This window comes from Streptomyces sp. NBC_00273 (genome assembly GCF_036178145.1).
In the GTDB taxonomy this organism is placed as follows: domain Bacteria; phylum Actinomycetota; class Actinomycetes; order Streptomycetales; family Streptomycetaceae; genus Streptomyces.
The window spans coordinates 7,389,126-7,445,382 of sequence record NZ_CP108067.1; the positions used below are offsets into that span (position 1 = coordinate 7,389,126).

Sequence of the window (56,257 nt, forward strand, 5' to 3'; positions counted from 1 at the left end):
ACGTACTCGGTGTGCGGGGCGGTCGCTTCGTAGAGGATCCGCGCCAGGTCGCCGCGGAGGATCTCGACGTCTCCCGCGAACAGATCGGCGGGCAGCTTCGCCTGCGGCTTTCCGGCCTTGTTGACGTACGCCATGGAGCCCATGCCGGTCCGGGCCCGTTCGACCGCCTCCAGGATGCCCATGCCGCGGAGGACGGACAGGTGGGCCTCGCCGCGGAAGTCGACGGCGTAGCCCCCGTCGCGGAGGGCGGGCGCGCGCTCCACGACCGTGGTGGTGAAGCCGTACCGGTGGAGCCAGTGGGCGAGCGCGGGGCCGGCGACGGAGGCGCCGGAGATCAGTACGCTGATGTTCTTCGTCTCTGTGGTGTTCATGCGGTGAGCTTCCACGGCAGTGCTCACCGCGGGCTCACCGCGCGCTCACCGCCCCGACGACGCGTTCGGCCACGCTCGCCGGCAGGCCCAGCAGGCGGAGCGCTTCCGAGGTCTCGGCCCCCGTCCCCGCAGCGGCCTCGGCGGCCTCCCGGTAGCGGGTCCGGGCCGTCGCACGGTCGCCGCGCGCCTCGGCGACGCGGCCGAGGCCGGCGAGCGTACGGACCCGGGTGCCCACGCTCTTGACCCAGTGCGGGTCGGCCCGCTCCAGAGCCTCCTCGTACAGCCGCTCCGCGCCGGCCGGGTCCCCGTCCAGCAGGGCCATGTCGGCCAGTCCGCGCAGCGCCGCCGCGAGGCCGGTGGCACTGCCGGCGCGGCGGGCGAGCGCAGCGGCCTCCGCGTAGTCGGCGCGTGCCGAGGCCGGGTTCTCGCCGACGCGGTGGTCGGCCCGGTTGACCAGCAGGTCGGCCCGGTCGTCCAGGGCGCCGAGCTGTTCGGTGAGCGCGAGGGCCTCGTCGGTGAGCGCGACGGCCCGTACGCGGTCGCCGCGCCCGCCCGCCAGGCCGGCGAGGGTGTCCAGGACCAGGGCGGTGCCCCAGCGGTCACCGAGCTCGCGGAACCCCCGGGCGGCGGCGCCGAAGGTCTCCTCGGCCAGGGCGGTGTCCCCCTCACCCAGGGGCCCGAAGCCGGACACGTACCGGGCTGCGGCCCGCGCCCACGGCTCGGGGCAGTCGCGCTGGGCCGAGACGAGCGCGAAGGCGCCCTGCGCGTCGGCCTCGCCCGCGTTCCGCATCATCCACAGGAACAAGCCGACGGGGTAGCGGCCGGGGCGGGCGCCCGACCACGCGGCGGCCAGCGCCCGCCCGGCCGCCGCCCGGTGCCGCCGCCACACCGGGCGCCCGGCCGCGCCGGACGCCGCCAGCAGCACGCACAGGACGTACTCCTCGCCGAGTCCGCCCCACGGCGCGGCTTCGGCCGCCCCACCGCCGACCACCTCGCCCATCGCCCCGCCGATCGCCCCGCCCGGTACCGGGCCCATCGTGTCCAGGAGCGTGATCGCCCGAGGCGCCACGGAGGCGGACATGCCCCGGATCCACAGGTAGTGCGAGGCCGCGGCGAGCAGTTCGAGGCCGGTCTCCGCATCCGGCGACTCGACCGCCCAGCGCAGGGCCGCCAGGAGGTTCCCGTGCTCGGCGGTCAGGCGGGGCAGCCACTCCAACTGCTCGGCCCGCCGCAGATGAGGGTCGGCGGTCCGCGCCAGCTCCAGGAACCGCCGGGCGTGGGCGCGGCGCACAGCATCGCGTTCGCCCGCCTCATCCAGCCGTTCTCCGCCGTAGGCGCCGATCGTCTCCAGCATCCGGTAGCGGCCGCCCGCGAACTCCAGAAGCGATTTGTCGACGAGCGCTTCGAGCGTCTCGCCGTCGGTGTCGCACACCCGCATCGCCGACTCGGCCGTCGCGCCGCCGGCGAAGACCGTGAACCGTCGTGCGGCCCGCTGCTCCGGCCCGGAGAGCAACTCCCAGCTCCACGCGACGACCGAGCGCAGGGTCCGGTGGCGCTCGTCGGAGCCCCGGCTGCCGCGGGCCGCGACCCCGAGCCGGTCGTCCAGCCGTCCCGCGAGTTCGTCGACGTCCAGCGTGCGGATGCGCGCCGCCGCGAGCTCGATGGCCAGGGGCAGATCGTCGAGGGCCGCACAGATTCGCCGGACCACCTCGGGATCGGCGGTGAAACCGGGCCGTACGGCGCCGGCCCGCTCGACGAAGAGCCGTACCGCCGCGTCAGCGTCGAGCGGCCGCACGGGCCAGAGGCTCTCGCCGATGATGCCGAGCGGTTCCCGGCTCGTCGCCAGGACCCGCAGCTGCGGGCAGGTAGCCAGCAGCCGCGCCGCCAGCGCCGCGATCTCGTCGACGACGTGTTCGCAGTTGTCCAGGACGAGCAGGAGCATCCGGTCCGCCAGCGCCGCGATCAGGCGGTCGACCGGTGTCTGCCCGCCGTCGCCCATGCTCAGCCCGGTGGCGCGCAGGCCGAGCGCGCTCAACAACGCCTGTGGCAGACCGGCGCCGTCGCGCAGCGGGGCCAGCTCCACGAAGCACACCTCGTCGGCCCCGGGCCCGGTGCCGACGGCCTCCGCGACCTCCACGGACAGCCGCGTCTTGCCGACGCCGCCGGGCCCGGTCAGCGTGACCAGCCGGGCCACCCGAAGCCGCCCCGCGACCTCGGCCACCTCGCCGGCGCGCCCGACGAACGCCGTCAGCTGCGCGGGCGGCGCCGTGGGTGCCGGTCCCGGATCGACGCTCAGCAACTCCTCGTACAGCGACATCAGTTCGGGGGAGGGGTCGGTGCCCAGTTCCTCGGCCAGATGCCGCCGGGTCTCCTCGTACGCCACCAGCGCGGCGGCCGGGCCCCCCTCGGCGAACAGCGCCCGGATCAGCAGCCCCGCCAGCCGTTCCCGCAGCGGATGGCGGCCGACCAGCTCACGCAGCTCGGGCACGGCGCCGGGACGGCCGCCGAGCAGGCACTCGGCCTCGATCCGGTCTTCGAGCGCCCCCAGCCGGCGCTCCTCCAGACGCGCCGCGGCAGGTCGGGCGCTCTCGCGCTCGGCGAGGCCGGCCAGGGCGGGGCCCCGCCACAGCGCCAGCGCGTCGCGCAGCAGCGTGACGGCCCGCTCGGCGTCGCCGGCCCGCAGCGCGGCCCGGCCCTCCTGGGCCAGCCGCTCGAACCGGCAGGCGTCCACGTCGTCCTGCGGGACCACGATCCGATAGCCTGCGCCGGCCTGCTCGATCGGGGCCCCCGGACCGAGGGCCTTGCGCAGCCGGGACACCTGGGACTGCAGGGCGTGCGCCGAAAGGGTCCCGTCCGCGTCGACGGCGTCGGCCAGCCGGTCCGCCGACACGGCCTCTCCCACGTGGGTCAGCAGCAGGGCCAGCAGGGCGCGGCGGGCCGGTCCGCCCAGCGGAACCTCGGCCCCGTCGTCGTGCCACGCCCGGGTCTCACCGAGGATTCCGAACAGCATGCCGGCAATTATCCACCGGAGTCGATCAGTTGATCGTTCGATTCATCGGTCGATCGGTCGTCGATCGGTCGTCGATCGGGCGATCAGGCGATCAGGCGGGGACGATCGGGCCGAGGTACGTTCCGCCCGAGACGTCGATCGTCTGGCCGGTCACCCACCGGCCCTGCGGGCCCGCCAGGAAGCCGACGACGTCGGCGATGTCCTCGGGCTCGCCGAGCCGGCCGAGCGCCGTGATCGATTCCAGCCCGGCGACCACCTCGGGGACGGCGGTGTGGCCGGCGGTCATGTCGGTCCGCACGGCGCCGGGTGCGACGGTGTTCACCGTGATGCCGCGGCTGCCGAGCTCGTTGGCCAGCGACGGGGTCATCGACTCCAGGGCCGCCTTGCTGATGGTGTAGCCGATCTGCGTGGAGACGGCGAACCGGCTGGCCGTCGAACCCATGTTGACGATGCGGCCGCCGTCGTTCAGCAGCCCCAGCGCGCGCTGGACCACGAAGAACGGCGTGCTGACGTTGACGGCGAGCAGCCGGTCGAGCTCCTCGGGGGTGACGTGCGCGATCGGGTTGCCGGAGCTGATGCCCGCATTGTTGACCAGGATGTCCAGCCCGCGCCCCGCCAGTCCCGCGGTCAGGCCCTCGAACAGCCGGTCCACGGCGCCGTCCTCGCCGAAGCGTGCCGCGACGGCGAACGCCCGGCCGCCCGCCGCCTCGATCCGCGCCACGGTCCCGCCGGCCGCGGCCTCGTTGCCGCCGTGGTGGACGGCGACGAGAGCGCCCTCGGCCGCGAGCCGCAGCGCGACCGCCCGGCCGATCCCGCGCGAACCGCCCGTCACCAGTGCCGTCTTGCCGTTCAGCGTGCCCGTGCCCGTGCCCGTGCCGGCGCCCATGCCCGTGCCGGCGCCCGTGCCCGTGCCCGTGCCCGTGTGCATCCCCATGGCCCTACCCCTTGCTCGGCGGCCGGTCCTCGGTGGATCCGGCGATGGGGCAAGACTCACCGCGGCGGCTCACCGCGCGCTCACCGCCGGCTCACCGGATCCCCGCTCAGGAGGCGGGCAGCGCCTCGTACTGCAGGGCCAGTCCGTCCAACAGCGCCGCGAGGCCGGTCTCGAAGGCGCCCTCGTCCACCTCGCGCCCGCGCTCCGCGAGCAGGTGGGCCTGGCCCAGGTGCGGGTAGTCCGCCGGGTCGTATGCCGTGCGGTCGTCCACGAAGCCCCCGGCGAAGGAGGCCACCGCCGAGCCCAGGATGAAGTACCGCATCAGTGCGCCGATCCGGGTCGCCTGCGCCGCCGGCCAGCCCGCCGCCGTCATCGCCCCGAACACCGCGTCCGCCAGCCGCAGCCCGGCCGGCCGGCGGCCCGGCCCGCGCGCCAGTACCGGCACGATGTTCGGGTGGTCCGCCAGGGCGTCCCGGTAGGAGTGCGCCCACGCGTGCAGAGCCGCCCGCCAGTCCTGGCCGCCGTCGAACATCGACAGGTCCACCCGCGCGCTCACCGCGTCCGCCACCGCGTCCAGGATCTCGTCCTTGGTGCGGAAGTGGTTGTAGAGCGAGGGTCCGCTGACCCCGAGCGCGGCCGCCAGCCGCCGCGTCGACACCGCCTCCAGCCCCTCCGCGTCCACCAGGGCGCCGGCCGTCTCGATGATGCGGTCCCGGCTGAGGAGGGGCTTGCGCGGTCTGGCCATGCGCCACATAGTAGGGCCTGCCCGCCCTAAACTACCGGTGCTAGTTAAAGGCGCCGATCCCGCCCAGGAGGTGCCCGGTGAATCTGGAGCTGAGCGAGGAGCAGACCGCCGTCCGCCGGCTCGCCCGCGAGTTCACCGAGCGCGAGGTCGTCCCGTACGCCGCCGAGTGGGACCGCGCCGAGAGCGTGGACCGGGCCATCGTGAAGAAGCTGGGCGCGCTCGGCTTCCTCGGCCTGACCGTCCCCGAGGAGTACGGCGGCTCCGGCGGTGACCACCTCTCCTACGCACTGGTCACCGAGGAGCTCGGACGCGGCGACTCCGCCGTGCGCGGGATCGTCTCCGTCTCCCTCGGCCTCGTCGCCAAGACCATCGCCGCCTGGGGCACCGAGGAGCACAAGCGCGCCTGGCTGCCCCGACTGTGCTCCGGCGACGCGCTCGGCTGCTTCGGCCTGACCGAGCCCGGCACCGGTTCCGACGCCGGCAACCTCACCACCCGCGCCGTGCGCGCGGATGACGCGTACGTCCTCGACGGCAGCAAGATGTTCATCACCAACGGCACCTGGGCCGACGTGGTGCTGCTCTTCGCCCGGACCGGCGACGAGCCCGGCCACCGCGGGGTCTCCGCCTTCCTCGTCCCCACCGACGCCCCGGGACTGACCCGCCGCGAGATCCACGGCAAACTCGGCCTGCGCGGCCAGGCCACCGCCGAGCTCGTCCTCGACGGAGTCCGCGTGCCCGCCTCCGCGATGCTCGGCCCCGAGGGCAAGGGCTTCTCGGTCGCCATGTCGGCCCTCGCCAAGGGCCGGATGTCGGTCGCCGCCGGCTGCGTCGGCATCGCCCAGGCGGCCCTGGACGCGGCCGTCTCGTACGCCGCCCAGCGCGAGCAGTTCGGCCGGCCGATCGCCCACCACCAGCTGGTTCAGGAGCTCATCGCCGACATCTCGGTCGACGTGGACGCCGCCCGCCTGCTGACCTGGCGGGTGGCCGACCTCATCGACCGCGGGCAGCCCTTCGCCACCGAATCCTCCACCGCCAAGCTCTTCGCCTCCGAAGCCGCCGTGCGCGCGGCGAGCAACGCCCTCCAGGTGCACGGCGGCTACGGCTACATCGACGAGTACCCGGCGGGCAAGCTGCTGCGCGACGCCCGCGTGATGACCCTGTACGAGGGAACCAGTCAGATCCAGAAGCTGCTCATCGGTCGCGCCCGCACCGGGGTTTCCGCCTTCTGAGTACCCGCATGAGTACGCGTGCGGATGTGCCCGCGCGCGCTCCGCCCGATGCTCGACCCATGAACGAGACACCGGTCAAGCAGCAGAGCACGGGGGCGTACTACGGCCAGGCCGTCGCCTCCTTCGGCATCGCCATCGGCGCCGTGGCCGTGGGGATCTACAACCTGGAGGCGAACGGCTGGGTCCGGGCCTTCCTCGGCATCGCGGTCCTCTACCTCACCACCTCGGCCTTCACCCTCGCCAAGGTGATCCGCGACCGCCAGGAGGTCACGCAGATCGTCAGCCGGGTGGATCAGGCCAGGATGGAGAAGATCATGGCCGAGTACGATCCCTTCGCGCCGAAGTAGCCGGCTCGGTGCAGCCGGCTCGCCGGGCCCGGTCGGCCCGACATCGCTAAGCGCTTGCTCACCCTCCGGTAGGGTGTTCACTTCCACACGGTGAAGGGTGAGTGAGCGATGGGCAGCGCGGAGGATACGGTCGACGGCTACCGGCCGTGGTCCGAGGTCACCCCCGACGCCGCACGGCGGCTGCTCGTCGCCGCCGTCGACGCCTTCGCCGAGCGCGGGTACCACGCCACCACCACCCGTGACATCGCGGGCCGTGCCGGGATGAGCCCGGCCGCGCTCTACATCCACTACAAGACCAAGGAAGAGCTGCTCCACCGGATCAGCCGGATCGGCCACGACAAGGCGCTGGAGATCCTGACCGTCGCCGCCGACGGCCCCGGCAGCGCCGCCGACCGGCTCGATGCCGCCGTACGGTCCTTCGTGCGCTGGCACGCGGCGCACCACACCACCGCGCGCGTGGTCCAGTACGAGCTCGACGCCCTCGCTCCGGAGCACCGCACCGAGATCGTGGAGCTGCGCCGGCAGAGCGACGCGGCCGTGCGCCGCATCATCGCCGACGGGGTGGCCGCGGGGGAGTTCGACGTCCCCGACGTGCCGGGCACCACGCTCGCCGTGCTGTCGCTGTGCATCGACGTGGCCCGCTGGTTCAACGCGGTCGGACAGCGCACGCCCGACGAGGTCGGCGGGCTCTACGCCGACCTCGTGCTGCGCATGGTTGCCGCGCGGCCGGGCCCCGCGCAGTAGTACCGGCGCCCCCCTGCGCGGCGGTCCGGACGGGCTTCAGAAGTAGTAGCGCGACACCGACTCCGCCACGCACACCGGCTTGTCGCCGCCCTCGCGCTCGACCGTGACGGTGGCCGTGACCTGTACGCCGCCGCCCGCCTCCGCGACCTCCGTGATCACGGCGACAGCGCGCAGCCGCGAACCGACCGGCACCGGCGCCGGGAAGCGGACCTTGTTCGTCCCGTAGTTGAGGCCCATCCGCATGCCCTCGACCCGCATGATCTGCGGCACCAGGCTGGGCAGCAGCGACAGCGTCAGATAGCCGTGCGCGATGGTGGAACCGAAGGGTCCGCCCGCTGCGCGCTCCGGGTCCACGTGGATCCACTGGTGATCCCCGGTGGCGTCCGCGAAGAGGTCGATCCGCTTCTGGTCCACCTCCAGCCACTCGCTGGGGCCGAGCGGTTCGCCGATCCCGGCGTGCAGCTCCTCGGCGGACGTGAAGACCCTCGGCTCGGCCATGCCCTGTTCCTGTCTCTCGCGGACCACTGACGGACGAATAAGCGCTTGCTCAGCATGCTGGGGCCGTATGCGTATGTCAACGGACCTCCGACTACGCTCGGCCAGGTGCCGCAGATTCCCGAGAAAGTCCACGAGCTCACCGTCGGTCAGCTGTCCGCCCGTAGCGGCGCGGCCGTCTCGGCGCTCCACTTCTACGAGGCCAAGGGCCTGATCAGCAGCCGCCGCACCTCCGGAAACCAGCGCCGCTACACGCGTGACGCGCTGCGCCGGGTGGCCTTCGTGCGCGCCGCCCAGCGCGTGGGCATCCCGCTGGCCAGCATCCGCGAGGCGCTGGCCCAGCTTCCCGAGGAGCGCACCCCCAACCGTCAGGACTGGGCCCGTCTTTCCGAGGCCTGGCGCGCCGAACTCGACGACCGCATCACCCGACTCGGCCGTCTGCGCGACCACCTGACGGACTGCATCGGCTGCGGCTGCCTGTCGATGGAGACCTGTGCGCTGTCCAACCCGGACGACGTCTTCGGCGAGCGGCTCACCGGCTCGCGGCTGTAGCCGCCGCCCGCACCACCAAGTCCCGCGCCACCGAAACCAGTTCGGCGTTGGACCGGGCCGGCCGTCCGTCGGGCAGGTGCGTCACGTCGCCCATGCCGGTCCGCACGCCGGTGCCGCACCGCGCGGCCAGCCGCAGCACCGGCCAGGCGGCCGCGTCCCGCCCGTACAGCAGCACCGGTACGGGCGGCAGCGCGCGCAGCCCCGCGACCAGGGCCGGATCGGCCGCCGCCAGCTCGGCCGAGAGCCGGACCCGCCGGGGCTCACGCACCGGCCAGGCCAGGAACCCGGCCAGCGGCTCCGGCCCGGCCGCACCGCCCAGCGGCACCACCGCGTCCACCGCGACCCCGCGTGCCAGCAGGGCCCGTGCGAGCTCCGCGGCGCCCGGCTGCCCGAAGTGCACCACCGCCCGGTCCGGCAGCACCGTCCACGAAGCCACCCGCTCCAGCCGCCCCGCGGGATCGGGCTCGGCCGCGATCGACACCGGCACCGACAGCGCTACGCCGACCCCCGTGCGCCGCAACACCTCCAACACCGGTCCGACCACGCGCGGCGAGAGGCTCTCCCGCCCGCACGGCGTCCGCGGATGCACCAGCACCTCCGCGGCTCCGGCGCCGACGGCCGCGAGTGCCGATTCCGCCAGCGCGCCCGGCGACATCGGCACGGCCGGGCCGTCCGCGGCGCTCCGCGAGCCGTTCACCGACACCGACACCGACACCGACACCGACAGCGGCAGCGGTACCGGCGGCGACGTTCTCACGCGGCTCCCGCCGAGGGGATGTCCAGCAGCGCCGGGGTGTCCACCAGGGCCGGTCTGGGCACCACGATCCCGCAGCCCGCGCACACCGGCCCGTCCCAGGCCAGTGCCCCCGCCCAGGGGCCGACCGGAGCCACCTCCGGCCAGTGCAGTTCGGTGTCCCCGCACACCGGACACGCCGTGCCCGGCGCCGACTCCAGTGCCCGCACCAGCCTGCGCAGCACCTCGCCCAGCGCCCCCTCCGGCCGGACCCCCGGGTCCGCGCACCGCACCACCGCGTCCCCGCTCCCGCCCCACGCCCACTCCGGGCGGCGCAGCCCGTGGTGCTTCTCGCGCCGGCGGCGTTCCGCGAACTGGCGCTCGTACTCCAACCAGACGGCCCGCGCGTCCTCCAGCTCCTCCAGGGCTGCGACCAGCCGCAACGGATCGGCGCCCCGGTCCTCCGGGGCGATCCCGTGCCGGTCGCACAAGTGCCACCACGTGGCCCGGTGCCCGTACGGAGCGAACCGCTCCAGGCAGCGGCGCAGCGAGTGGCGCCGCAAGGCCCGGTCGTTGCGCGCGTCGCGCACTTGGTAGGCCAGACTCCGGAATCCCGCCATCACACCATCACCTCCACCGATGTGCCCAACATGCCCGGCCGAGGGCGGGCGCATGCGGGGGCGGACGAGGCGTGCGGGTGGCACATGGCCAGAACTCAGCGCCCCATGCGCCCCGCTGTCACCACCACCCGGGCCAGTTCCTCGTGGCAGATGTCGCTGTGCGCCCCCGACGGGGCGCCGCCGCGCCGCACCACGGAGCCCGCGTCCACGCTGACGCAACCGGATGCGGGCAGCCCCTCGCGCAGCACGGTGTCCAAGCTCAGCCGGGGCGCACCCGGGACCGCCTGGACCCCGTCGTGCCCGATGGCGCCCCACCGCTCGTCGAAACCCAGAAGTCCGGCCGAATCGCCCGCCATCCGGGAGGCCAGCGGGTAGAAGATCTTGAGGGCCGAGTCGTGCGGGGAATGGCAGGCGACCACCGGCCCGTCGACCCGGCGCTGGAGCCCGCGCAGTGCGCCGCCGTTGCCCTTGTCGTGCGGCAGCCGGTCGGCGAACGCGTAGTGCGAGAAGGCCCCCTGGAGCAGGGTCACGGATTTCACGTACCGGGCCCGGTCCGGCACCGCGCGCAGGGAGAAGGACACCACGCGTGCCCCGAAGCTGTGTCCGATCAGATGGAACCGCAGGGCGGGGCGGGCGGCCGCCAGCTGGGCCAGCACGGGGCCGAGGCCGCGTTCGCCGACCACGCCCGCCCGCTTCTTCATCTTGTAGTACGCCGCCTGGCGCAGCAGTTCCTTGGCGCCGCCCCACAGCCCGCGCAGCCCGCCGCCGACCGTGAGCCCCGGACCGTCGGGGCCCGCCGGATCAGCCGCGCCCGGCGCGCCCGCCCTGACCAGGGCAACGGAAAGGGCCCTGCACACCTCCAGCACATCGTTCGTGAAGATCGCGGGTACCGACGGTGCGACCGCCGCGGGCACCGCGTCCACCCCCGCCAACTCGCGCACCAGGGCCCCGAACTCGATGAAGGCGGCCGCCGAATCCGGCTGCTCCTCCAGCAGTTCCGCCACCCTGTCCAGCTCCGCCCGTCGCTCCGGCCAGAACTCCCCGAGCGCCCGGCGGGTGAGCGGGTCCAGCGCGCAGGCGAAGCCCGGTTCCGCGAGGACGCCCGACGCGTCGAAGTCCGGTATCGGCTCGTCGGAGAAGCGCATCGCGGGCCATACGACACCCACGTACCCCAGGCGCACCCCGGACCCCACCAGCTCCTGGAAGGGTGCGAAGAACCGGTCGTAGAGGCGCGTCGCCGTGGACCGGTCGCTGTTCCAGCCGTGTGCGAAGACCAGCAGGTCGGTCGCCTCCATCCGGGACACCGCCCCCTGCGTGACCCGGTCCACGTCCCCTTCGGAGTCGAAAGTCAGCTCCGCGTACGGCCCGACCCCGACACCTGCCCCGACACCGACACCGACACCGAACCCGCCACCGACGTCCGTCATGACGTCCCCCTTCACGCCGTGCCTCCGGTGCAGCCAGCATCCTGCTGCGGCGCCCGCCCGGCCAGCCCCCCGACGCGGTCGGATCACGGATACAGCAGGTACTCCTCGCGCACCGCCGCGAAGCGCGCCAGCCCCGCCGCCCAGTCACCCGCGACCTCGTCCACGTCCGCCCCGGCGTCCACCAGCGTCCGCACCCGGTCCGAGCCCGTGAGCCGGTCGATCCAGTGGTCCGCGCGCCAGCCGAAGCCGCTCCACACCCGCCGCGCCGTGATCAGCAGGCCGATCCCGGCCCGTACCGGGTCGAAGGCCGCCCGGTCGTGCACGATCAGCCGGACCCCGCCGCACACCTTGCCCACGTGCTTGGAGAAGGTCGGCGTGAAGTACGCCTCCCGGAACCACACCCCGGGCAGCCCCAGCGCGTTCGCCGCCTCCGCCCACCGCCGGTCGATCCCCTCCGCACCGACCACCTCGAAGGGCGTGGTCGTCCCGCGCCCCTCGGAGAGGTTCGTCCCCTCGAACAGGCAGGTACCGGCGTACGCGAGGGCCGTGTCCGGGGTCGGCACGTTCGGGCTCGGCGGCACCCAGGGCAGCCCGGTCTCCCCGAAGAACGACTCCCGCCGCCATCCGGACATCGCCACCGTCCGCAGCCCGACCGGGCGGTCCGCCAGGAACTCGCCGTTGAAGAGCCGGGCCAGCTCGGCCACCGTCATCCCGTGTGCGAGGGCGATCGGCTCGCGGCCGACGAAGCTCGCGTACGGCCGCTCCAGCACGGGTCCCGCGGCCCGCCGGCCGCCCACCGGATTGGGCCGGTCCAGCACCACCACCGTCTTGCCGGCGAGGGCGGCCGCGCGCATGCAGTCGTAGAGGGTCCAGACGTAGGTGTAGAAGCGCGCCCCGACGTCCTGGATGTCGAAGACGACGGTGTCGATCCCGGCCGCCGTGAACACGTCCGCGAGCTTCTGCCCGCTCTTGTCGTACGTGTCGTACACCGCGAGCCCGGTCGCCGGATCCCGGGAGGCCCCCTCCGAGCCGCCCGCCTGCGCCGTTCCGCGGAAGCCGTGCTCGGGCCCGAACACCGCCACCAGGTCGACCCGTTCGTCCGCGTGCAGTACGTCGACCAGGTGCCGGGCGTCGGCGGTGATCCCGGTGGGGTTGGTGACCACCCCGACCTTCTGTCCGGCCAGTGCTGCGTACCCGTCCGCGGCGAGCCGCTCGAAGCCGGTACGCACCCGTCCGGCCGACGCCGTGGACCCGGCCGCCCCGCCCGCCCCCAGCGCGCCCGCCGATCCGATGGCCCCCGCCAGTCCCAGCATCCCGCGTCGCGACACCGTCATCCGGCCACGCTAGGCGTCGCGCCCCTTTCCTCTCGACATACCGACCGGTTAGTCTGCCCGCGATCCGGCATCCGGCCGCACGAGAGGTGGACCCCGTGAGCGCGTACCAGGACCAGCGAGTCGTCGTCACCGGCGCGGGCGGCGGCATCGGCGCCGCCCTCGCGCACCGCTTCGCGGCCGAGGGCGCCACGGTGGTGGTCAACGACCTCGACCCGGCCAAGGCCGCCGCGGTCGCGGCCGCGATCGGCGCCCGGGCGATTCCGGTGCCGGGCGACGCCTCGGCGATCGTGGCCGAGGCCCGCGAGGCCCTCGGCGGCACGGTCGACGTCTACTGCGCCAACGCCGGGCTCGCCTCGGGCGGCGACGCCTTCGCCGACGAGGTCGTCTGGGAAGCGGCCTGGGACACCAACGTCATGGCCCACGTCCGCGCCGCCAGAGCGCTGCTGCCGGACTGGCTGGAGCGGGAGAGCGGTCGCTTCGTGTCCACCGTCTCGGCCGCCGGGCTCCTGACCATGATCGGAGCGGCCCCGTACAGTGTCACCAAGCACGGTGCGCTCGCCTTCGCCGAATGGCTCTCGCTGACCTACCGCCACCGCGGGGTCCAGGTCCACGCCATCTGCCCGCAAGGGGTGCGCACCGACATGCTGACCGCCGCGGGCTCGGCGGGCGAACTCGTGCTCGCGCCGACCGCGATCGAGCCGGAAGCGGTCGCGGACGCACTGTTCGACGGCATGGAGAAGGGCCGGTTCTTGATCCTCCCGCACCCCGAGGTCGCCGATTTCTACGCCGCCCGCGCCACCGAGCCGGACCGCTGGCTGAGCGGCATGAACCACCTCCAGCAGAAATGGGAGACCCGGTGACCCCTTCCCGGTCCACCTCCGACGCTTCCCGGTACTCCGCCAAGCCGTGGCTCGGGCTGCTCGCCGCGGTCCAGCGGGCGCCCGTCGCACCGCCGCCCACCGTGCTGCACGCCTTCCGCGAGGCCGTCGCCCGGGCCCCCGAACGCACCGCCCTGGCCTACTTCGACGGCCGGATCGGCTACGCCGAGGCCGACGGGCTGTCCGACTCCGTCGCCGGCCACCTCGCGGCGCGCGGCATCCGCCGCGGGGACCGGGTCGCCGTCATGCTGCAGAACACCCCGCACTTCGTGCTCGCCGTCCTCGCGGCCTGGAAGGCCGGGGCCGTCGTCGTCCCGCTCAATCCCATGTACAAGTCCGGCGAGGTCGGGCACGTCCTGCGCGACTCCGGGGCCGCCGCCCTGGTCTGCGACGGCGGCGCGTGGACGACGTACCTGCGCGAGGCCGTGCGGGACAGCGCCGTGCGGACCGTGCTGACCGCCTCGGACCTGGACTTCCAGACGCGCGACGACCCGCGCGTCTTCGGCCCCGCCCCGGACCGGGCCGCCGCCCCCGCCCGGCCGTTCGTGCCCGCCCAGGCCGACGCGCCCGACGCGGTGCCCGACCGCGAGCACCCGGCCGACCCGGACGCCGCCGACATCGCCGCGGACCTCTTCACCGTGGCCCGCGGCAGGCGGCCCGCGCCGGACGACCCGCACCTCACCGCCGCCGACACCGCCCTCATCAGCTACACCTCCGGCACCAGCGGCACCCCCAAGGGCGCGATGAACCCGCACGGCGCGCTGACCTACAACGCCGTCCGGCAGGTGACCTCCCACCCCCTCCCCGAGGGCGCCACCTACTTCGCCCTCGCGCCCCTCTTCCACATCACCGGCATGGTCTGCGAGCTCGCCGCCTGCCTGGCCAACGCCGGCACCCTGGTCCTCGCCCACCGCTTCGACGCCGGCGCCGTCCTCGACGCCTTCCTCGAACACCGCCCGGCCTACACCGTCGGCCCGGCCACCGCCTTCATGGCCCTCGCCGCCCACCCCGAGGTCACCCCGGACCACTTCGCCTCGTTCCGGGTGATCTCCTCCGGCGGCGCCCCGCTCCCGCCCGCGCTCGTCGAGCGCCTGCGCACCGCCTTCGGCTTCTACCTCCGCAACGGCTACGGCCTCACCGAGTGCACCGCCCCGTGCGCCAGCGTGCCCGTGCACCTCGAAGCCCCCGTCGACCCCGCCTCCGGCACCCTCTCCGTGGGCCTGCCCGGCGCCGACACCGTGGTCCGCATCCTCGACGAGCAGGGCGCCGAGGTCCCCTTCGGCGAGACGGGTGAGATCGCCGTCCGCGGCCCGCAGGTGGTGCCCGGCTACTGGGGACTGCCCGCGGAGTCCGCCGAGGCCTTCCCGGACGGCGAACTGCGCACCGGCGACGTCGGATTCATGGACCCCGACGGCTGGCTCTACGTCGTCGACCGCAAGAAGGACATGATCAACGCCTCCGGCTTCAAGGTCTGGCCGCGGGAGGTCGAGGACGTGCTCTACACCCACCCCGCCGTCCGCGAGGCCGCCGTGGTCGGCGTCCCCGACGCGTACCGCGGGGAGAGCGTGAAGGCGTACGTGAGCCTGCGTCCCGGCACCTCGGCGGAGCCGGCGGAGCTCACCGCCTACTGCGCCGAGCGCATCGCCGCGTACAAATACCCGCGCCAGGTCGAGATCCTGCCTGTCCTTCCGAAGACGACCAGTGGCAAGATCCTGCGACGGGAACTGCGCGATCGCGGCTGAAAACAGTCGGACGGTCGTACAGCTGGTCGTCGTGACCAGGCAGGAACGAGGAAGGGAAGGTCAGCGCCATGGCGGCACGGACCACGGAACCCGCAGGCACGCACGAGGCCCCGGTACCGCAGCGGCTGCTGGCCGTCGCCACCCGGCTGTTCGCCGAGCGCGGCTACGACCGCACCTCGGTCCAGGAGATCGTCGAGGCGGCCGGAGTCACCAAGGGCGCGCTCTACCACTACTTCGGGTCCAAGGACGACCTGCTGCACGAGGTGTACGCGCGGATGCTGCGGCTCCAGCAGCAGCGCCTGGACGCGGTGGCCGATTCCGACGCGCCCGTCGAGGAGCGGCTGCGCACCGCGGCCGCCGACGTGGTCGTCACGACCATCGAGAACCTCGACGACGCGATGATCTTCTTCCGGTCGATGCACCAGCTCAGCCCGGAGAAGTCCAAGCAGGTGAGGACGGAGCGGCGGCGCTACCACGAGCGCTTCCGGGCGCTGATCGAGGAGGGTCAGCGTACGGGCGTGTTCTCCAGCGCCACCCCCGCCGACCTGGTGGTGGACTACCACTTCGGGTCCGTCCACCACCTGTCCACCTGGTACCGGGCGGACGGCCCGCTCACGCCGCAGCAGGTCGCCGATCACCTCGCCGACCTGCTGCTGCGCGCGCTGCGTCCGTAGCCCGTAGCCCGTAGCCGCAGCGCGAAGCCGAGGGCCCGCAGCCCCTCCGGCGCCCGATGGGCTACGGGTCGGGGACTACGGGCCGCCGGCTAGGGGCCGCTGACTACGGGGCCACCTTCAGGAGCTTGTTCGCCGTGCCCGACGACGGGTTGGTGACCGCTCCGGACGTGGCCGCCCCCGTCAGCGCCGCGGCCGCCTGCGCCGGGGTCGCGGACGGGTGCCCCGCCAGGTAGACCGCCGCGGCGCCGGCCGCGTGCGGGGCCGCCATGGACGTGCCGGAGATGGTCTTCGTCCCCGTGTCGCTGTCGTTCCAGGTGGACGTGATGTCCGAACCCGGCGCGTACAGGTCCACCACGGAGCCGAAGTTCGAGAACGAGGACTGCTCGTCGTCGATCGTGCTCGACGCCACCGTGATCGCCTCCTTCACCCGGGACGGCGAGCCCTGGCCGGCGTCGGCCGACTCGTTGCCCGCCGCCACGGTGAAGGTGACGCCCGAGGCGACGGCCCGGCGCACCGCCTCGTCGAGGGCCTCGTCGGCGCCGCCGCCCAGGCTCATGTTGGCCACCGAGGGCCCCGAGTGGTTCTTGGTGACCCAGTCGATTCCGGCGACCACCTGCTCGGTGGTGCCGGAGCCGTTGTCGTCCAGCACCCGCACCGCGACCACCTTCGCCTTCTTGGCGACGCCGTGCGAGGTCCCCGCGATGGTGCCGGCCACGTGCGTGCCGTGGCCGTTGCCGTCGTCGGCGCTGTCGTCGTTGTCCACCGCGTCGAACCCGGACGACGCGCGGCCGCCGAAGTCCTTGTGGGTGGTGCGCACGCCGGTGTCGATGACGTACGCCGTCACGCCCTCGCCGCCGCCGTCGGGGTACGTGTACTTCTTGTCGCCCGCCTGTGCGGTCTGGTCGATCCGGTCCAGACCCCATGACGGCGGGTTGGTCTGGGTGGCGTTGATGGTGAACTTCTTGTTCTGCACGACCTTGCTGACGGCCGGGTCCGCGGCGAGCCGCTTCGCCTCGGTCTCGCTGAGGTCCGAGGCCGAGAAACCGTTGACCCCGGAGCCGTAGGAGCGCTTCAGCTCGCCGCCGTACTTGCGGGCGAGCTGTTCCTTGTTCGCGGATGCGTCGAGTATGACGACGTAACTTCCGCTGATCGCGCCGGGCGCGCCGAGGCCGTACACCGTGCCCTCGGCCGGGGTTGCCGCTCCCGCGAGGGGGGTGGCGAGCAGGGCCACGGCGGCCGCCGTGGCCGCTCCGGTACCGACTGCCGCGTACCGGAAACCGCGCGAGCGCTTGTGAGTTGCCATCTGGAGGGTTCTCCTCATGTTGACGTTGGGGGCGTCAGACCTTCTGGAGAACCCTGTTCCGATTGACAGGCGCAAATCAAGAACGCCTTGGGGTTATGGGGTTGTTCAACAAGGTTTCTTAAAGGGTCCCCCGCACCGCCTTCACCTCGTACACAGGTTCACGTGAACTCCCGCACGATTCCCACACGTTCACGAGCGGCCGGCCGCGTACCGCTTCAACTCCCGTCGCGCCAAAGACCGCTGGTGCACTTCGTCCGGCCCGTCGGCCAGCCGCAGGGTCCGCGCCGCCGCCCACAGTTCGGCCAGCGGGAAGTCCTGGCTCACCCCGCCCGCGCCGTGCAGCTGCACCGCGTCGTCCAGGATCCGCACCACGGCCCGCGGGGTCGCGATCTTGATGGCTTGGATCTCGGTGTGCGCGCCCCGGTTGCCGACCGTGTCCATCAGCCAGGCCGTCTTCAGCACCAGCAGCCGCAACTGTTCCACCGTCACCCGGGCGTCGGCGATCCAGTTCTGCACGACGCCCTGGGCGGCCAGCGGCTTGCCGAAGGCGGTACGTTCCACCGCGCGCCGGCACATCAGCTCGATGGCCCGCTCCGCCATCCCGATCAGCCGCATGCAGTGGTGGATGCGGCCCGGACCGAGCCGGGCCTGGGCGATGGCGAAGCCGGACCCCTCCTCGCCGATCAGGTTCGCCGCCGGGACCCGGGCCCCGTCGAAGACCACCTCGGCGTGGCCGCCGTGGTCGTGGTCCTCGTACCCGTACACCGTCATGGCCCGGCGCACCTCGACCCCCGGGGTGTCGCGGGGCACCAGGACCATCGACTGCTGGCGGCGCGGATCGGCGCCGTCCGGGTCGGTCTTGCCCATCACGATGAAGATCTCGCAGTGCGGGTTCATCGCCCCGGAGATGAACCACTTGCGGCCGGTGACCACGTACTCGGCACCGTCCGCCGAGCGCTCGATGCGGGTCTCGATGTTCGTCGCGTCCGAGGAGGCCACCTCGGGCTCGGTCATCGCGAAGGCGGAGCGGATCTCCCCGGCCAGCAGGGGCTCCAGCCACCGCTTCTTCTGCTCCTCGTTCCCGAACTGGGCGAGCAGCTCCATGTTCCCGGTGTCCGGGGCCGCGCAGTTGGTGGCCGTCGGCGCCAGGTGCGGGCTGCGGCCGGTGATCTCGGCGAGCGGGGCGTACTGGAGGTTGGTCAGCCCCGCGCCGTGCTCGGCACTGGGGAGGAAGAGGTTCCACAGGCCCTGGCGGCGCGCCTCGGCCTTCAGTTCACCGAAGACGGCCGGGGTGTCCCAGGGCGAGGCCAGCCGTGCGCGCTGCTCGGCGGCGACGGGCTCCGCCGGGTAGACGTACTCCTCCATGAACGCGAGCAGCCGCTCGCGGAGTTCCTCGGTCCGGGCGTCGAATGCGAAATCCATGGGTGGGTGCCTCAGCCTTCCTGGCGGTTCTGGAGCGTGGTCAGTCCGTGCTCGATGAAGACCGGGACCAGCTCGCCGATCCGGTCGAAGCCCGCCCCGACGGTCTGTCCCAGCGTGTAGCGGTAGTGGATGCCCTCGAGGATCACGGCGAGCTTGAACCAGGCGAAGGCCGTGTACCAGGCGATCGCCCCGGTGTCCCGGCCCGAGCGGGCGGCGTACCGCTCGACGAGCTCGGCCGGCGTCGGATGGCCCGGCGCCCCGCTCGTCGTGCTGACCGGCGATCCGGTCAGGCCCAGGTCCGAGCTGTACATCACCAGCAGCCCGAGGTCGGTCAGCGGATCCCCGAGCGTGGACATCTCCCAGTCCAGCACCGCCCGGACGGTGTCGGTGCCGGACGGGGACCCGCCGATCAGGACGTTGTCCAGCCGGAAGTCCCCGTGCACCACGGTCGGGGCGGGGGAGTCGGGCAGCGTCCGGCCGAGCGCGCCGTGCAGCTCGTCGATCCCGGCGAGTTCCCGGCCCCGGGAAGCCGCGAGCTGCTTGCCCCAGCGGCGCAGCTGCCGGTCCAGGAAGCCCTCGGGCCGGCCGAAGTCGCCCAGGCCCACCGCCTCCGGATCCACCGCGTGGAGGTCGACCAGGGTGTCCACCAGGCCCAGTACCGCCCGCCGGGTCCGCTCCGGTCCGATCGCGGCGAGCTGCTCGGCCGTCCGGTACGGCACCCCGTCCACGAACTCCATGACGTAGAACGGCGCCCCGAGCACGGCCTCGTCCTCGCACAGGAGCAACGGCTCGGGCACCGGCACCGCCGTGCCGTGCAGCGCCTCGATGACCCGGTGCTCGCGCCGCATGTCGTGCGCGGTGGCCAGTACGTGGCCCAGCGGCGGCCGGCGGACCACCCAGCGGGCGGTCCCGTCGGTGATCTCGTACGTGAGGTTCGACCGGCCGCCCTCGATGAGCCGGCCGCGCAGCGCCCCGGCCACCATTTCGGGCCGTACCCGGTCGAGATGACCGCGCAGCCGTTCCAGATCCAGGCCGCGCGGGTCGGCCGGGGCTGAGGTCATGGGGCGCACCTCCGTGCGTGTCGACGAGGGGAAGGGCGGCGGTGCGTCGGAGCACCGCCGCGAGCCATCATGCCGACCAGTCGGTATGTCGTCCAGAGGCCGGGCGGAGAGAAAACCCTCCGCCCGGCGACATCCGGCGACATCCGGCCGCATCCGGTGGCGCCGGGTGCGGTCAGGCGTGGCAGAGGATCGGTGTTCCGCCGTTCATCACGGTCATGTCCGTCAGGACCGCCAGGATGTCCAGCGGTGCGCCCTCCGGTCGGCCGGCCAGTTCCGCGTACGCCCGGTGCACGTTCGCCACCAGCCGCTCGCTCTCCCGCCAGGAGCCGAACTCGCCGAGATCGGCCTGCTGGGCCACCTCCAGCGGGGACAGCCCCTTCGTCCGCCCCTCCCGGGCGAGTTCGGCCACGTACCGCAGGTAGCGCTCGGTGGAGTCGTAGGCCGAGGGGTCGGTCAGGGGTCCGTGGCCCGGTACGACGGTCTCCGCGTCCAGTGAACGCAGCAGCTCCAGCGCCCGCAGCGAGCCGGCGAGCGAGCCCATCGCGAGGAACGGCGTCCCCCCGGCGAAGACCAGGTCGCCGGTGAAGACCACCCGCTGGCCGGGCAGCCACACGACCGAGTCCCCGGTGGTGTGCGCGACGCCCGGGTGGATGACCTGCACCTCCGTCGCGCCGACGTGCAGGGTCGCCCGGTCGCTGTAGGTGAGATCGGGCGGCACGATGTCGATCGCGCCGAAGTCCGTGGCGGGCCAGATCAGCTCCAGCTGGTGCCCGGCCGCGAGCTGCTCGGACCGTGCGTTGTCGTGCCCGAGGACGAGCGCCTCGGGGGCGAAGACGCCGTTGCCGTAGGTGTGGTCGCCGTGGTGGTGGGTGTTGACCACGGTGCGGGGGAGCGGCGCCCCGGCCGCCACGACCGCGGCGCGCAGGGCCAGGGCCCGCCGCTCGGTGGCGGCGGTGTCCACGAGCAGGGTCCGGCCCCCGTCGGTCACGAATCCGGCGTTGTTGAGGCACCAGCCGCCGTCCGGCTGGACGTAGGCGTACACCCCCGGCGCGGGCTGGACGAGGTACGGCTCTTCGACGGACATCTGCGCTCTCCCCGGGTCGCTTCCACGAACGGTCGGCATCCTGCCAGCCGTTGCCGCGCCGGGGTAGGGCGGGTACCGCTCCCGGCCGACCGGGAGTCCGGTCGGCCGGATCTGTCGCTGGTGCCGGTCGCTGGTGCCGGTCACTGGTGCCGGTCAGTGGTACCGGTCAGTGGTCGTCGTAGTGTCCGTCGTGCTCCGCGTGCCGGTGCCCGTCGTGCACGTAGTCCACGTGATCGCCGTGCCGAACCGTCTCGTGCCCGCAGTCCGCGCCGTGCGCGTGCGCGTGGCCTTCGTGCGTGGTGTGCCCGCCGGGCTCGCACTCGTCCCAGTGCCCCGAGTGCTCCCGGTGCAGGTGGCCGTCGTGCGCGTAGTCGACGTGGTCGCCGTGCGAGACCGCCTGGTGCCCGCAGTCCGCGCCGTGCGTGTGCTGGTGCGTGGGGTGTTCGTGGTGCAGGGTCGTCATGGCGCCGAGGTTAGTGCGGATTGCCGGGTATCGCCCGTTCTGTCGCAGTGGCGTGGTGAAACGCGATCATCACACCGGCCGGTGGCTCAGAAGATCACCGTGATCGCGAATGCCGCCAACGCCACCGTGCACGCCACCACCGCCAGGGCCGCCCGCGGCGCGAGGTCCCGCGGCCGGTCGGTCGCCAGCGCCCGGATCCGCCGGTGCGCCACCCACAGGAACGCCAGCCAGATCAGCGCGATGGCCGCCACCCCGGCCAGCTCCACCGGCGCGCCCGTCCCGCGCAGCGCCTGCCGCAGCGCCAGCACCGCCACCACCGAGGAGGCCAGCGTCGTACGCCGCCACGCGAGCCGGGTCCGCTCGGGCTGCAGCCCGGCATCGCGGTCCGTGCCCGACGTGCTCACCGGCCCGTCGTCCAGCCCAGCAGTACGACCACCACCATCGTCACCGCCACCAGTCCCACGCCCAGGCTCAGCAGCACCGGGAAGCGCGACAGCGGCAGGTCCTCGCCCCGCCGCATCGCCCGCTCGCACCGAACCCAGTGGTTCACCGCCCGCAGCGCACAGGCCGCGCCCACCGCGAGCAGCGTGAAGGCCATCCCGACCCGCACCCCCCAGCGCAGGTCCGGCAGGAACTGGTCGACGGCGAAACCGCCGCCCACCAGAGCCAGCGAGGTCCGGATCCAGGCGAGGAAGGTCCGTTCGTTGGCCAGCGAGAAGCGGTAGTCCGGGGTCTCGCCCTCGTCCCTCAGCCGCGAGGGTGCGAACCAGAGGCGCACGTCCTTGACGAAGTCGATCACCCGATCAATCTACAAGCGGGATTCCGGATGTGCGCGCAGCCGCCGGTACGCCTCCAGCCCGTCCGGCACCCAGGCCCACTCCCCGCCGTCCACCCGCCGGTCCAGTTCCTCCTGGGTGAGGTAGGCGTGCCAGTCGACCTCCGAGACCTGCGGGTCCACGGGCAGCTCGCACCGCACCTCGTGCACGTACGACCACCAGGCCCCGCCCGGGCCCTTGTACAGGAACTTGAACAGCGGCGTCGGCTGCGGCAGCCCCCGCACCCCCAGCTCCTCCTCGGCCTCGCGCAGCGCGGCCTGCGCGTAGCTCTCGCCCGCGCCCAGCACCCCGCCCACGAACATGTCGTAGTGCGCGGGGAAGACCAGTTTCGAGGCGGTCCGCCGGTGTACGAAGATCCGCCCCGCCGCGTCCCTGGCCTGCACGAACACGCAACGGTGGAGCAGCCCCCGGGCGTACACCTCGCCCCGCGGGGCCCGTCCGACGACCCGGTCGTCCCGGTCCACCACGTCCAGCACTTCGTCTGCGGCACTCATACGGGTCATCCAATCACCGCTGTTGACTGGTTACCGCTCCGTAGCCAAGGATCTGCCCCACCACCGACGGAGGACGGGTAACCGCATGACGTACGACGCAGACGTGATCGTGATCGGAGCCGGACTCGCGGGGCTCGTGGCCACCGCCGAGCTCGTCGACGCGGGCCGCAAGGTCATCCTGCTCGACCAGGAGCCGGAGCGGTCCATCGGCGGCCAGGCGCACTGGTCCTTCGGGGGGCTGTTCTTCGTGGACTCGCCCGAACAGCGTCGGATGCGGATCAAGGACAGTCACGCCCTGGCCCTCCAGGACTGGCTGGGCACCGCCGGGTTCGACCGCGAGGAGGACGCCTGGCCGCGCCGCTGGGCCGAGGCCTACGTCGACTTCGCGGCCGGCGAGAAGCGCTCCTGGCTGCACGCCCGGGGCGTCCGCTTCTTCCCGGTGGTCGGCTGGGCGGAGCGCGGCGGCTACGACGCGAACGGCCACGGGAACTCGGTCCCCCGCTTCCACATCACCTGGGGAACCGGCCCCGGCCTGGTGGAGCCCTTCGAGCGCAGGGTGCGGGCGGGCGTGGCCCGCGGCCTGGTCCGGTTCGCGTTCCGCCACCGGGTCACCGGGCTCTCCGCCACGGCCGGCGCGGTGGACACCGTGACGGGCGAGGTCCTGGAACCCTCCGACGCCGTGCGCGGCGGCGCCAGCAGCCGCGAGGTCACCGGCACCTTCACCCTGCGGGCCCAGGCCGTGATCGTCACGAGCGGCGGCATCGGCGGCAACCACGACCTCGTCCGCGCACAGTGGCCCGCCCGGCTCGGCACCCCGCCGCAGCGGATGCTCTCCGGGGTCCCGGCGCACGTCGACGGTCTGATGCTCGGCATCGCGGAGCGGGCGGGCGCCAGCCACATCAACAAGGACCGGATGTGGCACTACACCGAGGGAATCCAGAACTGGGACCCGATCTGGGCCCGGCACGGCATCCGCATCCTGCCCGGCCCCTCCCCGCTGTGGCTGGACGCGACCGGCAAGCGGCTGCCCGTGCCGCTCTTCCCCGGCTTCGACACCCTCGGCACCCTCGACCACATCATGAAGACCGGCCACGACCACACCTGGTTCGTGCTCAACGAGCGCATCATCGGCAAGGAGTTCGCCCTCTCCGGCTCCGAGCAGAACCCGGACCTGACCGGCAAGTCGGTGCGCGACGTCATCACCCGCGCGCGCCAGGCCGTACCCGCCCCGGTCCGGGCCTTCATGGACAACGGCGCCGACTTCGTCGTCGAGCGGGACCTGTCCGCCCTGGTCCGCGGGATGAACGCGGTCACCAAGGAGGACCTCCTCGACGAGGCCACCGTCCGGGGCGAGATCGTGGCCCGCGACCGGGAGATCGCCAACCCCTTCACCAAGGACCTCCAGGTCACCGCCATCCACGGCGCCCGCAGGTACCTCGGCGACAAGCTGATCCGCACGGCCGCTCCGCACCGGATCCTGGACCCCAAGGCCGGGCCGCTGATCGCGGTACGGCTGTCGATCCTGACCCGCAAGTCCCTGGGAGGCCTGGAGACCGACCTCTCCTCGCGCGTCCTGACCGCGTCCGGCGAACCGCTGCCGGGCGTCTACGCGGCGGGCGAGGCGGCCGGATTCGGCGGTGGCGGGGTGCACGGGTACCGGGCCCTGGAGGGCACGTTCCTCGGCGGGTGCATCTTCTCGGGCCGGGCGGCGGGCCGCGCCGCGGCCCGGGCCGTCGGCTGACGACTCCCCGCCCTCGGGGTGCGACGGCCGCCGCCTGTCGGGTCCGACCGGCCTGACCGTCAAACCCGTCAGACCAGCCGTTCGGTGACCCGGAACCGCTCCGCGATGACGAAGGTGTCGTCGTCGACCGTGAACCCCGGGTCGCCGATCGCTCCGCGCACCGGCTCGCTGTGCCAGAACTCCTCGTGAGCCGTGCGCCATTCGGCCACCGACGTGTACCCCTCGCCCTCGTCGAGCGCGTGCTGGAGCCCGATGTCCCCGAGCCGCAGCACCTCCACGGCGGTCACCTCCACCACCGCCACCCCGCGCTCCGCGGAATCCACCAGTAGGGACCGGGCGCCGGGCCGCGGCAGTGGCTCGTCCTCGGCCTCGTACTCCGCGAGCAGACCGGTGGTGCTGGTCTTCGCCCCGCTCAGTACGGCCGCGACCAGTTGGTCGCGCAGCGGACCGGGGAACCCCAGCAGGTACGGGGGAAGATCATCGTAGGTGGTCATGCGGCCACCCTACGAGATGGCGCGGACACCCACAGATCCGGCCAGTCCGTCTCAACTCGCACCATCCTCAAAGCAGTTGAAACCCGCCACCCAGTGGACTGGACCTTGACGCGGAGCTGGGCATACCGCTTTGCTGTGCGTGATCACCGACGCGCTCACCGTCGCGATCCCCGACCGGCCCGGCCGAACCCCTCGCGCGCGCCCCGCGCGGGCAGTCCGGCCGCCGCACCCCTCGTCCACCCGCGCCCTGGAGGGAAACCCGCGGATGTCCCCGCCTCCGCCGCCCCTCGGCCGCGCCCGCAAGCGGGACGCCCAGCTCTTCGACCCGGCCCTGTGCGACGCCGAACTCGTAGACGTCCGGACCCAGTTCACCCAGGGGCGGTGGGCCCGGGCCCGTGCCCTCCTCGTCGGCACCGGCGACGACTGGGACCGCCGCGGCCACCGAGTCACCGTCCTCGCGCAGACCCCGGCGGCCGCCGCCTGGGCCCGCGAGTGGCTGCTCGCCGAACCGGAGAGCGCCGACGCCGCCACCCTGCTCGCCTGCGCCGCCGTCTTCACCGCCCTGCGCCAGAAGGGCACCCCGGCCGCGGCCGAGGAGGCCTGCCGCCGGGCCGCCGCCCTGCACCCGGCGGACCCGACGCCCTGGCTCGGGCTGCTCCTCCTCTCCCGCACCTTCGGCAGCGAGGAGGAGTTCAGCCGCCACTTCGACCAGGTCCGGGCCCGTCACCGCGAGCACCACCACGCCCATCACCTGATGGTCGCCAAACTGGCCGAACGTACCCTCGGCTCCGGCCAGGACCCGCTCCACGAGGTCTACGACTTCGCGTCCTGGGCCGCCGAGGAGTCCCCGGCCGACTCCCCGCTCGCCGTGCTCCCGGTCGTCGCGCACGCCGAGCGGTACCGGGTGCTGGCCGCCACGCACGGCCACTCGCCCGAGTCGGCCGCCGCGCACTGGGCGGGCCGCCGCGCCCGCCAGGTCCTGCGCTCCGCCTTCGACTGGTGGCTGGAGTGGGAGCGCGAGGACCACCCCCGCAACCGCGTCGACCTCAACTTCCTCGCCCACGCCAAACTCTGCGAGGGCCGCCCCGCCGAGGCCGCAGCACTCTTCCACCGCATCGGCAGCCATGCCACCCGCGCCCCCTGGTCCTATCCGGACCGGGACCCGCACAAGGCCTTCCTCGCCGCCCGCGGCGTCGCCCTCGGCACGGCCTGACCGCGCCGCCCGCCGGACGCCACCGGCCGGACGACGCCCGCGAGCGCCCCCCAAGAAAGACGCCCATCCCCCGAGCACCACGCCCCCGAAAGGACGCCGCCATGCCGACGGGCAGACCCTCCACGCTCCAAGACCCGGCCGAGATCCGTACGTACAAGGGCCAGGACCGGGCCCTGCGCGCCGACCGCCTCGGCACCGCAGGGCTGCTCCTGTCCGTGCTCGCGGCCAGCGCGCCCCTGATGGTCGTCGCCGGTGTCATGCCCACGACCTTCGGGGTCATGGGCATCGTCGGCCAGCCCCTGCTCTTCGTCATCCTCGGCGCCGTCCTCGCCCTCTTCAGCGTCGGCTACGCCGAGATGAGCCGCCACGTCCACAACGCCGGCGCCTTCTACGCGTACATCGCCCGCGGCCTCGGCCCCACCGCCGGCGCGGGCGCCGCCCTCGTCGCCCTCGTCGCGTACAGCGCCATGCAGGTCGGCGTCTTCGGCATCCTCGGCTTCGAGATGTCCAGCCTCTTCGCCACCTACCTGGACATCGAACTCTCCTGGTGGATACCGGCGCTGCTCGCCGTCGCCGCCACCGGCGCGCTCGGCTGGCTCAAGATCGACCTCAACGCGAAGGTCCTCGGGGTCCTCCTCCTCGTCGAGTGCGTCCTGGTCGTCGTCTTCGACGTCGCCGCCCTCAGCAAGCCGGCCGCCGAAGGCCTCTCGCTCCACGCCTTCAACCCCGAGACCCTGGGCGGAGCCGGCTTCGGCACCGCCCTCTGCTTCTGCATCGCCGCCTTCGTCGGCTTCGAGCAGTCCCCGGTCTACGCCGAGGAGACCAGCAAGCCGCACATCGTCGTCTCGCGCGTGATGTTCCTCGCCGTCGGCTTCGTCGCCCTCTTCTTCGCCGTCAGCGCCTGGGCCCTCACCGTCGCCACCGGCCCCTCCGAGGTCGTCAAGACCTCCGCCGAGGCCGGCCCCACCCTGCTCTTCCAGCTCACCGAGGCCCGCCTCGGCACCACCTTCACCGACGTCCTGCACGTCCTCTTCGTGACCGGAATGTTCGCGGCCATGCTCAGCTTCCACAACGTGGTCGCCCGCTACGCCTTCGCCATGGGCCGCGAGGGCCTGCTCCCGGCCACCTTCGGCCGCACCAACGCCGGCACCGGCGCCCCCGCCACCGGCTCCCTGCTGCAGACCGGCGTCGCCGCCCTCGTCGTGATCGCCTTCGCGCTCACCGAGGACAAGGCCCCCGCCGACCCCGCCGTCGCGGTGCAGCCGCCCGACCCCACCACCCCCGTACTGCACCTGTTCACCTGGATGGGCAGCGTCGGCGCCCTCGGCGTGACCCTCCTCATGGCCGCCGCCTCCTTCGCCGTCATCGCCTTCTTCGTCCGCCGCGGCACCGCCGGCGCCCAGGTCTGGCGCCTCGTCGCGGCCGGCGCCGCCGGCCTCGCCCTGCTGGCCATCGCCGTCTACACCGTCAAGGACTTCGGCGTCCTGGTCGGCGCCGAGAAGGGCTCCGCGCTCAGCTGGGTGCTGCCCGGCATCATCGGCGCCGCCGTCGTGATCGGCCTGGCCTACGGAGCCCTGCTGCGCCGCAGCCGCCCCGAGGTGCACGCCCGCATCGGCCTGGGCAACGAGGCCTTCCGTCTCGACCAGGCGGCGGAGGGCACCCCGGGCGACTGACCTCGCTTTCCAGCCCCTACGAAGCCCCCGACACCCGTTTCCATGGTCGTCGGGGGCTTCGGCGTGCAGGGGGTGCTTTTGGAGGGGAGAGGAGCCTCATGGTCTCCTGTTGCGACCAAACCACCCGGATCGCAGCACAGGGGACATCACCCAGCCCCCCTGCGCGGCGTCCCGGGCCTGCCTTGTCCCATCCACGAAGGCGAAGTCCCACATGAGTGACCTGAGTGACCGCACCTTGACCGAGGCACCCGCCCCGGCGCCGACCCGCCATGTCGACGCCGGCGACGAGGGCTACAGCAAGGACCTCAAGTCCCGCCACATCAACATGATCGCGATCGGCGGGGCCATAGGCACCGGCCTCTTCCTCGGCGCGGGCGGCCGCCTCGCCGGCGCCGGCCCCTCCCTCGCGATCGCCTACGCGGTGTGCGGAGTCTTCGCCTTCTTCGTCGTCCGGGCGCTCGGCGAGCTCGTCCTCTACCGGCCCTCCTCCGGCGCCTTCGTCTCCTACGCCCGTGAGTTCATGGGGGAGAAGGGCGCTTACACGGCCGGCTGGCTGTACTTCCTGAACTGGTCCACGACCACCGTCGCCGACATCACGGCCGCCGCGACCTACGCCCACTTCTGGTCGCTGTTCACCGACGTCCCCCAGTGGGTCCTCGCCTTCATCGCCCTCGCCATCGTGCTCACCGCCAACCTGATCTCGGTGAAGTACTTCGGCGAGATGGAGTTCTGGTTCTCGCTCGTCAAGGTCGCCGCCCTCGTCGTCTTCCTGATCGTCGGCATCTGGCTCGTCGCCACCAGCCACGACATCGGCGGCACCACCCCCGGCCTCGCCAACATCACGGACAACGGCGGGCTCTTCCCCTCCGGCGTCCTCCCGATGCTCCTGGTGATCCAGGGCGTCGTCTTCGCGTACGCCTCCGTCGAGCTCTGCGGAGTCGCCGCCGGCGAGACTGAGAACCCCGAGAAGATCATGCCGAAGGCGATCAACTCGATCATGTGGCGCGTGGGCCTCTTCTACGTCGGCTCGGTCGTCCTCCTCGCCCTCCTGCTCCCCTACACCGCGTACAGCTCCGACCAGAGCCCCTTCGTCACCGTCTTCGACAAGCTCGGCGTCCCCGGCGCCGCGGGCATCATGAACCTCGTCGTCCTGACGGCCGCCCTCTCCAGCCTGAACTCCGGCCTCTACTCCACCGGCCGCATCCTGCGCTCGATGTCCCTGTCCGGCTCCGCCCCCAAGTTCACCGGCGTCATGAACAAGGGCAAGGTCCCCTACGGCGGCGTCCTGTTCACCGCCGCCTTCGGCCTCGCGGGCGTCGGGCTGAACGCCTTCATGCCGAAGGACGCCTTCGAGCTCGTCCTGAACTTCGCCTCGCTGGGCATCCTCGGCACCTGGGCGATGGTCATGATCTGCTCGCTGTTCTTCTGGCGCCGCGCCCAGCAGGGCCTCGTGGAGCGCCCCTCGTACCGCCTGCCCTGGGCCCCGTACACCCAGATCGTCACCCTGGTGTTCCTGCTCGCCGTGCTGGTGCTGATGTGGTGCGACGGCGGCGTCGGCCGCACCACGGTCCTCTTCGTCCCGGTCATCGGCGCCGCCCTGGTCGGCGGCTGGTACCTGGTCCGCGGCCGCGTGGCCGAACTCGCCACCACCCGCCGCTGATCCCGCGATCGTCGAAGCCCCCGCACCGGACCCGTCCCGCGCGGGGGCTTCGCCACTTCGACCAAAGAGACGGCCTAGTGTCCGCGCCGTGCGGCGGTGCGGGCGGCCAGGACCGTGACGTCGTCCTCCGCGTCGGTGGCCCGCAGCGCCGCGAGCACCGTGTCGATGACCTCGTTCAGGGCCCCGTCCACCGGTAGCGGAATGCCGGTGAGCCGTTGCAGCGAGGCGTCGATGTCCTCGCCGCGGCGTTCGACCAGGCCGTCCGTGAAGAGCATCAGGACACAACCCGGCTTGAGTTCGAAGGACGCGTCCTCGTACCGGCCGTAGCCGGTGCCCAGCGGCGGGCCCACCGGGACCGGTGCCAGGAACGGGCCCTGCCCGCGGCCGATGACCATGGCGGGCAGGTGCCCGGCGCTCGCGTGGACGCACGCCCCGGCGGCCCGGTCGACCAGGACGAGCAGGCAGGTGGCGACCCGGTCCAGACCGCCCGCGAAAACGACCTGGTCCGCTTCGCGCAGGATGTCCGCCGGCGCGTTCCCGGACGCGGCCAGCGCACGGATGAGGGAACGGTAGTGGCTCATGGCGACCGCCGCCTCGACCCCGTGGCCCATCACGTCGCCCATCACCAGCAGGGTCCGGCCGCCGGGCAGCGCCAGGCAGTCGAACCAGTCCCCGCCCACCAGGACACCCGTGCCGGAGGGCAGGTAGCGGGAGGCCACTTCGAGATCGTCGTGCGGGAAGGTGGGCTCGGACAGCAGCGCCTGCTGCAGTTCGAGGGCCATCCCCTGCTCCCGGGCGAACCGCTCCGCCTTGGCGAGACTGGCGGCCGCCCGCTCGGCCAGGGTGCGGGCCACGACGACGTCCTCGAGCCCGAAGGCCGGCGAGGCCCCGGCACGCACCAGCGTGAGGGTGCCGATCGGCCGGTCCTGGGCGATCAGGGGGACCACGACACCCGAGTGGATGCCCGCCTCCCGGTACGCGGTGACCCGGTCCGCGCTCGGCGCCGCCCGGCTGAAGGCCTCGTCGGAGGAGAAGTTGCCCAGCCACGGCTCACCGCTCTCCAGGCACTGCCTGACCGCGGAGCCCGGCTGGTAGTCCACGTGCTCCCCGGCCGCGCCGAGCACCCGCACCCGCGGCGAAAGTTCCCGTACCGAGGCCACCGCGACCCGCCGCAGGCGTAGGGCCCCGTCGGCGGGCAGCTCCCCGCCCGGCCCCTCCCGCGGAATGAGCTCCACGCTCGCGGCGTCGGCCAGCCCGGGAACCAGGAACTCGCTCAGCTCACGACAGGTGGTGTCCACGTCGAGGGTGGTGCCGACCCGCACCGCGGCGGTGTCCAGCATGAGCAGGCGCCGGTTGGTGCGCGACAGCTCCCGCTGCCGCTCCCTGGGGGCGCTGACCTCCAGGCCGATCCCCGCCAGCCCCAGCACCCGCCCGTCCTCCTCCAGCCGGTGGTAGGTCCCCCGCCACACCCGCGACTCGTACGGGGAATCGGCCAGGGTACGGCCCTCCAGGACGAGCTCCCGGGGCCGCCCGTCCCGCAGCACCTCGTGCAGCACCTCGTCAGGGCGCTCGACGTCCGGCAGCACCTCGTTCAGCGTCCGCCCCAGCAGCGCCTCGGCGGGCAGGCCGTTCATCACGGCCATGTGCGGGCTGACGTACAGGTAGCGCAGGTCGGTGTCGAGCAGGGCGATCCCCGCCCGGGCCCCGTCGAGGACCTGCCGCAGCAGCCGGTACTCGCGCACCAGCCGGTCCACGTCGGACGGATCACCCGCCAGGGCGGCGGCGACCACCTCGTCCGCGTCCTGGCCGAACAGCGGACGAGGGCCGGCACCCTCAGCCCACGTCACGGGACCTCCATCAGCCGGTCTGCCCCTCCGATGTGGTCCCAACATAGCAACAGGGCAGGTCAGGGCGGTATTGCGTCGCTCTGACCTGCCCTGTTGCACTGATCAGGACCGGCGGGCCGACGGCCTGCGGCTCAGCGCGAGCAGGCTCAGGGCAAACATCAGGACACCCAGGGGGACATGGACCGACGGCACGCGCGCGATGCCCAGGACCACCTGCACCGAGGCGAGGACGAGGAAGCCCGACGAGTACAGGACGGGCCGGGGCGACCCGCCGCCCGGCCGCCAGGCCAGCACCGCGGCGATCACGTACAGCATCGTCGCCCCGTACATCACGCGCGCTCCGATGCCGTGCAGCAGCTCGCCGTGGGCCGAGGACAGCAGCACCCCGGCGGTGACCGCCTGGAAGAAGAGGGCCAGGGTCTGCAGGCCGACGGTGACCTGCAGGAAAGTGAAGGTGCGCGGCTTCTCCGTCGTCAGAGTGGCCATGGTGGCGGTCCTCTCTTCTGCCTCACGGCGTAGATCGATATGGTCTCGGTAGTCCGACGACGTGGGCCCGCGAAATGTGAGGCGAGGCACCGAGCGGCGGGCCGGGGGGAGCGGTCGTGAGCATGAGTACGTCGTCCACGCGCGGGGTTGGCGGGTCCGATCCGACCCTGGACGTGATCGTCGGGGAGCGGGGACACCTCACCAACCTCGCCTACCGGCTGCTCGGTTCGCTGGCCGAGGCCGAGGACGCGGTCCAGGAGACGTACGCGCGCTGGTACGCGATGCCGAAGCAGAAGCAGGCGGCCGTCGAGTCGCCCGGCGCCTGGCTGACCACGGTCGCCGGCCGCATCTGCCTGGACCTGCTCGGCTCGGCGCGGGCGCGGCGCGAGCGCTACGTCGGCGAATGGGTCCCGGAGCCGCTGCCCGACCGCGCGGAGTGGATCAGCGGGCCGGCGGGCGGCGGGGCCTGGCCGATCGATCCGGCGGACCGGGTCACCCTGGACGAGTCGGTCAACATGGCCTTCCTCGTCGTACTGGAGTCGATGACCCCGGCCGAACGCGTCGCCTTCGTCCTCCACGACGTCTTCCGCTACCCCTTCGCCGAGATAGCCGGGATCGTCGGCCGGACGCCGGCGGCCTGCCGGCAACTGGCGACGTCGGCCCGCCGACGGGTGGGCGCCGCGCAGGTTCCGACGGCCCCGACGGCCGGACAGGCCCCTCTGGTGCGGAACTTCAAGGAGGCGTGGGAGGCCAGGGACATCAAGGCCCTCGTGGGTCTGCTGGCACCCGACGCCGCGATGATCGCCGACGGGGGCGGACTGGTCGGTGCCGCCCTGCGTCCGATCGAGGGCGGCGCGCGCATCGCCGAGTACCTGATCCAGATCGCCGACAGGGCTCCCGGACTGGAGCTCCTGGAACGCTCGGTCAACGGCCGGCCCGGCCTGGTCGCCCGGCACACCGGGGTCACCGTGACCGTGGCGGCGTTCGAGCTCAGCGGCGATCGCGTCACCCGCATCTGGGCGGTCCGCAATCCGGAGAAGCTCCGCCCCTGGCTGGAGGACGGCCGGGGCTGACCCGGCGCGCCCCCGGTGACCGGCACCACGCGAACTGCCGGCTCCACCGGGGCGCCCCGTGCCGTGGGACGACGAAAGAGCCGGTCAGTGCGACTTCACATCGCTCTGACCGGCTCTTCCAGGTCGTTCGACCATGGTGTCCGAGGGGGGACTTGAACCCCCACGCCCGATAAAGGGCACTAGCACCTCAAGCTAGCGCGTCTGCCATTCCGCCACCCGGACAAGGTGTCTGTCTCGCGTCCCTCGCGGGCCGTTCCGACGTGGAAAACATTACCAAACATTCCGGGGTCCTCGATCACACCCCCCGGCGACCGAGGATCGCCCTTGGGGAGAGCGGCCCGGAGCGGGAGGATGGGGGTTCGGTACTGATCAGTGGGAGGAAGCAGCGTGAGCGAGTCGAGCACGGGCAGGACCGTCTCCGGCGAGGACGAGGTGGTCGACCTCTGCAGGGACCTCATCCGGATCGACACCAGCAACTACGGAGACCACTCGGGCCCCGGAGAGCGCAAGGCGGCGGAATGGGTCGCCGAGAAGCTCGCCGAGGTCGGGCTGGAGCCGCAGATCTTCGAATCGCACAAGGGGCGCGCCTCGACCGTGGCGCGGATCGAGGGGGAGGACCCCTCGCGGCCGGCGCTGCTGATCCACGGGCACACCGACGTGGTTCCGGCCAACGCCGCCGACTGGACGTACGACCCCTTCGCGGGCGAGATCGCCGACGGCTGCCTGTGGGGCCGCGGCGCCGTCGACATGAAGGACATGGACGCGATGACGCTGGCCGTCGTGCGCGACCGGATGCGCAGCGGGCGCAAGCCCCCGCGGGACATCGTGCTGGCCTTCCTCGCCGACGAGGAGGCGGGCGGCATCTACGGAGCCCGGCACCTCGTCGACAAGCACCCGGGCCTGTTCGAGGGCGTCACCGAGGCGATCGGCGAGGTCGGCGGCTTCTCGTTCACGGTCAACGAGAACCTGCGGCTCTACCTCGTGGAGACCGCCCAGAAGGGCATGCACTGGATGCGGCTCACGGTGGAGGGCACCGCGGGCCACGGCTCCATGACCAACAGCGACAACGCCATCACGGAGCTGTGCGAGGCCGTGGGCCGACTCGGCCGCCACCAGTGGCCGGTCCGCGTGACCAAGACGGTGCGCAGCTTCCTGGACGAGCTCTCGGACGCGCTCGGGACCCCCCTGGACCCGGACAACATGGACGCGACGCTCGCCAAGCTCGGCGGCATCGCCAAGATGGTCGGCGCGACGCTGCGCAACTCGGCCGCCCCGACGATGCTCGGTGCCGGCTACAAGGTCAACGTCATCCCCGGCCAGGCGACGGCGCACGTCGACGGCCGCTTCCTGCCGGGCTACGAGGACGAGTTCTTCGCCGACCTGGACCGGATCCTCGGCCCGCGCGTGAAGCGGGAGGACGTGCACGGCGACAAGGCGCTGGAGACGGACTTCGACGGCAGGCTGGTGGACGCCATGCAGGGCGCCCTGAAGGCCGAGGACCCGATCGCGCGCGCGGTCCCGTACATGCTCTCGGGCGGTACGGACGCCAAGTCCTTCGACGACCTCGGGATCCGCTGCTTCGGCTTCGCGCCGCTGCAGCTGCCGCCGGAGCTGGACTTCGCCGGGATGTTCCACGGCGTGGACGAGCGGGTGCCGGTCGACGGACTGAAGTTCGGTGTGCGGGTGCTCGACCGGTTCATCGACAACGCCTGAGATTCGAGAAGGTGTGCGCATTCCACTGAGAAGAGTGAATGCACTCATACGCTCGTAGCCCCGGTGATCCCTCCTCGTTACAGGTGGTGCGGTCCGCGGCTGGGACCGCATTGCCTACTAGGAGGAACAATGATCAAGAAGGTTGTCGCCGCAGTGGCTGCCACCGGTGGCCTGGTTCTCGCGGGTGCGGGTCTGGCCCACGCCGATGCGGGTGCGCAGGGTGCGGCCATCGGTTCGCCCGGTGTCCTGTCCGGCAACGTGGTGCAGGTTCCCGTTCACATCCCCGTGAACGTCTGCGGCAACACGATCTCCGTCATCGGCCTGCTGAACCCGGCCTTCGGCAACACCTGCGTCAACGCCTGACGCATCTGAAGTCTTCGGCCCCGGAGCGCATCCCGCGCTCCGGGGCCACCGGGCTTTCCGGCCCGGATCTCCTTCACTTCCGGCGTACCAGGCGGGGGAGCCAGGTGGGCCGGGCCGTCGGACGACGGCCGAAACGCACACACCAGGGGACGAGTACAGATGCGACGACCGGCACAGGTCACCAGGAAGACCCTGATCACCATGGCGGCTGCGGGGGGTGTCCTCGCCATGGGCGGGGGCTACGCACACGCGGACTCCGGCGCCTCGGGGCACGCCGCCAACTCTCCGGGCCTGTTGTCCGGGAACAACCTGCAAGCGCCCGTGGACGCGCCGGTGAACGCCTGCGGGAACACGATCACGGTGGTGGGAGCCCTCAACCCGGCCTTCGGGAACCACTGCCCCAACGGATCCGGCCCCACCAAGCCGAAGCCCCCGAAGCCCCCGAAGCCGCACCACCCGGGCGACGACGAACCGTGCGACGACCACCCGGGTAACCCCGGCAACCCCGGTAACCCTGGGAACCCCGGTAACCCGGGCAACCCCGGCAATCCTGGGAACCCCGGCAACCCCGGCAATCCTGGTAACCCCGGCAACCCGGGCAACCCCGGCAACCCCGGCAATCCTGGGAACCCCGGTAACCCCGGTAACCCCGGGAACCCCGGTAACCCGGGCAACCCGGGCAACCCGGGCAACCCCGGGAACCCCGGGAACCCCGGCAACCCTGGGAACCCCGGTAACCCGGGTAACCCCGGCACCCCGGGCAATCCCGGTACCGGCACCCCCGTCACGCACCCCGGGCCCGGAACCGGGAGCAGCAACCCCGGTCTCGCCGCCACCGGGTCCGGTGACGTCCTCACCGCCGGGCTGCCGCTCGCGGGCGGCCTGCTGCTCGCCGGCACCGTGCTCTACCGGCGGGCCCGCAACGCCGCCTGACGGGCGTTCACGGCGCGGGCCCCGCCCCCGGGGCCCGCGTCACCAGGTCGCGCGGACCTGACGGATGATCCGGCGGCGCAGTCGCACACGGCGGCTGCCGTCCCGGTACAGGCTCAACCGGTCGAGTTCCCAGTTCCCGTACTCGGCATGATCGGTCAACAGGCGGGTCGCCTCCTTGCGAGGAACACCGCGGGGCACGTACACATCGACGAATTCGTATTCCGGCATCGCATCTATTGTGCGGGCAGAGCCCTGCTACGGATAGCGTCTGTCCTATGTCTGATGCCGATCTGCCCACTGTTGCCGAGGTACGCGCCGCCGCCGAGGCGGTCAAGGCCGCGCTCGACCGTCACCTCGCCGCGGTCGAGCACAGGATCGGGGACGAGGACCCGGACGTCTACGCCGCGTTCAACGAACTCGCCGCCGCGGCCGAGGTGTACGACGAACTCCTCTACGACCGCTACGACGAGGTCACCCCCTTCGAGATCCCCACGCCCGAGGACGGCGTCCCGTACACCGGCCCCGCCGAGCCCGCCGCCTTCAGCGTGCTCATCCGCCGCGACTACGCCGTGGTCGAACCGGCCCGGCTGATCGCCCAGGCCGAGCGGGTCGCCGCGCACGACCGGGACGCCGACTTCGTGGGCGACGGCGGTAGCGCCGACGCGCTGGGCGTCCTCTTCGGGGAGTACGAGCCCGACGAGATCGCCTCCCGCTACAAGGACTTCGGGCTGGAGGAGGGCGACTCCACGCTCTGGATCGCGGCCTCGGAGGAGGTGGCGGAACCGGGGGAGTGGCTGGGCTCGCCCTTCGGGCACATCGATCCGCAGGAGGTGCTGCACCGGTTCGACGTCAGCTCCGTCTTCGACGAGGAGACCGACGAGTTCGACGAGGACGAGGCCGCGGAGCCGGGGCTGACCCCGGCCTGACCCGGCCCGGTCGCCGCTTCTCGCGGCCCCGAGCCCGCCGGACCCCGTGGCCCCCGCCCTCCCGGGCGGGGGCCACGGCCGGCTCTCACTCCGGTTGCGTGCCCGCCGTCGCCAGGGCCGTCAGCAGGCCCGTCAGGCGCGTCGTACGCGGCTTCGCCGGTACCTCGGCCACCGCGTGCGGCAGCGCCTGGTCGACCCCGTGCACCACGGACAGGTGCCGCTCGCCCCGGCCGAACGCCGTGTAGACCCAGTCCCGCGACAGCGCCTGCGCCGCGTCACCCGGCAGTACGACGACCACCGCCGGCCAGCGCGCGCCCACGGCCTGGTGCGCCGTCACCGCCCAGCCGTGCCGCACCTGGGACTCCACCAGCTCCTTCGGTACGACGACCCGTGCGCCCGCCCGGTCCAGGTGCAGGCCCTCGGCGTCGGCCGACACCACCCGGGCCGCCAGCGCCCGCCCGGCGGACGGTACGTGGACGACCCGGTCACCGGGGTCGAACCCGCCGAAGCGGCCCGGGCCGGGGTTCAGGCGCTCCTTCAGGGCGGCGTTCAGCGCCCGGGTGCCCGCCGAGCCGCCGTGGCCCGGGGTGATCACCTGCACCTGGTCCGCCGGGATCCCGAAGGCCCGCGGCACCGATTCACCCACCAGCTGTACGGCCCGGTGCACCGCTTCTCCGGCGTCCTTCACCGGGACGATGACGACCTCCTTGCCGGGGGCGTCCACCTGGTTGAGCTCCCCGATGCCGATCCCGGAGACGAGCTCGCCGAGGGGGCCCGGGTCGGGGGTGCGGGAGATCACCTGCGGGCAGGTACGGGCCGCCAGCACATCGGCGAACACCCGCCCGGCCCCGGCCGACCCGAGCACGCCGGGGTCCCCGGAGAGCACCAGCCTGGCCCCGTCCGGGACGGACTCCACCAGCGCGGCCGCGGTCTCCACGTCCAGCTGCGGCGCGTCCAGCACCACCAGCAGGTCCAGTGCGAACTGCCCGTCCGCGTCGCGCCCGGGCCCCTCGGCCCCGGACAGCAGCCCCGCCACGGTCACCGGGTCCGGGCCGCCGCCGGGGGCGTGCGCGGCCACGCAGACCCGCAGGCCCGACTCCCGGGCCGCGGCGGCCAGGGCGACCGGTTCGGCGCGGGCGGCCTCGCCGCCGGTGTGGGTGACCAGGCCGTGGCCCGCGACCGCGCGGATCAGCTCGGCGGCGGAGGGGCTCGGCGCGGACCCGGCGGCCCGCTCCCAGTCCCCGGGGGCGTCGAAGGTGCCGGCGGCCAGCCGGGCCAGGCCGTCGGCCAGGCTCTCCTCGGCCATGGCGGCACCCTCCAGGCCCACGAGCACCCTGACGGGCTGCTCCGCGCCTTCGGCGTCTTCGGCGCCCCCGCCGACCGGCGGCCCCAGGGGCTCGTGGAAGACCAGGACCGAGCCTTCGGCGACGGCCTGTTCCAGCGCCCCGGCCGGATCGGGTACGCCGTACTGGGCCAGGGCCTTCTCCAGCACCGGGGCCTCCAGGGCGGTGTGCCCCTTCAGCCCGGCCTGGGCCAGCAGCCAGCCCACCAGGACGGTGGTGCGGCGCTCGTCCCCGGGACCCGCGTCGGGGCCCAGCAGGGCCCGGGCGAAGCCGTCGGCCTGGGCCGGACGTACGGCGGGGAGCGACAGCAGGCGCCAGGGGTTCTCGGTGAGCTGCCCGGCGGCGTCCTCGCCCAGGGCCGCCGCGGCGGGGGCGGCCAGGGCCTCGGGGGCGCCGCCGCGGGCCAGTACGGCCCGTACGCCCTCGACGGCGTCGGCGGAGGGCGCGGGCGCGGCCACCGCAGCGGGGGCGACGGGCCGCGGCGGCGGGGGCGTGGCGGGTGCCTTGCGGGGCGCGGCCGGGGCCTCGTCGAAGTACACGGCGGAGGGCTTCGCACCGCTCTCCACGGCCCGGACGGCGGCCAGCAGGTCGGCGGCCTTCCCGCTGAGCTTCGCCCCGGCCTCGACGGGCGCCTCCCGCTCGGCCTTGCGCCGGGCGATCCGCTCCCGCTCGATCTTCTGGGCGGCCAGTTCGGCCTGGGCCTCGGAGAGCGCGGGCGCGGCCTGGGCCTCGGCGGCCTGCTCGGCGGTGCCCTCGGGATCGGCCCCGGCCTCGGCCCCGGCTTCAGCCCCGGCCTCAGCCTCGGATCCGGCCTCGGGCCCTGCGGGGCTTTCCCCCGCCCCGCCCCTTTCCGAAACCGGGGGCTCCGCCTCGGGTTCCGTGGCGTCGGCCGCCAGCGGGGCCTCGTCGGCCGGGTCCGTACCCGCTTCGGCGTCTGCCTCGGACGGGCCGGGCCCGTGCGCGTCTTCCGGGGCCGCTTCCGCTTCGCCGGCTGCGGACGGCTCTGCCTCCGGGGTGGCCGGGTCCTCCGCGGCAGCGGTGTCGGCCTGAGGGTCCGTACTCACAGCGTGCTCCAGTCCTGATCGGGGTAGCGGTGCACCGGAACCGAAACATCGTCCAGCGCCCGGCAGATCTCCTCCGGAAGACTAAGGGCCTCCACCGACAGTGCCGCCCCGAGCTGTGCGGACGTCCGCGCGCCGACGATCGGCGCCACCACCCCCGGCCGGTCCCTGATCCACGCCAAGGCCACCTGGAGCGGGGTCACGGCCAGACCCTGGGCCGCCGTCACCACCGCGTCCACGATCCGCCCCGCCGCCTCGTCGAGGTACGGGTCCACCAGGGCGGCCAGCGACTCCGAGGCGCCCCGGGAGTCGGCCGGCGTGCCGTCCCGGTACTTGCCCGTCAGCACCCCGCGGCCCAGCGGCGAGGAGGGCAGCAGGCCGATCCCGAGGTCCAGCGCGGCCGGCAGCACCTCGCGCTCCACCCCCCGCTGCAGCAGGGAGTACTCCATCTGCGTCGAGGCGATCCGGGTGCGCACCCCGGGGGCCGCGAGCTGCCAGGTCGCCGCCTTCGCCAACTGCCAGCCGCAGAAGCCCGCCAGTCCCGCGTACCGGGCCCGGCCGCTGCTCACCGCCAGGTCCAGCGCCTGCAGGGTCTCCTCCAGCGGGGTCGCGGGGTCGAAGGCGTGCACCTGCCACAGGTCGACGTAGTCGGTGCCCAGCCGGTCCAGCGAGGCGTCCAGGGCGGCGAGCAGGTGCCCGCGCGAGCCGTCGAACCTGCGGTCGGGGTCCGGCACGCTGCCCGCCTTGGTCGCGATCACCAGGTCCCGGCGCGGGACCAGCCCGCCCACCAGCCGCCCGAGGAGGTACTCCGCCTCGCCGCCGCCGTAGGCGTCGGCGGTGTCGACGAGCGTGCCGCCCGCCTCCCAGAACGTCTTCACCTGCTCGGCGGCGGCTTCCTCGCCGGTGTCGCGGCCCCAGGTGAGGGTGCCGAGGCCGATCCGGGAGACGCGCAGTCCGGTGCGGCCGAGATGCCTCTGCTCCATGAGCGCTGAGACTACTGGGGCGCTGACGTAGAGGACCTTGGCGCGCTACAGTCCCCGCACACCAACGTTACTGATCGGTAAACCGGTAAGGGGACGACACATGCGGCTCGGCATCAATCTTGGTTACTGGGGCGCGGGCATGGACGCCGACAACCTCGCCGTCGCCCAGGAGGCCGACCGCCTGGGTTACGACGTCTGCTGGGCCGCCGAGGCCTACGGCTCCGACGCCCCGACCGTGCTCGCCTGGGTCGCCGCCCAGACCGAGCGCATCGACGTGGGTTCGGCGATCCTCCAGATCCCGGCCCGCCAGCCCGCCATGACCGCCATGACCGCGGCCACCCTCGACTCGCTGACCAAGGGCCGCTTCCGGCTCGGCCTCGGCGTCTCCGGCCCGCAGGTCTCCGAGGGCTGGTACGGCGTCAAGTTCGACAAGCCGCTGGCCCGCACCCGCGAGTACGTGGAGATCGTCCGCAAGGCCATGACCCGCGAGCGGCTCTCCTACGAGGGCGAGCACTGGACGCTGCCGCTGCCGGACGGCCCGGGCAAGCCGCTCAAGCTGACCGTGCACCCCGAGCGCGAGCACATCCCGCTCTACATCGCCGCCATCGGCCCCAAGAACCTGGAGCAGACCGGCGAGATCGCCGACGGCGCCCTGCTGATCTTCCCGGCCGCCGAGCACCTCGAGGCCACCGCCCTCACCCACATCCGGGCGGGCCGCGAGAAGGCCGGGCTGACCATGGAGGGCTTCGACGTCTGCCCGACCGTGCCGCTGGCCCTCGGCGAGGACGTGAACGCGCTCGCGGACATGTTCCGTCCGTACACCGCCCTGTACGTGGGCGGCATGGGCAGCCGGAAGCAGAACTTCTACAACCAGCTGGCCCAGCGCATGGGCTACGAGAAGGAAGCCGCCGAGATCCAGGACAAGTACCTGGCGGGCGACAAGACCGGCGCCGCCGAGGCCGTCCCGCACTCGCTGATCGACTCGACCACCCTGCTCGGCCCGGTCGCCCGGATCGCCGACGGGATGCGGGCCTACGCGGAGGCCGGGGTCACCACCCTCACGCTCGCCCCGGCCGGGTTCACCCTGGACGAGCGGATCGCCGCCCTGCGCGCCGGCACCGAGGCGATGGAGCTGGCGGGTCTCGCCTGATCGCCTGACCGGCAGGTCCCGGTGCCGGCGGACGGACGCCGGCACCGGTGAACGCTTCTGCGGCCGTGGTGGGGGCTCGGGGGGTCTTCCCCGCCACGGCCGACACAGCGAACAACGCCGGGAACGCCCGCCGGGTTACGCACGTCGGCCCACCCCTCGATTTCGTTCATTCGGACGAGTAGTGCGACCCATCGGTTGCCCGCCCCGCCCACCGGCGTTTGACTCGTTCCATGCTCTCTGCCCGCAGCCTGTTCCAGGAGATCGTCGACAACGACGACTCCTTCCAGCTGTTCTGCTCCATCGCCGCCAGCGGGGAGACCCAGGGCGGCTGGGAGAACGCCCGCATCGCGGCCCTGGTGCCGGACGGCATGCGTCACCTCGCGCCCAAGATCACCCGACACGGCGCCGACGAGGACAAGCACGGCCGGATCTTCAACGCCCTGCTCCGCAAGCGCGGCCTGCCCGCCGTCCCGGTACCCCCCGAGACCGACTACACGATGCTGCTGGAGCGCCGCGGCATCGGCCTCGCGCACGAGAAGCTGCGCCGCGAGGTGGCGCTGACCGAGGAGGACATCGTCGTCTACCTCGCGCACAGCCGCGTCACAGAACAGCGCGCCGCCGACCAGATGGACATGCTGGTCAGGTACTTCGGCGACCACCCCGAGGTGGGCAAGGCGATCCACCTGATCAGCCACGACGAGGACAACCACCTCTCCTACTGCCACGAGGAACTGCTGCGCCTGGCCCGCTCCGGATACGGCCGGACCATCCAGCGGGTGCTCCGCGAGAGCGCGCTCGCCGAAATCTCCGTCTACCGGGACGTGAGCCTCGCCGTCATGAGCCACATGGGACGGCTGCTGCACTGGCCCGCCCCGAAGGCGGCCGCGCTGGCCGCCGGCATCCGCGCGATGTACGCGTACGAGCGGTTCAGCGGCTGGCACCGGATGGTGAACCTGCGGCTGCCCGAGCGCCTGGACGCCCTCGGCGGCGCACCGACCCCCGCGGGCGGGCTCGCCTACGCCCCGCGCGAGCGGGAGCTCAGAGCCAGCCCCGGCGCTTGAACATCCGGTGCAGGCCCAGGCACGCGCCCGCCATGACCACCAGCACCGCCGGATAGCCCCAGGCGTGCCGCAGCTCCGGCATGTGGTCGAAGTTCATCCCGTAGATCCCCGCCACCATCGTGGGGACGGCCGCCATCGCCGCCCAGGCCGAGATCTTGCGCATGTCGTCGTTCTGCCGCAGGCCCATCTGCGCCAGGTGCGCGGCGAGCGCGTCCGACAGCAGCCGGTCCAGGCCCTCGATGTACTCGTTCGCCTTGGTCAGGTGGTCGGCGACGTCGCGGAAGAACGGCTGCGCGTGCTCGTGGACGAAGGGGACCTCCCCGAAGGCGAGGCGGTCCATCGGCTGGAGCAGCGGGCTCGTCGCCCGCCGGAACTCCAGCACCTGCCGCTTGAACCCATAGATCCGGGCCGCGGTGTTCTTGGTGTCCGAGGCGTTCGGCGCGAAGACCTCGGCCTCCAGCTCCTCCAGGTCCGCCTGGAGCTCGGCCGCCACCTCGATGTAGTGGTCGACCACCGCGTCGGACACCGCGTACAGCACCGCCGTCGGGCCGTGCCGCAGCACGTCCGGCTCCTGCTCCAGCCGGTGGCGCACGGCGGCCAGCGGGGCCCCCTCGCCGTGCCGGACCGTGACGACGAACGAATCCCCTATGAAGACCATCAGCTCGCCCGCGGTCACCGTGTCCGCGTCCTCGTCGTACTGCACCGGCTTGAGGACGACGAACAGCGAATCGTCGTACACCTCCAGCTTCGGGCGCTGGTGCGCGGTCAGCGCGTCCTCCACCGCCAGCGGGTGCAGGCCGAACTCCTGGCTGACGTGGTCGAATTCCTTCGCGGTCGGCTCGTGCATGCCGATCCACAGGAAGGCGTCACCGGCCGCCCGGGCCTCGTCGAGGGCGTCCGAGAAGTCGTCCGGCCCCTCGGTGCGGCGGCCGTCCCGGTAAATCGCGCAGTCCACAATCACGCCGGGCATTCTTCCCTGCCCACGGCCCGCCCGCACACCTGCGGCAGCGCATACGCTGGCCCCATGGCCACGCTGATCCTCGTACGACACGGGCGGTCCACCGCCAACACCGCTGGGCTGCTCGCCGGATGGACCCCCGGAGTGGCCCTCGACGAGCGCGGCGCGGAGCAGGCCGCCGCGCTGCCCGGCCGACTCGCGGGGGTGCCGCTCGCCGCCGCCGTCACCAGCCCGCTCCAGCGCTGCCGGGAGACCCTCGCACCCCTGATGGCCGCCCGGCCGGAGCTGGAACTGCACACCGACGAGCGGATCGGCGAGTGCCACTACGGCGACTGGTCGGGCCGCAAACTGTCCGAGCTCTCCGACGAACCGCTGATGAAGATCGTCCAGCAGCACCCGTCGGCGGCCGCCTTCCCCGGCGGCGAGTCCATGCGCGCCATGCAGGCGCGCGCCGTGGAAGCCGTACGCGACTGGGACGCGCGGATCGAGCAGGAGCACGGCAGCGACGCCGTCTTCCTGATGTGCTCGCACGGCGACATCATCAAGTCCCTTGTCGCGGACGCCCTGGGCATGCACCTGGACCTCTTCCAGCGCATCCACGTCGACCCCTGTTCGGTGACGGCCGTCCGGTACACCGCCACCCGGCCCTTCGTGTTCCGGCTCGGCGACACCGGGGACTTCGGCTCGCTCGTCCGGCGCCCCGCCGCACCGGAGAGCGTCGCATCCGACAAGGACACCGAAGGCGCGGGGAACGCGGTCGTGGGAGGCGGCGCGGGCGCGGCTTGATCGCCCGGCGCAGTAGGGTGGACGGGCCAACACAAGGGCGCAGACCTGCCCCCTGCCGCCGAGACTTGGAGACTGGACGTGCCCCGTCAGGTGTTCCTCTACGACCCCCCGGACCGCTTCGTGGCCGGCACGGTCGGTCTGCCGGGACGCCGTACGTTCTTCCTGCAGGCCTCCGCCGGACCCCGCGTCACCAGCGTCTCCCTGGAGAAGACCCAGGTCGCAGCGCTGGCCGAGCGGATGGACGAGCTGCTGGACGAGGTCGTACGGCGGACCGGCGGCAACGCGCCGGTCCCGGCCGTCGCCCCCGCCGAGGCCGCCGACACCGCGCCGCTGGACGTCCCGGTCGACGAGGAGTTCCGCGTCGGCACCATGGCCCTGGCCTGGGACGGCGAGGAACAGCGCATGATCGTCGAGGCCCAGGCGCTCGTCGAACTCGACGCCGACTCCGACGAGGACCTCGCCGAGGCCGAGGAACGGCTGCTCCAGGACGAGGAGAACGGCCCGCCGATGCTGCGGGTCCGCCTCACCGGCGCCCAGGCCCGGGCCTTCGCCAAGCGGGCCCTGGACGTCGTCAACGCCGGCCGCCCGCCCTGCCCGCTGTGCAGCCTCCCGCTGGACCCGGAGGGGCACGTGTGCCCGCGCCAGAACGGCTACCGGCGCCAGGCGTGACGGACACGGGGGAGAAGATGGAGGAACTGCTCGCCCAGGGCGAGCTCACCGTCATAGGCCGGATCCGCGACGCGTCCAACGCCGTCCTGCTGTGCAGCGTCACGTACGGCGGCGTGAGCGCCGACTGCGTCTACAAGCCGGTCAAGGGCGAGCGGCCGCTGTGGGACTTCCCCGACGGGAACCTCGCCCGCCGAGAGGTCGCCGCCTACCTGATCTCCGAGGCCACCGGATGGGGCCTGGTCCCCGCCACCGTGCTGCGCGACGGACCGTACGGCGAGGGCATGGTCCAGCGGTGGATCGACGCCGAGCAGCCGGACGAGGACGCCCCGCTGGGCGCGCTCCTCGGGCTCGTCGACGGCGAGGAGGCGGGGGAGGGCTGGAAGGCCGTCGCGCTCGCCGAGGTCGGCGAAGGCCGCACCGCGCTGCTCGTGCACGCCGACGACCCCCGGCTGCGCCGGCTCGCCGTACTCGACGCAGTGATCAACAACGGCGACCGCAAGGGCGGCCACCTGCTGCCCGCGCCCGACGGACGGCTCTACGGCATCGACCACGGCGTGACCTTCCACGCCGAGGACAAGCTGCGCACCCTCCTGTGGGGCTGGGCGGGCGAGCCGCTGACCGACGAGGCCCGCGAGGTGCTCGCCGCGCTGGCCGACGCGCTGGCCGAGGGGGCCCCGCTCGCCACCCGGCTGGCCGAACTGATCACGCCGGTCGAGCTGGCCGCCGTACGGGACCGGGTGGAGCACCTGCTGCGGACCGGCACCCATCCCCAGCCGTCCGGGCAATGGCCGTCGATCCCCTGGCCACCGGTCTGAATCAGCCATCGGCCATACGCACAAAATCAGCCAGACCGCAAGAGTGCCGATCAAGACAACAGTGCAGGTCCAGTTCGTTTCCGGAACATCCGTCCGGTTAGGCTCGAGACATGCATGCCTGGCCCGCTTCTGAGGTCCCCGCCCTTCCTGGCAAGGGCCGCGACCTCCAGATCCACGACACCGCGACCCAGGGGACGATCACCCTCGCCCCCGGTCCCGTCGCCCGTATCTACGTCTGCGGCATCACTCCGTACGACGCGACCCACATCGGTCACGCGGCGACCTACAACGCGTTCGACCTCGTACAACGCGTGTGGCTCGACACCAAGCGGCAGGTCCACTACGTCCAGAACGTCACGGACGTGGACGACCCGCTCCTGGAGCGGGCGCTGCGCGACAACCAGGACTGGACCGAGCTGGCGGAGCGCGAGACCGCACTGTTCCGCGAGGACATGACGGCCCTGCGGATGCTGCCCCCGCAGCACTACATCGGAGCCGTCGAGGCCATACCCGGCATCGTGCCGCTGGTCGAGCGGCTGCGGGACGCGGGTGCGGCGTACGAGCTCGACGGCGACACCTACTTCTCGGTCGAGGCCGACCCGCACTTCGGCGGGGTCTCCCACCTCGACGCCGAGGCGATGCGGCTCCTCTCGGCCGAGCGGGGCGGCGACCCCGACCGGCCCGGGAAGAAGAACCCGCTGGACCCGATGCTGTGGATGGCCGCGCGTCCGGGCGAGCCGAGCTGGGACGGCGGCTCGCTGGGCCGCGGCCGGCCGGGCTGGCACATCGAGTGCGTGGCGATCGCCCTCGACCACCTGGGCATGGGCTTCGACATCCAGGGCGGCGGTTCCGACCTGGCGTTCCCGCACCACGAGATGGGCGCCTCGCACGCCCAGGCGCTGACGGGCGAGTTCCCGATGGCCAAGGCGTACGTGCACGCGGGCATGGTGGCGCTGCACGGCGAGAAGATGTCGAAGTCGAAGGGCAACCTCGTCTTCGTATCGGCGCTGCGGCGCTCCGGGGTGGACCCGGCGGCCATCCGCCTCGCGCTGCTGTCCCACCACTACCGGGCCGACTGGGAGTGGACGGACGCCGTCCTCGACGAGGCCGTGGCCCGGCTGGAGCGCTGGCGCGCGGCCGTGTCCCGGCCGGACGGAATCCCGGCGGACGCCGTGCTCGAAGAGGTCCGCGAGGCCCTGGCGAACGACCTGGACGCCCCTGCGGCGCTGGCGGCCGTGGACCGCTGGGTGGAGCTCCAGAACGCCACCGACGGCGACGACGAGTCGGCCCCGGGCCTGGTCTCCCGCACGGTCGACGCGCTGCTGGGCGTAGCCCTCTAGGCGACCGAACAGGCGCGCCCCCGGCACGGCCGGGGGCGCGCCCCGCCGTTTCACGGCCTCACTGCATGACGGTGACCGGCGGGTGCCGGGGATCGGCGGGGCACGCGTAGAACTGCAGGGTGTAGCCGCGGCCCACGGTGACCTCCGTGGGGGTCGCGGACGCGCCGTGCACCTCCTCGACCGGCCGCCAGCTCTCGGTTTCGGCGTTCCACTCGGTGTGGTCGAGGGTGAGCAGCGGTTCGCCGACGGCCGAACACCGCGCGCAGCGCAGTTCCTTTGGGCCGCCGGAATCACGGAACGTGAAGGGGGCGGCCCACCCGCCGGCCTTCCACCCGGGTGCGACGGACAGCGCTCCGCGGTAGCCCGTGGCCCCGTCCTCCTCCCAGTCGTCGATCCGCCCGGCCAGCTCGGGGTCCAGATCGTGCGCGGCCGGGTACTCGAGGACCTGCTCCGGATGGAGCACGCACGGGACCGGCACCAGCTCGGACGTGCCCACGTACGCGGGCTCCGGCGCGGTCTCCAGGACCTCCGCCACGTCGGCGGCCCGCCGCCACCGCAGCTGGACGGCCTCCGAGCCGCTCTGGTCCTCGATGTCGATGAACGGGCACCACAGCACCTGGAGCAGGTCCGTGCCCTCGGGGAACGGCAGGCCGGGGACGTCCCGGGCGTACAGCTGCGCCACCGGTATCAGCGGGTGCGGGCCCTCGGGCAGCAGCGACGGATCATGGCCGGCGTGGATCCGCGAGACCTCGGCGTGGTCCTCGTCCGTCCAGACCTCGAGGGCGAGGATCCGCCGGAGGGTGCGGACCTCCTCGGGCGTGTTGAGCTCGAAGGGGGCGTCGTGCTCCTGCGAGCACGACGCCCAGGGCTCGTCGGCCGGCCACAGCAGCGGCCCGCCTACCGAGCTCTCGTGCAGGGTGGGCGCACCGGGCCGCGGGTGTAGCCGGGTGGCGGTCCTGGACGTCCCTGCGAGCTCCGGGAAGGCCGAGGCCACGTCGAGCGGGCGGGGCGGGGTGGTACGAGTCATGCTTCCCTCTCTCGGAACGGCAACCCGTATCCAAGCAGGGGGTACTGACACGCCGGCAGCCGGCTGGGGCTAGGCCTCGGGAGCGTCCCCCTCGCCCTCCGGCGGGCCCTCGGCCTGACCGTCCGACGTGCCGTCAGGCTTGCCCTTCGGTCCGGCCTCGGCCTTGCCTTCGGACTTGCCTTCGGACTTGCCTTCCGGTTCCGGGGGACCTTCCGGGCCGTCGGCGGCCGGCGGTTCCTGCGCGTCCTCCGGCTTCGGCTTCGCCTGGGGTCGGGCACCGCCGGACAGGTCCCGGAAGTAGGAACCCGTGTCGGTGGCCGTCTCCGGACTCCCCGCCGGATCCCGCCGCCGCAGGTACCGCTCGAACTCCCGCGCGATCGCGTCGCCCGAGGCCTCCGGCAGATCGGCCGTGTCCCGGGCCTCCTCCAGCGTCTGGACGTACTCCGCCACCTCGCTGTCCTCGGCGGCCAGTTGGTCCACGCCCAACTGCCAAGCCCGCGCGTCCTCCGGCAGCTCGCCCAGCGGGATCCGGATGTCGATCAGATCCTCCAGCCGGTTCAGCAGGGCCAGCGTCGCCTTCGGGTTCGGCGGCTGGGAGACGTAGTGCGGCACCGCCGCCCACAGGGACACCGCCGGCACACCCGCGTGCGTACAGGCCTCCTGAAGGATGCCCACGATGCCCGTCGGGCCCTCGTACTTGGTCTCCTCCAGGTCCATCGTCCGCGCCAGGTCCGCGTCCGAGGTGACCCCGCTCACCGGCACCGGCCGCGTGTGCGGGGTGTCCCCGAGCAGCGCGCCCAGGATGACCACCATCTCCACGCCCAGCTCGTGCGCGAAACCGAGGATCTCGTTGCAGAACGACCGCCACCGCATGGACGGTTCGATGCCCCGGACCAGCACCAGGTCCCGCGGCTTGGCGCCGCCGATCCGGACCACCGACAGCCGTGTCGTCGGCCACGTGATCTTCCGTACCCCGTTGTCCAGCCACACCGTCGGCCGGTTGACCTGGAAGTCGTAGTAGTCCTCGGCGTCGAGCGCCGCGAAGACCTCGCCCTTCCACTCCCGGTCCAGGTGTGCGACCGCACCGGAGGCCGCGTCACCCGCGTCGTTCCAGCCCTCGAACGCGGCCACCATGACCGGGTCGATCAGCTCGGGCACGCCCTCAAGCTCGATCACCCAGGTCTCCTTCCGAAGTTCCCTTGTGTACGTGGGTCAGCCTAAGCCTTGATGAGGCACCGGCCACAGCCCACGACAGAGGGGCGGTTCCCCTCGGAACCGCCCCTCTTCCCCACCTGCGCAGGAGCTATGCCTTGCGGCCCAGCATCTCCTCGACCCGCGCCCGGACGGACTCGTCGTCCAGGCCGCGGATCGTCACCGTCGTACGGCGGCGCAGCACGTCGTCGACCGTCTCGGCCCACTCGTTGTCGCGGGCGTAGGCGACCTGTGCCCAGATCTCCGGACCGTCCGGGTGGATCCGCTCGGCCAGCGCGGGGTCCTCGTTCGCGAGGCGCGCGATGTCGAAGGCCAGCGAGCCGTAGTGGGAGGCCAGGTGGCGGGCCGTCAGCGGGTCCATCCGCGTGCCCGGCTCCCGGTCCACCAGCAGCCGGTGCGCGACCGCGTTCGGGTTGGCGACACCGGGCAGCGCGATCCGGCGCACCAGCGACTTCACCGGCTCCATGTCCTCGGTCAGCGGGCTGCCCGGGAGCTTCGCCAGCTTGTCCATGACCACACGGCCGATGTGGCGGTACGTCGTCCACTTGCCGCCGGCCACCGACAGCATGCCGCCGGCGCCCTCGGAGACGACCGTCTCGCGCTTGGCCTTCTCGACGCCGCCGGGGCCGCCGGGCAGCACCCGCAGACCCGCGAAGGCGTACGTCATCAGCGAGCGGTCCAGGTCCGCGTCCTTCACCGAGAAGGCCGCCTCGTCCAGGATCTGCGTGATGTCGGACTCGGTGGCGCGCACGTCCGCCGGGTCGCCCTCGTACACCTCGTCGGTGGTGCCGAGCAGCAGCTGGTCCTCCCACGGGAGGGCGAAGGTGATGCGGTACTTGTCGATCGGGGTGGCCATGGCGGCCTTCCACGGCGACTTGCGCTTCATGACGATGTGCGCGCCCTTGGAGAGGCGGATCGACGGCATGGAGTGCTTGTCCTCCATGCGCCGCAGGTGGTCCACCCACGGGCCGGTGGCGTTGAGCACGACGCGGGCGTCGACCCCGAACTCGGTGCCGTCGAGGCGGTCCTTGAGCTCGGCGCCGGTGACCCGGCCGCGCGTCTTGCGCAGTCCGGTGACCTCGGCGTGGTTGAGGACGACCGCGCCCGACTCGACGGCCGCGCGGACCGTCATGACGGCGACGCGGGAGTCGTTCATCTGGTGGTCGTAGTAGACCGCGACGGCCTTGAGGTTGTCCGTCTTCAGGCCGGGGTTGTCGGCGACGGCACGGGCCGGGGATATGACCTTGCCCATGCCGTCGCCGAAGGCCGAGAGGGCGGAGTAGGCGAAGACGCCCGCGCCCAGCTTGGCCGCACCCACCGGACCGCCCTTGTAGACCGGCAGGTAGAAGGTGAGCGGGTTGACCAGGTGCGGGGCCACGTCCTTGGCCAGCACCCGCCGCTCGTGGTGGTTCTCCGCGACCAGCTTGACCGCGCCGGTCTGCAGGTAGCGCAGACCGCCGTGGACGAGCTTGGAGGAGGCCGAGGAGGTGGCGCCGGCGAAGTCGCCGGCGTCCACCATGGCAACCCGCAGGCCCGACTGCGCGGCGTGCCACGCCACGGAGGTGCCCAGGATTCCACCACCGATGACCAGCAGGTCGTACGTGGCCTTCGACAGCTGCTCACGGGTCTGTGCGCGGCTGACGTTGGCACCGGCGGTCGGGTGCGTGCCCAGTGCGGTCACGCTCTGCAGGCTGCTCATATCTCTCTTAGCTCCTCGTCGATTGACTCAGCTGGTGCGGTCAGCTGGCGTCTTCGTCGTCGACCCAGCCCATGGAACGCTCCACGGCCTTGAGCCAGCTCTTGTACTCGCGGTCCCGCTGGTCGGCGGGCATCCGCGGGGTCCACTCCGCCGCGCGGCGCCAGTTGGCGCGCAGGGCGTCGGTGTCGGGCCAGAAGCCGACGGCCAGGCCGGCGGCGTAGGCGGCGCCGAGGCAGGTGGTCTCGGCGACCATCGGGCGCACCACGGGGGCGTCCAGGAAGTCCGAGAGCGTCTGCATCAGCAGGTTGTTGGAGGTCATGCCGCCGTCGACCTTGAGGGCGGCGAGCTCGACGCCCGAGTCCTTGGTCATGGCGTCGGTGATCTCGCGGGTCTGCCAGGCGGTGGCCTCCAGGACGGCACGGGCGATGTGCGCCTTGGTGACGTACCGGGTGAGGCCGGCGATCACACCGCGGGCGTCGGAACGCCAGTACGGGGCGAAGAGGCCGGAGAAGGCCGGCACGAAGTAGGCGCCGCCGTTGTCCTCGACCGAGGAGGCCAGGGTCTCGATCTCGGCCGCGGACTTGATCAGGCCCATCTGGTCGCGCATCCACTGGACGAGCGAGCCGGTGACGGCGATGGAGCCCTCCAGCGCGTAGACCGGCTTCTGGTCGCCGATCTTGTAGCCGACCGTGGTCAGCAGGCCGCTGTAGGAGTTGATGACCTTGTCGCCGGTGTTCATCAGCATGAACGTTCCGGTGCCGTACGTGGACTTGGCCTCGCCCTCGGCGAAACAGGTCTGGCCGAAGAGGGCGGCCTGCTGGTCACCGAGCGCCGAGGCGACCGGAACACCGGCGAGGACGCCGTCCTTGACGTGGCCGTAGACCTCGGCGGAGGACTTGATCTCGGGGAGGATGGTGAGCGGCACCTCCATGGACTTCGCGATGCTGTCGTCCCACTCCAGCGTGTGGAGGTTCATCAGCATGGTGCGCGAGGCGTTGGTGACGTCGGTGACGTGCACACCGCCCTGGGCGCCACCGGTGAGGTTCCAGATGACCCAGGAGTCCATGGTGCCGAAGAGGATGTCGCCGGCGGCGGCGCGCTCGCGCAGGCCCTCGACGTTGTCCAGCAGCCAGCGGGCCTTCGGGCCGGCGAAGTAGCTCGCCAGCGGCAGGCCGGTCTCGCGGCGGAAGCGGTCCTGGCCGACGTTGCGGCCGAGCTCCTTGCACAGGGCGTCGGTGCGGGTGTCCTGCCAGACCAGCGCGTTGTGAACCGGCTCGCCGGTGTGGCGGTCCCACAGGACGGTGGTCTCGCGCTGGTTGGTGATGCCGACGGCCTTGACGTCCGCGGCGGTGATCTCGGCCTTGGCGATGGCCCCGGCGACGACCTCCTGGACGTTGGTCCAGATCTCGGTGGCGTCGTGCTCGACCCAGCCCGGCTTCGGGAAGATCTGCTCGTGCTCCTTCTGGTCGACGGCGACGATGCGGCCGTCGCGGTCGAAGACGATGCAGCGGGAGGAGGTGGTGCCCTGATCGATCGCAGCGATGAAGGGGCCGGTGCTGGTGGTCATGTTGGCTGCTCCTGGCAGGTCGGGTGAGTAGGCGGAATCAGGAGGGCGGTGCGGATCTTACGATCTTGCCGGTACTGCTGATCAGGCGAACGCGATGTTGTAGAGACCACCGGCGAGCGCGGCACCGACGAGCGGGCCGACCACCGGGATCCAGGAGTAACCCCAGTCGGAGCCGCCCTTGTTGGGCAGCGGCAGCAGGGCGTGCACGATACGCGGACCGAGGTCACGCACCGGGTTGATGGCGTAGCCGGTCGGGCCACCGAGCGAGAGACCGATGCCGACGACCACGAACGAGGTGATCAGGACGCCGATGACACCGAGGCCCTTGCCGCCGTCCTGAAGGCCCTGGGTCAAGATCGCCAGGACCAGGACGGCGGTACCGATGATCTCGGTCGTCAGGTTCTGCACGACGTTACGGATCTCGGGGCCGGTGGAGAAGATGCCGAGCACGGGGCCGGCCACATCGTGCGGGTGCGGGTCCTCGGGACCGAGCTTGGCGTCGCGGATGTGCTCCGGGTCGGCCAGGTGGACGCGGAACTGCCCGTAGTAGGTCACCCACATCAGCACGGCGCCGAGCATCGCGCCCAGCAGCTGGCCGGCGAAGTAGACCGGGGTGTCGCCCCACTCGCCGGTCTTGACGGCGAGACCGACGGTGACCGCCGGGTTCAGGTGCGCACCGGAGAGCGGCGCGGAGACGTAGGCGGCGATCAGTACGGCGAAACCCCAGCCGAACGTGATGGCGAGCCAGCCCGCATTGCGGGCCTTGGAGCTCTTGAGCGTCACTGCGGCGCAGACGCCACCGCCGAGCAGTGTGAGCAGGGCGGTACCGATGGTCTCGCCGATGAAGATGTCGGAGCTGGACACCCGCGACTCCTTTGTACGTCCAGGGGTGAGCGGACACCGGGTCCCTCCGGTGGTTCCGCGCACTCGGTGAGTGCTGCACCGGTCCGTGGCTTGTCGCATCCTAGCGCGTATTGCCGGTAGGTGTTCGACAATGCCGACCGATGAACGGCAGTTTTCCGCCCAAGTGAAGAACGCGTCAAGGGTCGGTCGGGCCAAAGTGTCGGATCGTTACCCGTAGGTGCGATCAGCCAAAACCAGCCATCTCAAGGCCGGGATGTGGCGAAAAACAGGCATAAAGAGGCCAGGGTGTGGCCAGGACCTGTTAAAGGAAGCTCAGAACCGGCCCGCGCCGAGATCGCGTGAAACCGCACGCGCACAGTCCCGCACCGACGCCACGAGGGCCGCACGGGGCTCCCCGGACTCGCCGCACACCCGTTCCACGGCGCCGGCGACCGCCACCGCGCCGACCGGCATCCGGCGCCGGTCGTGGATCGGCGCCGCCACCGAGGCGATGCCCTCCCAGGTCTCCTCGACGTCGGAGGCCCAGCCGCGCGCCCGGGTCAGGCCCAGGATCTCCTCGAAGCCGGGGCCGTCCGTGACCGTGCGGGGGGTGAAGGCCTCGCGCTCGACCTCGTGCGCCTGGGTGTGCGCCACGGGGTCGTACGCCGACAGCACCTTGCCCAGTGCGGTCGAGTGCAGCGGCTGCATGGCCCCGACCTCCAGCACCTGACGGCTGTCGTCGGGCCGGAACACGTGGTGCATGATCAGCACCCCGCTCTGGTGCAGCACGCCCACGTACACGCTCTCGCCGCTCGCCCGGGCCAGGTCGTCCGTCCACACCAGCGCGCGGGCGCGCAGCTCGTGCACGTCGAGGTAGCTGTTGCCCAGGCGCAGCAGCTCCGCGCCCAACTGGTACCGGCCGGAGGCCGGGTCCTGCTCCACGAAGCCCTCGGCCTGCAGGGTGCGCAAGATGCCGTGGGCCGTGCCCTTGGCCAGGCCCAGCGAGGACGCCACGTCCGAGAGTCCCAGCCGGCGCTCGCCGCCCGCCAGGAGTCGCAGCATCGCAGCGGCTCGTTCGAGCGACTGGATGTTCCGTGCCATCGCGCAGCCTCCTGCAGACCTTCGGTATTACTGACCATCTTGACGCGGTTCGACAATGCTGAACAGTATCGGTCGATGTCGACCTTGTGCACCGTCGGACAGCTGTTCGCCGTACCGTCGCAGGGACACCGCCCCGGAAAGTCCCCGCCACAGAATGCAGTCCGCCACGTGGGACACCCACACCGGGGCGCCTGCCTCGCGGTTACCCTGGCCGCGTGCACCCTTGACACAGCGGGGGTGTAAAGCCGACAGCCGTCGCATCCCAGGGAGCACAACCATGGCTTCGTTGCCCACCTTGCCCGCTGACACCCAGACCCGGGCCGATGCCCTCCGGGAGGCACTCGCGACCCGCGTGGTCGTCGCCGACGGAGCCATGGGAACGATGCTCCAAGCGCAGGACCCCACCATGGAGGACTTCCAGCAGCTCGAAGGCTGCAACGAGGTCCTCAACATCACCCGCCCCGACATCGTGCGCTCCGTCCACGAGGCGTACTTCTCGGTGGGCGTGGACTGCGTCGAGACCAACACCTTCGGCACGAACTACGCGGCGCTCGCCGAGTACGACATCGCCGAACGCAATTTCGAGCTGTCGGAGGCCGGCGCGCGCATCGCCCGCGAGGTCGCCGACGAGTTCACCGCCTCCACCGGTCAGCAGCGCTGGGTCCTCGGTTCCATGGGCCCCGGCACCAAGCTCCCCACGCTCGGCCACATCACCTACGGCCAGATCCGCGACGCCTACCAGATCAACGCCGAGGGCCTGCTCTCCGGCGGCGCCGACGCGCTGCTCGTCGAGACCACCCAGGACCTCCTGCAGACGAAGTCCTCGATCATCGGCGCCCGCCGGGCCATGGAAGCCCTCGGCGTCACCGTCCCGCTGATCTGCTCCGTCACCGTCGAGACCACCGGCACCATGCTCCTCGGCTCGGAGATCGGCGCGGCCCTGACCGCCCTGGAGCCGCTGGGCATCGACATGATCGGCCTGAACTGCGCCACCGGCCCCGCCGAGATGAGCGAGCACCTGCGCTACCTCGCGCGCAACGCCCGCATCCCGCTCTCCTGCATGCCCAACGCCGGCCTGCCCGTCCTGACCAAGGAGGGCGCGCACTACCCGCTGACCGCCCCCGAGCTGGCCGACGCCCAGGAGACGTTCGTCCGCGAGTACGGGCTCTCCCTGGTCGGCGGCTGCTGCGGCACGACCCCCGAGCACCTGCGCCAGGTCGTCGAGCGGGTCCGCGGCGCGGCCGTCACCGAGCGCACCCCCCAGCCCGAGCCCGGCGCCGCCTCGCTCTACCAGACCGTGCCCTTCCGCCAGGACACCTCGTACATGGCGATCGGCGAGCGCACCAACGCCAACGGCTCCAAGAAGTTCCGCGAGGCCATGCTGGAGGCCCGCTGGGACGACTGCGTGGAGATGGCGCGCGACCAGATCCGCGAGGGCGCGCACATGCTCGACCTCTGCGTGGACTACGTGGGCCGCGACGGCGTCGCCGACATGGAGGAGCTCGCCGGCCGCTTCGCCACCGCCTCCACCCTGCCCATCGTCCTGGACTCCACCGAGGTCCCCGTCATCCGGGCGGGCCTGGAGAAGCTCGGCGGCCGCGCGGTCATCAACTCCGTGAACTACGAGGACGGCGACGGCCCCGAGTCCCGCTTCGCCAAGGTCACCCGACTGGCCCAGGAGCACGGTGCCGCGCTCATCGCGCTGACCATCGACGAGGAGGGCCAGGCCCGCACCGTCGAACACAAGGTCGCCATTGCCGAACGGCTCATCGACGACCTCACGGGCAACTGGGGGATCCGCGAGTCGGACATCCTCATCGACACCCTGACCTTCACGATCTGCACCGGTCAGGAGGAGTCCCGTAAGGACGGCATCGCCACGATCGAGGCGATCCGCGAGCTCAAGCGGCTCCACCCGGAGGTCCAGACCACCCTCGGCCTGTCCAACATCTCCTTCGGCCTCAACCCGGCCGCCCGCGTCCTGCTGAACTCGGTCTTCCTCGACGAGTGCGTCAAGGCCGG

53 protein-coding genes and 1 tRNA gene (2 of these 54 only partly in view) are annotated in these 56,257 nt (G+C 72.6%); 23 read left to right on the forward strand and 31 right to left on the reverse strand.

Annotation, left to right across the window (positions count from 1 at the left end):
• The 4 genes from OG386_RS32980 to OG386_RS32995 form a co-directional block, all read right to left on the reverse strand.
• On the reverse strand, positions 1–371 hold the 5' portion of the coding sequence (locus tag OG386_RS32980; protein WP_328791106.1) for an FAD-dependent monooxygenase. 877 nt of this gene lie to the left of the window's left edge; 371 of the gene's 1,248 nt are visible here — the first part of the coding sequence; the start codon lies at positions 369–371; its stop codon lies beyond the left edge, outside the window.
• Positions 372–405: 34 nt separating this feature from the next.
• The gene (locus OG386_RS32985; RefSeq protein WP_328791107.1) at positions 406–3,381 is read right to left on the reverse strand and encodes a BTAD domain-containing putative transcriptional regulator; all 2,976 of its coding nucleotides are present in this window, start codon (positions 3,379–3,381) and stop codon (positions 406–408) included.
• A 91-nt stretch (positions 3,382–3,472) separates the two neighbouring features.
• A complete protein-coding gene (locus OG386_RS32990) occupies positions 3,473–4,267 on the reverse strand; it encodes an SDR family oxidoreductase (RefSeq protein WP_328793463.1) in 795 nt (264 codons plus the stop codon).
• A gap of 154 nt (positions 4,268–4,421) precedes the next feature.
• Positions 4,422–5,069, reverse strand: coding sequence for a TetR/AcrR family transcriptional regulator (locus OG386_RS32995; protein ID WP_328791108.1), 648 nt, complete (start codon positions 5,067–5,069; stop codon positions 4,422–4,424).
• Positions 5,070–5,137: 68 nt separating this feature from the next.
• Between OG386_RS32995 and OG386_RS33000 the strand changes: the two genes are divergently transcribed.
• The 3 genes from OG386_RS33000 (at position 5,138) to OG386_RS33010 (ending at position 7,380) form a co-directional block, all read left to right on the forward strand.
• The gene (locus OG386_RS33000) at positions 5,138–6,289 is read left to right on the forward strand and encodes an acyl-CoA dehydrogenase family protein (protein WP_328791109.1); all 1,152 of its coding nucleotides are present in this window, start codon (positions 5,138–5,140) and stop codon (positions 6,287–6,289) included.
• A gap of 59 nt (positions 6,290–6,348) precedes the next feature.
• Entirely contained in the window at positions 6,349–6,636 is a 288-nt protein-coding gene (locus OG386_RS33005; protein WP_030011866.1) for a YiaA/YiaB family inner membrane protein, read from the forward strand.
• Between the two features lie 108 nt (positions 6,637–6,744).
• Positions 6,745–7,380, forward strand: a complete 636-nt coding sequence (locus tag OG386_RS33010; protein ID WP_328791110.1) for a TetR/AcrR family transcriptional regulator — start codon at positions 6,745–6,747, stop codon at positions 7,378–7,380.
• A 36-nt stretch (positions 7,381–7,416) separates the two neighbouring features.
• On the opposite strand, the gene OG386_RS33015 is transcribed toward OG386_RS33010, so the two are convergent.
• Positions 7,417–7,878: a MaoC family dehydratase gene (locus OG386_RS33015; RefSeq protein WP_266598305.1), complete on the reverse strand. Its 462-nt coding sequence runs from the start codon at positions 7,876–7,878 to the stop codon at positions 7,417–7,419.
• 105 nt (positions 7,879–7,983) lie between these two features.
• Here OG386_RS33015 and soxR point away from each other — a divergent pair, with 105 nt between their 5' ends.
• Positions 7,984–8,427, forward strand: a complete 444-nt coding sequence (gene soxR / locus OG386_RS33020; RefSeq protein ID WP_327386253.1) for a redox-sensitive transcriptional activator SoxR — start codon at positions 7,984–7,986, stop codon at positions 8,425–8,427.
• On the opposite strand, the gene OG386_RS33025 is transcribed toward soxR, so the two are convergent.
• From OG386_RS33025 to OG386_RS33040, 4 genes are all read right to left on the reverse strand, one after another.
• A complete protein-coding gene (locus OG386_RS33025; RefSeq protein ID WP_328791111.1) occupies positions 8,408–9,184 on the reverse strand; it encodes a 3-keto-5-aminohexanoate cleavage protein in 777 nt (258 codons plus the stop codon). The two genes, soxR and OG386_RS33025, sit on opposite strands and share 20 nt — an antisense overlap.
• Entirely contained in the window at positions 9,181–9,780 is a 600-nt protein-coding gene (locus tag OG386_RS33030) for a hypothetical protein (protein WP_327386255.1), read from the reverse strand. Before OG386_RS33030 ends, OG386_RS33025 begins: the two co-directional genes overlap by 4 nt.
• Before the next feature lie 95 nt (positions 9,781–9,875).
• Positions 9,876–11,207, reverse strand: a complete 1,332-nt coding sequence (locus tag OG386_RS33035; RefSeq protein ID WP_328791112.1) for a serine-threonine protein kinase — start codon at positions 11,205–11,207, stop codon at positions 9,876–9,878.
• Positions 11,208–11,290: 83 nt separating this feature from the next.
• The gene (locus tag OG386_RS33040) at positions 11,291–12,541 is read right to left on the reverse strand and encodes an exo-beta-N-acetylmuramidase NamZ family protein (RefSeq protein WP_328791113.1); all 1,251 of its coding nucleotides are present in this window, start codon (positions 12,539–12,541) and stop codon (positions 11,291–11,293) included.
• Between the two features lie 95 nt (positions 12,542–12,636).
• Here OG386_RS33040 and OG386_RS33045 point away from each other — a divergent pair, with 95 nt between their 5' ends.
• From OG386_RS33045 to OG386_RS33055, 3 genes are all read left to right on the forward strand, one after another.
• Complete coding sequence (locus OG386_RS33045; RefSeq protein WP_376150910.1) at positions 12,637–13,401, forward strand: SDR family oxidoreductase; 765 nt, start codon at positions 12,637–12,639, stop codon at positions 13,399–13,401.
• Positions 13,386–15,161, forward strand: a complete 1,776-nt coding sequence (locus OG386_RS33050; RefSeq protein WP_405786714.1) for a class I adenylate-forming enzyme family protein — start codon at positions 13,386–13,388, stop codon at positions 15,159–15,161. Before OG386_RS33045 ends, OG386_RS33050 begins: the two co-directional genes overlap by 16 nt.
• Positions 15,162–15,229: 68 nt before the next feature.
• Positions 15,230–15,835 (forward strand): TetR/AcrR family transcriptional regulator, encoded by a 606-nt coding sequence (locus OG386_RS33055; protein WP_328791116.1) that lies wholly within the window; start codon positions 15,230–15,232, stop codon positions 15,833–15,835.
• Positions 15,836–15,938: 103 nt separating this feature from the next.
• Here the strand turns inward: OG386_RS33055 and OG386_RS33060 are convergent, their stop codons facing one another.
• The 8 genes from OG386_RS33060 to OG386_RS33095 all read right to left on the reverse strand — a co-directional run bounded on the left by OG386_RS33060 (position 15,939) and on the right by OG386_RS33095 (position 22,498).
• The gene (locus OG386_RS33060; protein ID WP_328791117.1) at positions 15,939–17,138 is read right to left on the reverse strand and encodes a S8 family peptidase; all 1,200 of its coding nucleotides are present in this window, start codon (positions 17,136–17,138) and stop codon (positions 15,939–15,941) included.
• 189 nt (positions 17,139–17,327) lie between these two features.
• A complete protein-coding gene (locus OG386_RS33065; protein ID WP_328791118.1) occupies positions 17,328–18,560 on the reverse strand; it encodes an acyl-CoA dehydrogenase family protein in 1,233 nt (410 codons plus the stop codon).
• 11 nt (positions 18,561–18,571) lie between these two features.
• Entirely contained in the window at positions 18,572–19,621 is a 1,050-nt protein-coding gene (locus tag OG386_RS33070; RefSeq protein WP_328791119.1) for a phosphotransferase family protein, read from the reverse strand.
• Between the two features lie 172 nt (positions 19,622–19,793).
• Positions 19,794–20,705, reverse strand: coding sequence for an MBL fold metallo-hydrolase (locus tag OG386_RS33075; RefSeq protein ID WP_328791120.1), 912 nt, complete (start codon positions 20,703–20,705; stop codon positions 19,794–19,796).
• 166 nt (positions 20,706–20,871) lie between these two features.
• A complete protein-coding gene (locus OG386_RS33080; RefSeq protein WP_328791121.1) occupies positions 20,872–21,168 on the reverse strand; it encodes a hypothetical protein in 297 nt (98 codons plus the stop codon).
• A gap of 86 nt (positions 21,169–21,254) precedes the next feature.
• Positions 21,255–21,572 carry a DUF202 domain-containing protein gene (locus tag OG386_RS33085; RefSeq protein WP_327386266.1) on the reverse strand — a complete coding sequence of 106 codons (318 nt, stop codon included), beginning with the start codon at positions 21,570–21,572 and terminating at the stop codon, positions 21,255–21,257.
• Complete coding sequence (locus tag OG386_RS33090; protein WP_030012404.1) at positions 21,569–21,967, reverse strand: YidH family protein; 399 nt, start codon at positions 21,965–21,967, stop codon at positions 21,569–21,571. Before OG386_RS33090 ends, OG386_RS33085 begins: the two co-directional genes overlap by 4 nt.
• A gap of 9 nt (positions 21,968–21,976) precedes the next feature.
• A complete protein-coding gene (locus OG386_RS33095; protein ID WP_328791122.1) occupies positions 21,977–22,498 on the reverse strand; it encodes an NUDIX hydrolase in 522 nt (173 codons plus the stop codon).
• 85 nt (positions 22,499–22,583) lie between these two features.
• Here OG386_RS33095 and OG386_RS33100 point away from each other — a divergent pair, with 85 nt between their 5' ends.
• The gene (locus OG386_RS33100; RefSeq protein ID WP_328791123.1) at positions 22,584–24,239 is read left to right on the forward strand and encodes an FAD-binding dehydrogenase; all 1,656 of its coding nucleotides are present in this window, start codon (positions 22,584–22,586) and stop codon (positions 24,237–24,239) included.
• A gap of 68 nt (positions 24,240–24,307) precedes the next feature.
• On the opposite strand, the gene OG386_RS33105 is transcribed toward OG386_RS33100, so the two are convergent.
• Positions 24,308–24,733 (reverse strand): ASCH domain-containing protein, encoded by a 426-nt coding sequence (locus tag OG386_RS33105; RefSeq protein ID WP_328791124.1) that lies wholly within the window; start codon positions 24,731–24,733, stop codon positions 24,308–24,310.
• Positions 24,734–24,998: 265 nt separating this feature from the next.
• On the opposite strand from OG386_RS33105, the gene OG386_RS33110 reads away from it, so the two are divergent.
• From OG386_RS33110 to OG386_RS33120, 3 genes are all read left to right on the forward strand, one after another.
• Positions 24,999–25,946, forward strand: coding sequence for a hypothetical protein (locus OG386_RS33110; protein ID WP_328791125.1), 948 nt, complete (start codon positions 24,999–25,001; stop codon positions 25,944–25,946).
• A 101-nt stretch (positions 25,947–26,047) separates the two neighbouring features.
• Complete coding sequence (locus tag OG386_RS33115) at positions 26,048–27,619, forward strand: APC family permease (RefSeq protein WP_328791126.1); 1,572 nt, start codon at positions 26,048–26,050, stop codon at positions 27,617–27,619.
• 220 nt (positions 27,620–27,839) lie between these two features.
• The gene (locus tag OG386_RS33120; RefSeq protein WP_405790665.1) at positions 27,840–29,279 is read left to right on the forward strand and encodes an amino acid permease; all 1,440 of its coding nucleotides are present in this window, start codon (positions 27,840–27,842) and stop codon (positions 29,277–29,279) included.
• Positions 29,280–29,353: 74 nt separating this feature from the next.
• Here the strand turns inward: OG386_RS33120 and OG386_RS33125 are convergent, their stop codons facing one another.
• Together OG386_RS33125 and OG386_RS33130 are read right to left on the reverse strand one after the other, a co-directional pair.
• Entirely contained in the window at positions 29,354–31,126 is a 1,773-nt protein-coding gene (locus OG386_RS33125) for a SpoIIE family protein phosphatase (RefSeq protein WP_328791128.1), read from the reverse strand.
• Between the two features lie 102 nt (positions 31,127–31,228).
• Complete coding sequence (locus OG386_RS33130; protein WP_328791129.1) at positions 31,229–31,612, reverse strand: hypothetical protein; 384 nt, start codon at positions 31,610–31,612, stop codon at positions 31,229–31,231.
• Positions 31,613–31,734: 122 nt separating this feature from the next.
• Here OG386_RS33130 and sigJ point away from each other — a divergent pair, with 122 nt between their 5' ends.
• Entirely contained in the window at positions 31,735–32,685 is a 951-nt protein-coding gene (sigJ, locus tag OG386_RS33135; protein WP_328791130.1) for an RNA polymerase sigma factor SigJ, read from the forward strand.
• 134 nt (positions 32,686–32,819) lie between these two features.
• Here sigJ and OG386_RS33140 read toward each other — a convergent pair.
• A tRNA-Leu gene (locus tag OG386_RS33140) sits at positions 32,820–32,907 on the reverse strand.
• Positions 32,908–33,072: 165 nt separating this feature from the next.
• Here OG386_RS33140 and OG386_RS33145 point away from each other — a divergent pair.
• The 3 genes from OG386_RS33145 (at position 33,073) to OG386_RS33155 (ending at position 35,694) form a co-directional block, all read left to right on the forward strand.
• A complete protein-coding gene (locus tag OG386_RS33145; RefSeq protein ID WP_266598360.1) occupies positions 33,073–34,398 on the forward strand; it encodes a M20/M25/M40 family metallo-hydrolase in 1,326 nt (441 codons plus the stop codon).
• A gap of 129 nt (positions 34,399–34,527) precedes the next feature.
• On the forward strand, positions 34,528–34,761 hold the full coding sequence (chpH, locus tag OG386_RS33150; RefSeq protein WP_266598362.1) for a chaplin ChpH: 234 nt from the start codon (positions 34,528–34,530) through the stop codon (positions 34,759–34,761).
• Between the two features lie 159 nt (positions 34,762–34,920).
• Positions 34,921–35,694 (forward strand): chaplin, encoded by a 774-nt coding sequence (locus tag OG386_RS33155; protein ID WP_328791131.1) that lies wholly within the window; start codon positions 34,921–34,923, stop codon positions 35,692–35,694.
• 39 nt (positions 35,695–35,733) lie between these two features.
• On the opposite strand, the gene OG386_RS33160 is transcribed toward OG386_RS33155, so the two are convergent.
• Positions 35,734–35,922, reverse strand: a complete 189-nt coding sequence (locus tag OG386_RS33160; RefSeq protein ID WP_030009118.1) for a DUF5703 family protein — start codon at positions 35,920–35,922, stop codon at positions 35,734–35,736.
• Positions 35,923–35,969: 47 nt separating this feature from the next.
• On the opposite strand from OG386_RS33160, the gene OG386_RS33165 reads away from it, so the two are divergent.
• On the forward strand, positions 35,970–36,620 hold the full coding sequence (locus OG386_RS33165) for a hypothetical protein (protein WP_327386277.1): 651 nt from the start codon (positions 35,970–35,972) through the stop codon (positions 36,618–36,620).
• Positions 36,621–36,705: 85 nt separating this feature from the next.
• On the opposite strand, the gene OG386_RS33170 is transcribed toward OG386_RS33165, so the two are convergent.
• Complete coding sequence (locus tag OG386_RS33170; protein ID WP_328791132.1) at positions 36,706–39,027, reverse strand: ATP-dependent RecD-like DNA helicase; 2,322 nt, start codon at positions 39,025–39,027, stop codon at positions 36,706–36,708.
• Positions 39,024–40,007 (reverse strand): aldo/keto reductase, encoded by a 984-nt coding sequence (locus tag OG386_RS33175; protein ID WP_327386279.1) that lies wholly within the window; start codon positions 40,005–40,007, stop codon positions 39,024–39,026. Before OG386_RS33175 ends, OG386_RS33170 begins: the two co-directional genes overlap by 4 nt.
• Positions 40,008–40,107: 100 nt before the next feature.
• Here OG386_RS33175 and OG386_RS33180 point away from each other — a divergent pair, with 100 nt between their 5' ends.
• Both OG386_RS33180 and OG386_RS33185 read left to right on the forward strand, forming a co-directional pair.
• The gene (locus OG386_RS33180) at positions 40,108–41,157 is read left to right on the forward strand and encodes an LLM class F420-dependent oxidoreductase (protein WP_327386280.1); all 1,050 of its coding nucleotides are present in this window, start codon (positions 40,108–40,110) and stop codon (positions 41,155–41,157) included.
• Positions 41,158–41,387: 230 nt separating this feature from the next.
• On the forward strand, positions 41,388–42,218 hold the full coding sequence (locus OG386_RS33185) for a ferritin-like domain-containing protein (protein ID WP_328791133.1): 831 nt from the start codon (positions 41,388–41,390) through the stop codon (positions 42,216–42,218).
• Here the strand turns inward: OG386_RS33185 and corA are convergent.
• Entirely contained in the window at positions 42,196–43,188 is a 993-nt protein-coding gene (gene corA, locus OG386_RS33190; protein WP_327386282.1) for a magnesium/cobalt transporter CorA, read from the reverse strand. The genes OG386_RS33185 and corA overlap by 23 nt on opposite strands.
• Before the next feature lie 54 nt (positions 43,189–43,242).
• Between corA and OG386_RS33195 the strand changes: the two genes are divergently transcribed.
• The 4 genes from OG386_RS33195 (at position 43,243) to mshC (ending at position 46,786) form a co-directional block, all read left to right on the forward strand.
• On the forward strand, positions 43,243–43,962 hold the full coding sequence (locus OG386_RS33195) for a histidine phosphatase family protein (protein ID WP_328791134.1): 720 nt from the start codon (positions 43,243–43,245) through the stop codon (positions 43,960–43,962).
• 78 nt (positions 43,963–44,040) lie between these two features.
• Entirely contained in the window at positions 44,041–44,631 is a 591-nt protein-coding gene (locus tag OG386_RS33200; RefSeq protein ID WP_030011536.1) for a DUF3090 domain-containing protein, read from the forward strand.
• Positions 44,595–45,446 (forward strand): SCO1664 family protein, encoded by an 852-nt coding sequence (locus tag OG386_RS33205; RefSeq protein WP_328791135.1) that lies wholly within the window; start codon positions 44,595–44,597, stop codon positions 45,444–45,446. The genes OG386_RS33200 and OG386_RS33205 overlap by 37 nt, the downstream gene beginning before the upstream one ends.
• 110 nt (positions 45,447–45,556) lie before the next feature.
• Positions 45,557–46,786 carry a cysteine--1-D-myo-inosityl 2-amino-2-deoxy-alpha-D-glucopyranoside ligase gene (gene mshC / locus OG386_RS33210; protein WP_328791136.1) on the forward strand — a complete coding sequence of 410 codons (1,230 nt, stop codon included), beginning with the start codon at positions 45,557–45,559 and terminating at the stop codon, positions 46,784–46,786.
• Between the two features lie 58 nt (positions 46,787–46,844).
• Here mshC and OG386_RS33215 read toward each other — a convergent pair whose 3' ends face one another.
• The 6 genes from OG386_RS33215 to OG386_RS33240 all read right to left on the reverse strand — a co-directional run bounded on the left by OG386_RS33215 (position 46,845) and on the right by OG386_RS33240 (position 54,235).
• Positions 46,845–47,813, reverse strand: coding sequence for a hypothetical protein (locus OG386_RS33215; RefSeq protein ID WP_328791137.1), 969 nt, complete (start codon positions 47,811–47,813; stop codon positions 46,845–46,847).
• A 69-nt stretch (positions 47,814–47,882) separates the two neighbouring features.
• Positions 47,883–48,989, reverse strand: coding sequence for a PAC2 family protein (locus OG386_RS33220; RefSeq protein ID WP_328791138.1), 1,107 nt, complete (start codon positions 48,987–48,989; stop codon positions 47,883–47,885).
• A gap of 127 nt (positions 48,990–49,116) precedes the next feature.
• Positions 49,117–50,724 (reverse strand): glycerol-3-phosphate dehydrogenase/oxidase, encoded by a 1,608-nt coding sequence (locus tag OG386_RS33225; RefSeq protein WP_327386289.1) that lies wholly within the window; start codon positions 50,722–50,724, stop codon positions 49,117–49,119.
• Between the two features lie 40 nt (positions 50,725–50,764).
• Positions 50,765–52,291: a glycerol kinase GlpK gene (gene glpK, locus OG386_RS33230; RefSeq protein ID WP_328791139.1), complete on the reverse strand. Its 1,527-nt coding sequence runs from the start codon at positions 52,289–52,291 to the stop codon at positions 50,765–50,767.
• 81 nt (positions 52,292–52,372) lie between these two features.
• Positions 52,373–53,155, reverse strand: a complete 783-nt coding sequence (locus OG386_RS33235; RefSeq protein ID WP_266598390.1) for an MIP/aquaporin family protein — start codon at positions 53,153–53,155, stop codon at positions 52,373–52,375.
• 312 nt (positions 53,156–53,467) lie between these two features.
• Positions 53,468–54,235, reverse strand: coding sequence for an IclR family transcriptional regulator (locus tag OG386_RS33240; protein ID WP_328791140.1), 768 nt, complete (start codon positions 54,233–54,235; stop codon positions 53,468–53,470).
• A gap of 277 nt (positions 54,236–54,512) precedes the next feature.
• On the opposite strand from OG386_RS33240, the gene metH reads away from it, so the two are divergent.
• A protein-coding gene (metH, locus tag OG386_RS33245) for a methionine synthase (RefSeq protein WP_328791142.1) crosses the window boundary here: on the forward strand, positions 54,513–56,257 show its 5' portion. It continues 1,768 nt past the right edge of the window; the window shows 1,745 of its 3,513 coding nt (coding positions 1–1,745); its start codon is at positions 54,513–54,515; the stop codon falls past the right edge of the window.

Coding starts and splice junctions, on each gene's coding strand:
- OG386_RS33175 (WP_327386279.1), bottom strand. CDS start 40,007: ATGGAGCAGAGGCATCTCGGCCGCACCGGACTGCGCGTCTCCCGGATC.
- sigJ (WP_328791130.1), top strand. CDS start 31,735: ATGAGTACGTCGTCCACGCGCGGGGTTGGCGGGTCCGATCCGACCCTG.
- OG386_RS33110 (WP_328791125.1), top strand. CDS start 24,999: ATGTCCCCGCCTCCGCCGCCCCTCGGCCGCGCCCGCAAGCGGGACGCC.
- OG386_RS33225 (WP_327386289.1), bottom strand. CDS start 50,724: ATGAGCAGCCTGCAGAGCGTGACCGCACTGGGCACGCACCCGACCGCC.
- corA (WP_327386282.1), bottom strand. CDS start 43,188: ATGCCCGGCGTGATTGTGGACTGCGCGATTTACCGGGACGGCCGCCGC.
- OG386_RS33100 (WP_328791123.1), top strand. CDS start 22,584: ATGACGTACGACGCAGACGTGATCGTGATCGGAGCCGGACTCGCGGGG.
- OG386_RS33070 (WP_328791119.1), bottom strand. CDS start 19,621: ATGACCTCAGCCCCGGCCGACCCGCGCGGCCTGGATCTGGAACGGCTG.
- OG386_RS33010 (WP_328791110.1), top strand. CDS start 6,745: ATGGGCAGCGCGGAGGATACGGTCGACGGCTACCGGCCGTGGTCCGAG.
- mshC (WP_328791136.1), top strand. CDS start 45,557: ATGCATGCCTGGCCCGCTTCTGAGGTCCCCGCCCTTCCTGGCAAGGGC.
- OG386_RS33075 (WP_328791120.1), bottom strand. CDS start 20,705: ATGTCCGTCGAAGAGCCGTACCTCGTCCAGCCCGCGCCGGGGGTGTAC.
- OG386_RS33095 (WP_328791122.1), bottom strand. CDS start 22,498: ATGAGTGCCGCAGACGAAGTGCTGGACGTGGTGGACCGGGACGACCGG.
- OG386_RS33130 (WP_328791129.1), bottom strand. CDS start 31,612: ATGGCCACTCTGACGACGGAGAAGCCGCGCACCTTCACTTTCCTGCAG.
- OG386_RS33155 (WP_328791131.1), top strand. CDS start 34,921: ATGCGACGACCGGCACAGGTCACCAGGAAGACCCTGATCACCATGGCG.
- OG386_RS33060 (WP_328791117.1), bottom strand. CDS start 17,138: ATGGCAACTCACAAGCGCTCGCGCGGTTTCCGGTACGCGGCAGTCGGT.
- OG386_RS33195 (WP_328791134.1), top strand. CDS start 43,243: ATGGCCACGCTGATCCTCGTACGACACGGGCGGTCCACCGCCAACACC.
- OG386_RS33005 (WP_030011866.1), top strand. CDS start 6,349: ATGAACGAGACACCGGTCAAGCAGCAGAGCACGGGGGCGTACTACGGC.
- OG386_RS33160 (WP_030009118.1), bottom strand. CDS start 35,922: ATGCCGGAATACGAATTCGTCGATGTGTACGTGCCCCGCGGTGTTCCT.
- OG386_RS33240 (WP_328791140.1), bottom strand. CDS start 54,235: ATGGCACGGAACATCCAGTCGCTCGAACGAGCCGCTGCGATGCTGCGA.
- chpH (WP_266598362.1), top strand. CDS start 34,528: ATGATCAAGAAGGTTGTCGCCGCAGTGGCTGCCACCGGTGGCCTGGTT.
- OG386_RS32995 (WP_328791108.1), bottom strand. CDS start 5,069: ATGTGGCGCATGGCCAGACCGCGCAAGCCCCTCCTCAGCCGGGACCGC.
- OG386_RS33180 (WP_327386280.1), top strand. CDS start 40,108: ATGCGGCTCGGCATCAATCTTGGTTACTGGGGCGCGGGCATGGACGCC.
- OG386_RS33105 (WP_328791124.1), bottom strand. CDS start 24,733: ATGACCACCTACGATGATCTTCCCCCGTACCTGCTGGGGTTCCCCGGT.
- OG386_RS33030 (WP_327386255.1), bottom strand. CDS start 9,780: ATGGCGGGATTCCGGAGTCTGGCCTACCAAGTGCGCGACGCGCGCAAC.
- OG386_RS33035 (WP_328791112.1), bottom strand. CDS start 11,207: ATGACGGACGTCGGTGGCGGGTTCGGTGTCGGTGTCGGTGTCGGGGCA.
- OG386_RS33050 (WP_405786714.1), top strand. CDS start 13,386: ATGGGAGACCCGGTGACCCCTTCCCGGTCCACCTCCGACGCTTCCCGG.
- OG386_RS33065 (WP_328791118.1), bottom strand. CDS start 18,560: ATGGATTTCGCATTCGACGCCCGGACCGAGGAACTCCGCGAGCGGCTG.
- OG386_RS33115 (WP_328791126.1), top strand. CDS start 26,048: ATGCCGACGGGCAGACCCTCCACGCTCCAAGACCCGGCCGAGATCCGT.
- OG386_RS32990 (WP_328793463.1), bottom strand. CDS start 4,267: ATGGGCGCCGGCACGGGCACGGGCACGGGCACGCTGAACGGCAAGACG.
- OG386_RS33040 (WP_328791113.1), bottom strand. CDS start 12,541: ATGACGGTGTCGCGACGCGGGATGCTGGGACTGGCGGGGGCCATCGGA.
- OG386_RS33185 (WP_328791133.1), top strand. CDS start 41,388: ATGCTCTCTGCCCGCAGCCTGTTCCAGGAGATCGTCGACAACGACGAC.
- OG386_RS33165 (WP_327386277.1), top strand. CDS start 35,970: ATGTCTGATGCCGATCTGCCCACTGTTGCCGAGGTACGCGCCGCCGCC.
- OG386_RS33215 (WP_328791137.1), bottom strand. CDS start 47,813: ATGACTCGTACCACCCCGCCCCGCCCGCTCGACGTGGCCTCGGCCTTC.
- OG386_RS33015 (WP_266598305.1), bottom strand. CDS start 7,878: ATGGCCGAGCCGAGGGTCTTCACGTCCGCCGAGGAGCTGCACGCCGGG.
- OG386_RS33055 (WP_328791116.1), top strand. CDS start 15,230: ATGGCGGCACGGACCACGGAACCCGCAGGCACGCACGAGGCCCCGGTA.
- OG386_RS33080 (WP_328791121.1), bottom strand. CDS start 21,168: ATGACGACCCTGCACCACGAACACCCCACGCACCAGCACACGCACGGC.
- glpK (WP_328791139.1), bottom strand. CDS start 52,291: ATGACCACCAGCACCGGCCCCTTCATCGCTGCGATCGATCAGGGCACC.
- OG386_RS32985 (WP_328791107.1), bottom strand. CDS start 3,381: ATGCTGTTCGGAATCCTCGGTGAGACCCGGGCGTGGCACGACGACGGG.